We start from the raw sequence: 57,671 nt of genomic DNA, 5'->3' as shown, positions 1-57,671 counted from the left end.
TTCAAGATTAACTTTCCTTCAATTTCCGCACCATATGTGTTGACTAAAAACAGACGAACATATTGGGTTAACAGCGATTCAAAGCTAAATGCATTTTCAAGTATTCGATGTGAAGAGGGAATCATCCTAGGTGTTTCAACTTCAGCAATATCAAAATGAATATAAGTTAATACGAGGGGATTTTGCGGGTTATGGGTTGCTTCTGTTTCATCACCTGGTCTAAACAAAAAGCAATGGCCTTTCCCAACACGATAAGACTTTTTGTTAAGTATGACAGTCCCCTCACCACTCCAAACGTAGAATAAATCATAATTTGGCATGGGGTTCTCTCTTTTTCTCCACGTCCAATTTGGTTCACAATGTATGGTGGCTAATGCTGGTTTTAAAATAAAATCGTCTGGATTCAGATTAAGCATCTAACTCCCTCCCTCCAAGGATAACTACCTTATATTTTAATTGGAAAATGTCCGATGCAGCAACTTTGGAAGTCTATATTTAACGCATTTTAAAAATGCAGCGAATGTAAAAAAGGAAGCTCTAGATAGTAAAGCTTCCTTTTTGGATTAGTTTTGACGCCATGGGCTCCGAACAACATTTGTCTGATTTCTATCTGGACCAACGGAGAAAATGGACAAGGGTATACCTGTTAACTGAGAAACCCTTTCGATATACCTTCTTGCATTCTCTGGCAGTTCATCGAGTGATGTGCAGTCTGTTATGTCTTCTGTCCAGCCTGGAAGCTCTTCGTATACCGGTTCACATTCAGCTAAAACTTTTAAGCTTGCAGGGAACTCCTCTATCACTTGTCCATGATATCGATACGCAACACAAATTTTCAGCGACTCTATTCCTGTTAACACGTCAATCGAGTTCAGCGATAAGTCGGTTAAGCCACTTACACGACGTGCGTGGCGAACGACCACACTGTCAAACCAACCTACACGTCTTGCTCTACCTGTTGTTGTTCCATACTCACGGCCGACTTCCCGAATTTGCTGGCCAATGTCATTCGTAAGTTCGGTTGGAAATGGTCCGTCACCAACTCTTGTTGTGTATGCTTTACATACGCCAACGATATGAGTAATCTTACTCGGACCAACACCTGAACCGATTGTTACGCCACCTGCAACTGGGTTAGATGAAGTAACAAACGGATAGGTCCCTTGGTCAATATCAAGCATAACCCCTTGTGCGCCTTCAAAGAGGACACGGCGCCCGTCATCCAAAGCATCATTCAGGACGACAGAAGTATCACAGACATATTCTGCAATCAGTTGACCATATTCATAATACTCGTCAAGAATATCCCCGGGTTTAAATCCTTCAGTCTCATAAAGACGTTCAAAAATTCGATTTTTCTCTGCTAGATTACGTGTTACTTTTTCTTCAAAAACATCACGATCTAACAAATCGGCCATTCGAATTCCTATCCGTGCTGCTTTGTCCATATAAGCTGGTCCAATTCCTTTTTTCGTCGTGCCAATTTTGTTTTCACCTTTTGCCAGTTCTTCCACTTCGTCTAGTTTTATATGATATGGCAAAATAACATGGGCGCGATTTGAAATCCTCAAGTTATCGAGAGGCACTCCTTTGTCACGTAGATACTCCATCTCTTTTACAAGTGCCTTCGGATCGACGACCATACCATTGCCGATGACGCAGATTTTTTCCTTGTAAAAGATGCCTGATGGAATTAAATGCAGTTTATATGTTTCACCGTTAAATTTAATCGTGTGTCCCGCATTGTTTCCACCTTGATAGCGTGCAACCACTTCGGCATTTTCCGATAAAAAGTCTGTAATTTTTCCTTTTCCTTCGTCTCCCCATTGTGATCCAACTACAACAACTGATGACATTTCTCTATCGCACCTCCATTAGGTTTAACAAACATTTTTTTCCTTTTAGAGGTTCATTTTATCAGTAAAAACAAGAAGAAGTCAACAAAGTTACGAACATTATGTCAATATTTTTATGATTAGTTCGTGTTTTATTTACATTTCGGTGAAATATCTCCTCTGTTAGCAAATAAATTCGTTTTTTATAAAAAAGATTGGATCCACCTTGGAACCAATCTTGATCTTCTTTCGGGCATATCTTTTAATTTTTTAAATTTTCCCTCATAAGAGAGGCTACTCGTACACTATCCTGTAACTTTGAATTTTCCAAATGCTTAATAATGAGCTCTTGCCGTTCTACCGGATGATTTTGACTTAATTTAGCTTTTGCTTCAATTTTTGTGATGTTTATTTTGAATCCTACAATTCCTTTACTCATTCCCTCAATAAACTTGGGGTCTACATGACTTAAATGATATGGACTATCCGGATTTTCATATTTTTCTACCATATCATTTAAAGATTCAAATATAACCTTTTGATCTTTGATAATCTCCATCCTTCCATAAACATGGATCGCTACATAATTCCATGTAGGGACAGCCTTCATTGTTTCATACCAAGAAGGAGAAATATAACTATGTGGTCCTTGAAAAATCACAAGAACTTGTTGTTTTTCAACATCCTTCCATTGTTCATTTGGACGTGCGAAATGACCATATAAAGCATTTTCGCATTTTTTGAATGTTAGTGGAAGATGAGTAGCGTACGGTTCACCATGATGTTGAGAAAATAAAGTTGCAAAGCTATACTGTTCAATAAAATCATAAATCATCTCGTCATCATCAATTTTAAAATGCTTAGGGATATACATACTGATCCCACCTCCTTATCAAAGCGTTTTTATCATTATAAAATCGGTTTGTTCTTCATCCCCCATGTAAAAAGAGTGCGCCCCATTTTGAACAAACCCCATCTTCTTATAAAAAGCGATCGCGTTTTCATTCCTTTCCCATACACCTAGCCAAATCTTCTTTTTGTTAAGTTCCATTGCTGTTTCCGTTGCCTTATCTAGCAGAACTTTGCCAAGTCCATGCTTTTGAAATTTGTTTTTTATGTATATCCTCTCGATTTCAAGTGAGTCATTCCCCATCTTTTCAGACTGAGTTTCATTGATATTGACCTTCAAATATCCGGCAGCCTCATTATTAAAATAAACAAGGAAGAATTTGGATGAGGGGCTGGATAGTTCCTTTTCTAACTGTCTGGAGGTAAATACCTTTTCCAAATAAGTCTTCATGTTTTCGGGTGAATTCTGCTCTTTAAATGTATCATTGAATGTTTCAATACTGATTTCTTGGAGTATTTGTAAATCGTCTAGACTGCAATTTTTTATACTTATAGGCATATTGATCGCTCCAATCAAATTCTATAATTTTCTTTAATTTAATCAAACTTCTCTGAATTTGTAACGAAAATAATAAAAAAAAGCAGCAACTATCTTAAAAAAGGATACCTGCTGCCTTTATTTGATATTTTCTTATTAAATCAACAAATGCATCACGAAGGATTGTAAAAAACCCTTTGAAGTTACTATTTTTTAAACTGGATATACTGTTTTATGATCTGCAATAATAGTAATTGAACTCTTTTCCCTATTAAACTCAACATTTCCATCTGATGTATAATACCAAGTCTTTTGGTTTTCCCCCACATCAAATAAGTTTAATTCCTCTTTAAATTTTATAATTTCTATGGCAACTTCTTCGGAAACTTTTATGGAAATTAGCCACTTATCTTGTTGTGGAAGAATTTCATAATCTTCTGTTTGATAAAATAGCCGGCTCCCTATTGAATGACGAATCAATAACATATTAGGCACCACCTAAATCTATCAATAAAAAGAAGGTTTCTTTTGTTGACTTTAAAGTGAGTTCATTTCGTTCAGTAATACGTGCACTATCTCTTTTTCCAACTACAACTTCATTGTTTAATATAAGCTCTCCATCAATCACAAAAACATACATCTTTCTTCCTTGTTCTTGTTGATAGAAGATTCCTTCACCTGCATCTAATTTGGATAAGTATAATGTGATATCACTATGAATCTTAGCAACTCCATTAGTTGGGGTAGAAGAAACGATTGGTAACAACTTATTCCTCATGTCTTCAGGATTATAAGAAATATCCTCATAGGATGGAGGTAACTGCTTTTTGATAGGTTTAAACCATAGCTGTAAAAAGCTTACTTCCTCTTCCAAAGAAGAATTCATTTCAGAATGGAGTAGACCTGTTCCAGCAGTCATACGCTGAACATTTCCAAATTGTAATACCCCACTATTTCCTAAACTATCCTTATGCTTTAGTTGACCATGCAATACAATTGATACAATTTCGGCTTCCCTATGCGGATGTATGCCAAATCCTTTACCCGCTTGTACTGTGTCATCATTAAAAACACGAAGTGGACCAAATTGGATATTTTCCTCATCATAGTACTCACCAAATGAAAAACTAAGATTGCTCTCTAACCAATCATTTTTTACAGAGTAACGAGATGCCGCAGGAAATTTTTGAATCATTCATTTCACCCCTAGGTATCTTGAATTCAAGATAAATATATATAGAAGAGCCATAGCTGTCAATTTTCACTTACTATCAATAAGGCGGAAAATTTACTTATACATACGGTTCTTCTACTATTAAGCGACTCTTTTTATCTCATTTGGATCCTCTTTGATTAGCAAGCGACTTATTGATAATAGTTTACTTCCATTAATCGCAAGATAAACGGCTATTGCTAAAAATGCTAAATCTAATTCATATCCTGCCATTTGACCATTCCCTAGTATACCTACTGGAAGTTTAGCCGTAATTGTTGCTCCAACCATTAATAGAGCAAATAAAATAGATACAAGTCTAGTAGCAAATCCGATGATAAGCGCTATACCTCCAATTAACTCTAGTAAAGCAACTACATATGCCATAAATCCAGGTATATTAATACTCACAAACCATCCGACGGTATTCTCAATTCCTCCTTGGAACTTAACCAACCCGTGTATAAAAAAGAGTATTCCCAGTGTAATTCGTAAAATAAGTGCTCCAATTTCGTTTTTTTGTACCATTCTTTCTTCCTCCATAAATCTATTTTAGCTAAATATTTTTATACCATTGTGCAGCAGCCTCAACTTCAGTCGCTGTCAACTGATGACCCCTATCTTCCCAATGAATTTCTACATCTGCATTTGCCTTTTCTAATAAAGACTTTAATTCAGCAGATTCTAATGGAGAGCATATTGGATCATTGGTTCCAGCCGCAATAAATATCGACTTTCCTGTTAAATCAGGAAGATCAATTCCTTTGCGAGGAACCATTGGATGATGAAGAATTGCTCCTTTTAATGCATTTTGATAGTGAAATAAAAGACTAGCTGCTATATTTGCTCCATTTGAATATCCAATTGCAAGGATATTATTTCGATCAAAACCATAGTTGTTAGCTGCTTCATCAAGAAACTCATTCAATTCTTTTGTTCGAAAAATAAGATCTTCTTCGTCAAAAACGCCTTCAGCTAATCTTCTGAAGAATCTTGGCATCCCATTTTCTAAAACATTTCCACGAACACTTAATACCGATGCCTCATCATCAATTCTTCCTGCAAGAGGTAACAAATCTAATTCATTTCCTCCTGTACCGTGAAGCATTAATAATGTAGGTTTTTCCGGATTTGTCCCCTTATTAAATATGTGCTTCATTATTTATCTCCTTCCAATACATGAACCTCAACAGGAGGTAAGCTTTCTTCTAACTCTTCTCGTTTAGCCTCTAACCATGACGGAAGCATGAGTTTTTTCCCTAGACCAATAGCTGGCTCATCTACCGAAAAACCTGGTGGGTCAGTTGCTATTTCAAAAAGGATTCCTCCCTCTTCATGAAAATACACAGCTTTAAAATAATTTCGCTCCCGCACTTCTGTTGGGTGATACCCTTTCTCTTGAAGAAGATTCCTCCATCTGAGCAAATCTTCCTCGTCCTTTGCTCTCCATGCGATATGATGAACCGTTCCAGCTCCCATAAGACCTCTAACAGAAGGTGTTAATTTAATATCTATAACATTTCCAATTGAAGCTTCGGACTTAAATCGAAGAAAACCCTCTTCATCACCAATACAAGTAAGGCCCAATACATTTTCAAGTACATCAGCAGTCTTATTGGGTTGTGCCGAAATTAAAGTTGCCCCAGCAAAACCTTTTATTGCATTCTCCGATTTTATCCCGCCAAAACTCCAATTATTGATTGGCCCTCCGCTTCTTTCTATTAGTTCTAGTTCAAGACCGTCTGGATCTTTAAATGTTACATATTTTTCTCCGAAGCGAATGGAAGAAGTGAATTCAACGCCAAATTTTCGTAACCGTTCTTCCCAAAATTCTAATGACCCGGGAGGAATAGAGTAGCTTGTAACCCCTACTTGTCCCATTCCAATTCGACCTTTTAGCTGCTTAGGCCATGGAAAAAAAGTAATAACGGTTCCTGGATCTCCAGTTTCATTTCCAAAATACAAATGATAGACTTCTGGCCGATCAAAATTTATGGTCTTTTTAACAAGTCTTAGCCCAAGTACACCAGCATAAAAATCAATATTTCTTTGTGCATCGTTGACCATTGCCGTTATATGATGGATACCAGATGTTTTTTGCATCTTATTCACTCCATTCATTTGGGGCGGCTCCATCGTCCCCCAAAAATTTTCTTAATTTGACCCTACTTCGGTCGTTCTATCTCAAAAATTTCTCCGATTTTCGCATAATTGGCACCAGCCAATCTGCTCACGGCAGCTAACCCTCTAGGATCAATTCTCCCGTTTTCATAGATATCATCTTTAATATGGTATTGAACAACTCTTCCTATGATAAAATCACAACCAGGAGAATTCACTCCTCCCAATTCTAAAGACTGTTCTAGTACGCACTCCAATCGAACTTTTGCTTCTTTCACTCCAGGGACTGAGATTCTAACACTTTCAGCCGAAGTTAAACCCGTAAGCTCGATCTCACTTTGATTTCGAGGTAAAGTCGCAGCTGTTTTATTGATCTCTTCAACATTTTGTTCGTCCACAATATGGACCACAAATTCGTTGTTTTTCAAGATATTTCTAGCTGTATCCTTTTGTTCCCCTTGAGAACGTTGTATTGACAATGAAATCATCGGAGGATTTGAGGATACAATATTAAAATAACTAAAAGGTGCTCCATTTAAGACTCCATCTTCAGAAAGAGTTGTAACAAATGCAATAGGCCTCGGAATAATACTTCCAATTAGAAACTTATAATTTTCTCTTTCTGAAATGGAAGTTGGGTCAATTGAAAGCATCTGATTCATTCCTTTACAAATTAATCTAGTGTTCTCACCTTAATTGGAATCAAACTATGTTCAAGCTGTTCTCGATATTGCTCATACTGTGCAGGTAACATTAATTGTTCTCCCATTGTTTCGTGTGATTCGTCATGAGCGAATCCAGGAGGATCTGTTGCGATTTCGAATAGGATTTCTCCATGTTCTCTAAAATAAATGGCATTGAAATAATTTCTGTCTTGTACAGGCGTGACCCCATATCCATTTTGGGCAACATATTTTTGCCAATCTAATTGGTCTTTGTCATCACTAGCTCTCCAGGCGATGTGGTGAACTGTTCCAACACCCATTTGGCCTCTGCCAGTTGGAACTACTTTTAGATCTATGATATTTCCAATATCTGCAGAAGAACGATAACGAATAAAATCTCCTTCTTCATCTACTTTTTCAAGACCCATTACTTTTTCTAGTAATTCTGCTGTTTTATCTGGCTTTGCTGAAAATAATGTAGCGCCGCCAAAACCTTTTATTGCAACTTCAGGTGTTACATCTCCGAATGTCCAAGTATTGATTTCGCCTTCTTCTCTTTCAACGATTTCTAGGTGAAGTCCATGTGGATCATCAAATTCCAAATATGTTTCTCCAAATCGTGTGATTTTAGAATAAGGAATATCAAATTTATCTAATCTTGACTCCCAAAAATCCAATGCTCCTTTAGGTACAACATAAGAAGTTACACCTACTTGACCATCACCAATTTTTCCTTGATAAGCGTCTGCCCAAGGGAAAAACGTAATGATTGTTCCTGGTTTTCCTCCTTCATTCCCAAAGTATAAGTGGTACGTTCCCGGATCATCGAAATTTACAGTTTGTTTTACTAAACGTAATCCTAATACTCCAGCATAGAAATCTACATTCTCTTGTGGATGACCTACTATTGCTGTAATGTGGTGAATCCCCATTGTCTTTTTACTCATTTTTTACCACTCCTATTTTAGTTATTTGACTAATTTACTATCATGTTTTACTAATAAAATAAAACCATTCTATTTTTATATATAATCTTGAAATAAAGTATCTTCATTTCAAGATATCTTACAAAAAAAAAAAGATATCATTACTATTTTGTACTAATTTTCCACCTTTTCTTTTACTCTTTTTAAAAAATCTACCAGAGTATCTACTTCATTAGAGGATAGTGCATCAAAAACCCGATCTACAAAATCCTCATGTTCAGGCATAATTTTATTCATCAATTCACTTCCATCAGCCGTCAACGATACATGAATTGCGCGTCGATCATCTGGACAAGCACTACGCTTTAGAAATCCTTTTTGTTCTAATTTATCGATTACATATGTCATTGAACCACTTGTAATCAATACGCTCTTACCAATTTGATGAATAGTTTGTTTACCCTTATGAAAAAGTACTTCTAGTACTGAAAAGTCAGTTATGCTTAAGTTGTTTTTCATCATATCGTCTCTAATTCTGTCTTGGATCGCTCTCGATGTTTGCATTAAAATCAAAAACGGTTGGTTTGTGCATTTTCTTTCCACACTTACACCCCCTAAAAACATCTCGAATTAAAATATCTTAATTTCAAGATAATAATATAACATAAAAAAGCATGTGTCAAATATTTTTTGAAATTTAGCCATTACTCTTCTATATTACCGTTTAGTTTTTCGTATAACTTTTTATGAATAATGAGAAATTACTTTTAACAAATAAACTTTTAAAGGAGCATTTATGTGATGAAAAAAGTTATATTCATTATATTTTTTATAACTTTTGTAATGTGTCAGCCAATTCTAACACAAGCACAGGTTATATATGAGGTAAAGTCTGGGGATAGTCTCGACAAGATATCTAAACAATATAACCTACCTTTAAGTAATCTAGCAAAATTAAACGGATTATCTAATACTGCTGAACTTGTGCTTGGGCAATCCTTGGTCATTCCCGGTCATTCATATTATGTTCGTGCAGGAGAAAGTATTTGGGAGATTGCATACCGAAATTCATTAAGTGAAAAAGAATTAATGCGTCATAATAACCTTAAAAGCAAAGTGATTATACCAGGTCAAAAGCTAAGTATACCTGATAACCCTAAAAAGCAAATTTGGACTGGGACCTACTTCGTTCCTAAAAGCAAAAATGAAAATGCTTGGATTTTACAAAATTATAATTCAACATTATCAAGTATTTTTGTGTTCGAATACAAACCAGATTATGATGGAAATATAAGTGATTTAGCGGAAAATGAGGCCCACAAAATTGCATGGAAGCAAAATCTCCCACCATACGCTACCCTTTCAAACTTGAGTGAGAAGGGATTTGATCCAGACTTAGCCCACCATTTAATGAGTAATAAATGGAGACGTAAAAATTTAATAAACAATATATACTCTCTACTCCACAAAAACGACTATAAAGGGGTTGTAATAGACTTTGAACAAGTCAGACTAAAAGACCGCTCCCACCTTAATACGTTTATAAAAGAATTAGCTGAGAAACTGCATCCTGCAAAAATGGAAGTCTTAATGGCAGTTCCTCCTAAACAAGGAGATAAAATACCATCTCATTCGACAGCATATGACTACAAAACACTTGGAAAATACTTAGATAAAATATTTTTAATGACGTATGATTGGCATTGGCCTGGAGGTCCATCTGGTCCAATAGCTCCTATTAATAAGGTGGAAGAAACAGTTCAATATGCGGCTTCCGTTATCCCTAGTTCAAAAATCATGTTAGGAATTCCTCAATATGCATATGACTGGACCATTACTGGAGAAAATAGAAAAGGAAGGGCTTATTCAACCCAACATGCTATCGACCTATACATAGGGTATAGAAGTCAAATACATTACGATATTAACGTAGCTGCACCTACATTTCGCTATGTTGACAAACAAGGGGAGTTACACGAAGTTTGGTTTGAAGATCCACGCAGTTTTTTGAGAAAGCTAAGACTAGTTAAGGAATATAACTTAGCAGGTATTGGTTGTTGGCATTTAGGCTTAACTATGCCTCAAACGGAAGAATTAATCTTTGGGGAATTTAGCATAAGTAAAATAAAGTAAAACTTCATTCAGTGGGTGATTGTAACGCATTCACCCTCTTTGTCTATGTAAAATACTGATAACGAGGTGTTTCGATTGATACAAAACGATTGCGACGTTTCTCCACTAAAACAACAGCTAGTTAGTAGGCTTCAAGATGTAACAAAAGAAATTGACCAGGTAGTCGCAGGTTTAGATAATGAAAACAACTGTCTTTTAGGTAGAATTGAAGGACTTAAAGAAAAGTTTGAAGCAATAGAAACGGCTGCCTCTTCTTTTTACTTAAATTGTTATTTATCCCCATTTGTAAATAAGTTTGTAGATATATCTTCCTCAATACAACATCTTTCTAGCCTTAGACATGGCGCACTAATTGTAATTGAACGGAAAGATTTGATTGACTCTTATATAAAACCTGGTACTTTTGTAGGTGCAAATCTAACTGCTGCTTTGTTGGAATCAATCTTTTTTCCAGGGAATCCACTCCATGATGGAGCGGTTCTTGTACGCTCAGATCAAATCTATTCAGCTGCAAATGTTTTACCTTTATCTAAAGTGAATGCAGGTGAAAAAAAGCTAGGTACTCGTCACCGCGCTGCCATTGGACTTACGGAGCAAAGTGACGCGCTCGTATTAATTGTTTCAGAAGAAACAGGAAGAGTTTCTTTCGCGATTGATGGAAATCTTTATCCTATCATAACTTCTAGCTCATTAATTTAAGGTCTTATGTGCCGCTTTCTAAGTACAAAATAGCCCAGTTATTAAACTGAGCTATTTTTCTTTTGCTCCCATAAGCTTTTATATCTTTTATAGGTCAGAAATCATTCCGCCATCTACAACAAATTGAGCTCCAGTTGAATAGCTAGAATCATCAGAAGCAAGGTAAACAACTAAATTAGATACTTCTTCTACTTCTGCTCTTCGTCTTAGTGGAATATCTTGTTCAAGTTGCTTAAGATATTCTTCAACATCTGGTTGGTCAGCCATAGGTGTTTTGATAATTCCTGGATGTACAGAATTTACACGGATGTTATGTTGTCCAAGCTCAGCAGCTGCACCTTTTGTCATACCCGTTACTGCATGTTTAGAAGCACTATAAGCAATAGCCGTTGGTGCACTCACCAAACCATCTACAGATGATATATTTACAATAGAACCTACACCCGCTTTTTTCATAGATGGCACTACTTTTTGCATTCCGAGAAATACTCCAAGCTCATCTACTTTAAATGTTAATTCAAAGTCTTTTACAGTTAGTTCTTCTAATGTTTTGAAGATACCAATTCCAGCGTTGTTTACTAACACATTGATAGGACCAAATGTTTCTTCTGTTTTTGCTACAACTTCTATCCAATTCTCTTCATTAGCAACATCTAGTTTAAGAGCGATTGCGTTTTCCCCTAATTCATCGGCTAGTTTTTGTGCACCTTCTAAGTTAAGATCAGTAATTGCTACTTTCGCGCCTTCTTCCACAAATTTACGAGCATGCATAGCACCCATGCCTTGTGCTGCTCCTGTAATTATTGCTACTTTACCGTCTAATTTACCCATGATGAATTCCTCCAATTTTATATAAAGATTATTTATCCCGAAACTATTATTTGTAAACAAAGTATTTTTATCCCATTGAGATTTTAGATATTGTTAATTCAAAATATTAATATCTTGTTTCTGTTAAATCACTTAAGAATATCTTTTGACATCCGCCTTTAATATGTCTTCTGTTTCTAATTCAAGCGTTTTTTCCAATAATTCAATTGTGCGTAAAGTTTCTCGAATATCTGCTTCTGTTACCACATTTTCAGATTTCTTTTCATTAATTAGATTTTTTATTGAAGACCTAAAAGCATTTGTATTGATTAACCATTCTCCGATTAACCTCTTAGTTGCTGCTCTTTCATTTACATCTTTTATACTAAAGATGTTTTGTATTTCAGGTTCTAATAGACTAATTGTATTCATATCTGGATGTATTCTTATCCAAAAGTAGTTGACCTGGTTATCATAATAGTTTTGATCAATCAAACGATAGTATTCAATTCCTATCTTTATATCGAAATATGGACTGTCTTCTGTTGGAATGCGTAAATCTGCAACATGAACATTTTTTTTGGATATCTAAATATGTTTCAATTCCTGATTTGGTATCAATCATTTTCGCGTCTAATATTTGCATCATTTTCTATCTCTCCTTTGTACATCGCTATATATTTGGTGAAGTTTTTAGGTTACTTTATGTAACCTATATTACATCAGTGGTTACTTTAAGTCAACTAGTAACTATTAATGTTTATTTTATAATAACTAGTAAATTATTTTTTCTAAAGTACCGCATCTACAATTCATTAATATTGTCACAATTCCTTCATAATATTCCCCTTTTTAAAACGGTCTGTCTAGGATATAATTAAATTGTATATTATATTACCTTGTTACTTTTTGTATATATAGATATTTACAGCTATAGGAGGTGTATAGTCATGATAGATAAAGATATTCAGGAAAGAGAATGTTCAAAGATTGAAGAACTGTATCACATGATTGGAAAAAAATGGATGGGTTTGATTATTCATACTTTAATGGAGGAACCAAAACGATTTAGTGAAGTACATGCATCGATTCCCGATTTAAGTAAAAGAATGCTTAACGAACGGATAAAAGAACTCGAAGATTGCGGAATAGTCCTTCGAAACGTAATCACGGATCGTCCCGTCCGAACGGAATATTCACTAACAAAAAAGGGACATGAAATGGGAAAGGCTTTAAAAACGGTTGAGGATTGGGCTAATAAATGGTTATAATTATTTCTTACTGCTTGGCTCATGCCTCTTGTCATGATCAGGCAGTATTTTATTTCAAATAAAAAAGAGGATACTATGCATATTAGTATCCTCCTTCTATATAGTCACCCTACTTAGAAATACGCTTTAGCAATTCAGCTCTTTCTTCTTCATAGCCTGGCTTACCTAGTAAGGCAAACATATTCTTTTTATATGCTTCTACTCCAGGCTGATCAAATGGATTTACACCCATCAATAACCCACTAATCCCACAAGCCTTTTCAAAGAAGTAAACCATCTCTCCAAATGTGAATTCGTCTAGTCTGTCAAGCTCTACAGATAGGTTCGGAACTCCACCATCTACATGGGCCAACACCGTACCCTGTGCTGCATTCTTGTTTACAAAGTCCATCGTCTTTCCAGCTAGATAATTTAAGCCATCCAGATCAGATGCTTCCTCCTGAAGGGTAATGTCAAGCTTAGGTTCTTTTACAGTTACAACTGTTTCAATAAGGTCACGACGTCCTTCCTGGACATATTGTCCCATCGAATGTAAGTCAGTTGAGAAGTCAACGGAAGCTGGGTAGAGTCCTTTTTGGTCTTTTCCTTCACTCTCGCCAAATAATTGTTTCCACCATTCAGAAACATAATGTAATGATGGTTCAAAGTTAACCAGAAGTTCAATGGATTTTCCTTTTCTATAAAGCGCATTTCGAACAGCAGCATACTGATAGCTTTGGTTTTCTGCCAAGTTAGGGTTACTATACTTATCAGCTGCAGCTGCGGCACCAGCCATCATTTTATCAATATCTAGCCCTGCCGTAGCAATTGGTAATAAGCCTACAGCTGTTAAAACAGAATAACGGCCGCCGACATCATCAGGAATGACAAAGGTTTCATATCCTTCTTCATCTGCAAGAGTTTTTAAAGCACCTTTAGCGCGATCAGTTGTGGCATAGATACGTTTTCTAGCCTCTTCTTTTCCATACTTTTTCTCCATATACTCTCGGAAAATACGAAAAGCAATTGCAGGCTCTGTTGTTGTACCTGATTTTGAAATTACGTTCACTGAAATATCCTTGTCCTTAAGCACATCAAATAAATGCGAAACATATGTTGCACTAATATTTTGCCCAACATAATAAATCTCAGTTTTGTCCTCCATTTGGTTATGGAATGTATGTGATAGAGCATCAATTGCGGCTCTTGCACCAAGGTATGAACCACCAATTCCAATTACAACTAAAGCGTCTGAATTACTACGAATTCTTTCGGAAGCTGCTTTGATTCTAGCAAATTCTTCTTTGTCGAAGTTAAGCGGTAATTCAACCCAACCAAGATAGTCAGAACCTGGTCCTCTTTTCTCGTGAAGCATATCATGTGCGACCTTAACAAATTCACTTAAATATTCAACCTCATGCTCCTGCATGAATGATAGTACGTTAGAATAATCAAAAGTAATAGACATATAAATTTCTCCTTCATAAATTTATTCGTATAGAAGGACTAACAGAAGAAGTCCTTCTGATCTAAGTGTAGTGTAACTATAATTTTTTACAGTGCAGATTTCCAATCAGCAGCAAATTTCTCAAGGCCTTGATCTGTAAGTGGGTGCTTAGTAAGTTGCTCAATTACAGAGTAAGGGATTGTTGCAATGTGAGCACCAGCTAATGCTACACGAGTAACATGGTCAGGGTGTCTTACAGATGCAGCAATGATTTGAGAATCTATGTTATGAACGCGGAATAGCTCAGCGATTCTCGCTACAAGCTGTACGCCATCTTCAGAGATGTCATCTAGACGACCTAAGAATGGAGATACATATGTTGCACCTGCACGTGCTGCTAAAAGAGCTTGGTTCATTGTGAAGATTAATGTTACGTTCGTTTTAACACCTTTTTTAGATAGGTAGCGAGTCGCTTCTAATCCAGCCACAGTCATTGGAACTTTGATTGTGATGTTTTTGTCGCCACGGTTAATTTTTAAAAGTTCTTCTGCTTCAGCGATCATTTGTTCAGCGGTTTCAGCGCTTGGAGATACTTCTGCAGATACACTTTCTACTTCTGGCACAGCTTGAAGAATTTCAGCGATGCGGTCTTCGAATTTAACGCCTTCTTTTACAACAAGTGATGGGTTAGTTGTTACACCAGATAATACACCCATTTTGTATGCTTTTTTAATGTCATCTAGGTTAGCAGTATCTATAAAAAATTTCATTTTTGGTTTCCTCCATTTTATATTGTTTTATTATTTTTTTACGACAGCATGTCCACCAAATTCATTTCGTAATGCGGCAACAACTTTACCGTTAAAGGTATCATTTTCTAATGAGCGGTAACGCATCAATAGGGACATCGCAATAACTGGTGTAGCTGTTTGTAAATCTAAAGCCGTTTCAACCGTCCATTTCCCTTCACCTGAGGAGTGCATAATTCCTTGAATTTCATCCAATTTAGCATCCTTTGAAAATGCATTCTCTGTTAATTCCATGAGCCATGAACGTATAACGGAACCATTATTCCAGACTCTTGCTACTTTTTCATAATCAAAATCAAATTCACTTTTCTCCAATACTTCAAAACCTTCTCCTATCGCAGCCATCATTGCATACTCAATGCCATTATGAACCATCTTCAAGAAGTGCCCGCTTCCTGCTTTCCCTGCATACAAGAAACCATTTTCGACAGCTGTATCTTTGAAAATAAGTTCGACCTGTTCCCACGCCTCAGGATCGCCGCCAATCATGTAACAAGCACCATTTCGTGCTCCTTCCATTCCACCGGAAGTACCTGCATCCATGAATCGTACGCCAATTTTCTTTAAATCATTGTAACGTTGGATGGATTCCTTATAGTGAGAATTACCCGCTTCGATCACAATATCATCTTTGTCTAAAAATGGTGCAACTTCGTCAATGACAGAATCCACCACAGCATGAGGAACCATAATCCAAATGATTCTTGGCTTATCTAGAGACTCAACTAGTTCTTTATAGCTTGATACCCCTAAAGCTCCATATTTTTTCATTTCATCAACAGCACCTGGGTTTACATCAAATGCAACTACTTCATGATTGTTATCGATAAGATTTTGTCCTAAATTTAATCCCATTTTTCCTAAACCTATTAATCCAACCTTCATGTTGTTTTCCCCCAATTGTTTTGTCATTTTTTAAGAGTTTAATAGACTTTTAGTTATTTGAACTACGTTTTCAGTTGTAAAACCAAACTGTTCCATAACATCAGACCCTGAACCCGAAGCACCAAATGATTCAATTGATACTATTTTCCCTTCCGTACCAACAAATCGTTCCCACCCCATCGAGATTCCAGATTCGATTGCAATCCGTTTTGAAATGGATGATGGTAAAATGGCTTCTTTATAATCAGATGTTTGTTTATTAAATAGTTCCCAACTTGGCATTGCTACTACGCGAATAGATCTATTTTCTTTTTCAAGCTCTTCCTTTGCATTTACAGCTAATGACACTTCAGAGCCTGTCGCAATTAGAATAGCCTCTGGTGCTGAATTTGTTTCAGTAAGAACATAAGCACCTTTTGAAACATATTCTAGATTTGCTCTTGTTTCGTTATATACCGGTAAGTTTTGACGACTTAAAATCAATGCAACTGGGCCTTCTGTTTGTTGTAGTGCATATGCCCAAGCACTTGCTGTTTCATTTGCATCGGTTGGTCTTATTACCGTAAGCCCAGGTATTGAACGAAGTGCTGCTAAATGTTCAACTGGCTCATGTGTTGGACCATCTTCACCTACAGCAATTGAGTCATGTGTAAATACATAGGTGACTGGAAGTTTTGATAGTGCTGCCAGACGGATAGATGGACGGAGATAATCATTAAATACAAAGAACGTACTTACGAAAGGCTTCACCCCACCGTGATAAGCCATACCGTTTGCAGCTGCTCCCATCGCATGCTCCCTTACACCAAAGTACACATTTCGAGCACCGTAGGATTCTACAGCAAAAATTTGTTCTCCTTTTATGTCTGTCATAGTAGAGCCAGACAGGTCTGCGCTTCCTCCAAAAATGGCAGGAACTGATTTCACGTAATGGTTAATAGCTTCTCCACTTGCAACACGAGTGGAAACACCTTTACCTGTTCCAAAGGTTAAAATGTCGTTTGCATCAATTAGAACTTTCCCTTGTATCGCATTAGTTAGTTGATCTGCCAGTTCTGGGTATTCTTGTTGATAAGAACGGAATAAATCATTCCATTTTTCCTCAACATCCATTCCCTTACTCTTTAAATCCTCAAAGTGAACTTTCACGTTTTCTGGAACAAAGAAGTCCTCTTCATAGTCCCAGCCATAAGCTTGCTTCGTTGCCTTTGCTTCCTCAAGCCCTAGCGGTGCGCCATGTGCTTTATTGCTACCTGCTACTTTTGGACTTCCATACCCAATGATGGTTCTGACTTCAATAATGCTTGGTTGATGAGGATTTTGTTTCGCTAGGTTGATTGCGTTTGAGATTGCTTCTAGATCATTTCCATCTTCCACTCTTATATAGTGCCAATTAGCAGATTCTGCTCTTTTCTCAATATCTTCAGAAAAAGAGACGTTCAAGTCACCATCAAGGGAAATATCATTTGAATCATATAGGACGATTAATTTACCTAGTTTCATATGCCCGGCCATTGACATAGCCTCATAGGATATCCCCTCCATAAGATCACCGTCTCCTACCAAAGCATACGTATAGTGGTCAATGACAGGGTAGTTCTTCTTATTAAATTTTGCGGCTAGATATGCTTCTGCCATCGCCATTCCAACAGCATTAGCAATCCCTTGTCCTAATGGTCCTGTTGTCGCTTCTACACCAGAAGTATGGCCAAATTCAGGATGTCCAGGCGTTTTACTGTTTAATTTTCTGAAGTTCCTTAAGTCATCAATAGTGACGTTATATCCTGCTAAATGAAGTAAACTGTATAATAAGCTAGATCCGTGTCCGGCTGATAAAACAAATCGGTCTCGATTAAACCATTTGGGATTCTTCGGATTATGATTCATATGTTTTGACCATAATGCATAAGCCATTGGTGCTGCGCCCATCGGTAATCCCGGATGGCCGGAATTGGCTGCATTGATGGCATCTATAGATAGAGTTCGTATCGTTGTAACGGCTAAGTTCTCAATATTTTGTGTCATGATTCTCCTCCAGAATATCCTTATTTCATTCCCACTAATTCTTTGTCTTCTTGATTTTGAGTACTTTCATCTAACCACCATTTAAACCCATTTTCTTCCAACAACAAATCAGATGCCTTTGGACCATTTGAACCTGACTGATATTCATGCAGTGGAACAAGATCTTCTTTAAATGCGTCAAGAATCGGTTGAACCCATTCCCATGACAACTCAACTTCTTTCCAATGTGCAAAGAATGTTGAATCCCCAATGAAAGCATCATATATAATTCTTTCATATGCTTCCGGTACACCAATTCCATTAGCTTCACACGAAAAATTAATTCGAACAGGCTCGATATTCCCATTATTTGTAGGGTTTTTACTATTTAATTGAAGAGAGACATTTTCATCTGGACTTATTTCAACTATTAATAAGTTCGGTTCTATTTCTTGGTTCGTATTTTCATACTGTGAGTTTAATGTATTTTTAAATTCAATTACGATACGAGTTGACTTTTCCTTCATTCTTTTTCCAGTTCGGATATAGAACGGTACACCTTTCCAGAATGCATTATCGATCCATATACGAGCTGCGATAAATGTATCTATTTTGGAAGCAGGATTAACTCCCGGTTCCTCTTTATACCCAATGACCTGGTTACCATTACTCTCCCCTGATCCATATTGCCCGCGAATGATATTCAAATGAACATCTTCTTTATTCAGTGGACGAACAGCTTCCATGACCTTACGCTTTTCATTTCGGATTTCCGAGGCATTAATCTTTTTAGGTAAGGACATTGCGGTCATCATTAACATTTGAAGCATATGATTTTGAACCATATCACGTATGGCTCCAGCATGATCGTAATAGCCCGCCCTTGTCTCGACACCAACTGTTTCACTCGCTGTGATTTGTACATTTGCAATGTGATCTTTGTTCCAGACGGATTGTAAGATTGGATTTGCAAATTCAAGCGCTTCGAGGTTCTGAACCATTGACTTTCCTAGATAATGATCAATTCGATAAATTTCTTCTTCTTTAAATGCACCGCTTAGTTCTTCATTTAATTTACGAGCTGACCCGAGATCATGTCCGAATGGCTTTTCAATCATCAATCGTTTCCAACCTGTGGTATTCCCAAGGCCGCTTTCTTTGATATTTAAAGCAATAACATCGAAAAACTCAGGAGCGACTGAAAGATAAAATACTCGATTTTCTTTAATTTGCAGTTCTGCTTCTCGTTGCTTAACCATCTCAAGTAATGGTTTATACCCTGCTTTATCGGTAACATCAAGGGCTTTATAGCGAAATAAATCCAGAAAAACATCCATTTCATCAGGAGCATGTTCAAGACGGCGTGAGAACGAAAAGATTGATTCTTTTACTCGTTCTTGAAAGTCCTTTTGAGAGAGTTCAGCTCTTCCAAGTCCAATTATTGATATAGGTTGTGGTAATTTTTTATCAACAAACAGGTTGTACAGAGCAGGAAAAATCTTTCTCTTTGCCAAATCACCTGTTGAGCCAAATAATACAAAAGTCATTGATTCCAATTTAAGTCCTCCTAGTAACTATCTTTTTTCAGGAAGATAGATTCATTCTAGTGTTGTAAATCTTTTCTATTTCTGACTACAATAGAGTTATCCTTGGCCCTATCCAAGGTAATGTATTTATCAGTCATTCCGAGAAATAACCCATTCTCAATAACGCCGGGTATAAGGTTAAGCTCTCTTTCTAATTCTTTAAGGTTCGTCATATCCGGTAAACGACAGTCAAGAATATAGTTACCATTATCCGTTCGGAATGGATTCCCTTGAACTTGTCTTAATTGAAGTGTAATCCCGAGTTCTTGGATCTTTTTCTTTGTCATTTCAATGCCGAATGGTAAGACTTCTACCGGTAATGGGAAAGATCCTAATCTTGTAACATTTTTATCTGGGTCTGCAATTACGATAAAAGTTTTAGCTGCATTTGCGATGATTTTTTCCCGTAAAAGAGCACCACCGCCCCCTTTTATAAGGTTTAAATCAGGATCCACCTCATCGGCACCATCAACGGCCACATCTATGTGTTCAACCTCATTAAAAGAAATAAGTGGGATTCCAATCTCCTTAGCTAGTTTTTCAGTTTGTTTTGAGGTAGGAATTCCCTTAATAGAAAGTCCGTTTTGAACTAATTCTCCAAGCTTAGTTATGGTATAAAACACTGTCGAGCCCGTTCCTAGTCCCACTACCATTCCATCTTTTATATAATCAACAGCTTTTTCTCCAACTGCTTTTTTCTCATTCAAAGGATTCTTTCTCCTTTCATAACTGGAGATTCCACATTCATTTTTAACCTTGCCATTGTTTCTTAATTTGCTCTTCCGCAATACGGAATATTTGACTTTGAGGTGTGCCTTTCTTAACAATGACGTTTGTTAGATATTTTTTGCCTTTATATTCAAGGTTCAGGGTTACCTCAACCATATGATTCACTCCTATCTGAAAAATATTTATTTTGTTTATCTTTTTATAACAAGTCACTATTAGTAACCGACGTTACTTTATGTAACCAATAATAACCCTCAAATTATTTATAGTCAAGAAATATATCTCGAATTCAAGATAATTTTTCAAAAAAAACACTCACCTTTTAACCAGTGAGTGTTTTCCCAATTCCTTCAAGTCCCTATTCAATGTAGCTAACAAGCTCCGCAATTGGTTTACGATATCCCCTAGGTCTTCGGCTAGACACCTTTTCTTTTCCAATCGTTATCATCATAACCACTTCTTGTTCAGAACTAATATTTAATATTTCCTTTACGGTCTGTTGATCAAACCCTATCATCGGACAAGTATCCCAGCCTTTATCCTTCGCTGCGAGCATAAACATCATCGCAGAAAGCGAAGCATTCCGAATGGCTTCATCTCTTTGAAACACTTCTCCTCTGCTTGTATATAATGAGGTAATATCTTCAATCTCATGATCATATTCCTGTTTGTTGAGAATTCCTAACATCAATAGGCCCTCATTTATTTTGGCAGCATCATGATAGGCATTAGTATCTCCTGTTACAATTATGACTGCAGAAGATGAATGAACTTTATATTGACCATAAGCAGCTGTTCTTAGCTTCTTTTTCACCTCTTGGTTTGTAATAACTTTATAGTGAGCATGTTGTAGATTGAAAGCCGTTGGAGCAAACTTTACTAATCCAAAAATTTCGTCTAACTCTTCTTTTGTTATTGGATGATCAGGTAAGAAATTACTTGCTGATCGTCTTTCTTTTACTAAACTACTAAATTCAGTCACTCATTTCACCTCAATTGGTTTTAGATTTTCTTCAATTTCAGTACGACGATCTTCTAAAAACGGTGGAAGATCTAATGTTTCACCTAGTGTGTCGATATCACCGTCAATTGTGAAACCAGGTTCGTCAGTTGCAATTTCAAATAAAATACCGTTTGACTCACGGAAGTATAGGCTCTTAAAGTAAAAGCGATCCACAATGCCAGATGTATGGAAGCCACGTGCTCGAACCTGTTCATCCCAGTAAGCTAGCTCTACCTCATCTTTAACACGAATCGCTAAATGATGAATACTACCTCGTCCTGGTCTTTCAGTAGGACCATCTAAATATTTCACAACGATTTCTCCAAATACCTCTCCTTGTATGGATTGGAAAATGGCTTCATCTTCTGTACGTGAAATTTGCGTATATCCAAACATCTCTGTTAGGGTCTTTGCTAATTTATCAAGTTTGCGCACTGTTATTTCCACTGAGCCCATGCCTTGAATTTGGTGTTCTTCAGGCACATTTGACTTTTCCCAAGTTTCCCAATGCTCAACCTTCTCGCCGTTTGATACAAGTAAAACCATTCGCAAACCTTCTTCATCTTCAAAGTGTAAGGCTGGCTTGTTGGCGTATGATGTGATTTCACTGTGTTGTACACCATATTCTTCAAAACGTGCTTTCCAATAAGTTAAGCTGCTTTCGGTTGGTACAAGTAAACCAATTCGGGTTATCGCATTTGTGCCTCGGTGCGTCCTCCCCACTGGAGGAATTTCAAAAAACGATAGCTCTGTACCGGGACTTCCGGTTTTATCTCCATAGAATAAGTGATACATCGTTGGATCATCCTGGTTCACTGTCACTTTCACACGTCGTAGCCCAAGTACTTCACGATAAAAATGGTTATTTTGTTTTGCATCCTTTGTGATCATTGAAATATGATGATGTCCTGGAATTGTATACATAGGTAATCTCTCCTTTTATCACTTTACTAATCAAGTGATATAATAAAAAAATTATTTGCTCGGCATTTTCTTTTTTTCACTATTTTTTTGTACACGCGACATGAGCGTATATAGTATTTTTTGTTCTTCTTTAGATAAACATTCATCAAAGAAAGAGGATTGAAAGGCAAGCTGTGCCTCAAACGCATGATCTAGTTTTTCACGGCCTTTTTTAGTTAAGGAAATAGATTTCGTCTTCCAGTCTTGCTTTCGTTCAATGAGTCCTTCTTTTTCAAGTCGTGCCAGCATGCGTGAAATACCGCCTTGTGTCACCGTAACTTTCTCGGCAAGCTCACTCTGAGTTAATGGCTCGTAAGTTGAAATTTGCATTAATACATCAAATTGTGCAGTAGTTAATTCAAATTGCTTTAAAAAATCATTTGAAAGTAAATTACTTTGATGTGTGAATCGAGTAAGTCGCAACCAGATTAATGAACCACGCGTATTTTTTTTCATAGCACTGTGTCACTTCCTTCTTTATTATCACTTTACCACTCAATTGATACCGATGCAATAAAATTATCTTGAATTCGAGATATTTTTTTATTACGAATGACCAAATCCATAAAAATGCTTCAAAAAGCCAATAAACTAAACTATGTATAAATTTTTTATATCTAAACTCGGAATCTTACTAATCTTCTAAATAGCGTTTGGATAATATTGTACTCACAATATAACTAATCCTATTTTGAAAGAGGGTTGTGATAAAATGACAAAGTTCTGCAAGATTTGTAACGCACCTCTAGTAGATGAAAATACGGTCGTTATCGATCATTCTTATACTTTTTCTCATAGACATTGTTTCCATTTTACAATTGAAAACTATTATAAAATCTTGGAAATTGGTACTTTTAAAAATGTAAAAGAAAAATACTTATCTAACTCATCAAAAAGGACGTTAAGCAAGCAAAAATGTTTTGTGAAGAATTCAATTCATAAATTAACTTTAAAAATATCTTCATAATATGCAAAAAAGGCTGATGAAAAATTCACCAGACCTCCAATTATATTATTATTAAATAAAAATAACTGCAACTGGTCTTTGGATGATTATTCCCCGCCAGTAACACCAAGTGCTTCGCCAGTAATCGCGGCTGCACCATCTGAAGCTAAGAACAGGGCTGTAGCTGCAATTTCTGAAGGTTCAAGTAAACGTCCTAACCATTGGCTACCAAGGATATGTGTTTTCAGTGCTTCTTCTACTGTAGTTCCATCTTTTTCTGCAAGTACTGGTAATTGTTTTTCAATTAGGTTTGTACGAGTTGGTCCAGGTAAAATTGAATTAGCTGTAATACCGTATTCAGCATTTTCCATTGCAACTACATTTGTAAACCCAATTTGTCCGTATTTTGCTGCAACATATGCAGATTTGTATTTATCAGGTCTTCTACCGTGTCCTGAAGAAATTGTAATGATACGACCATATTTTTGCTTCTTCATTGCAGGAAGTACATGTTTCGTTGCTAAGAATGTCCCTTTTAGAATTACATCCACCACTAGATCCCATTTTTCTTCAGGGAATTCATCAGTAGGTGAAATAAACTGCAGACCTGCATTGTTTACTAGTACGTCTACTGTTCCACGGTCTGCGATAACCTGTTCAACAGCTGTTTTCACACTTTCTTCATTTGCTACGTTTGCTTTGAATCCTCTTGCATTTCCTAATTTTTCAGCTGCACCATTTGCTGCTTCTTCATTTAAATCAAAGATGGCAACAAAGTCACCATTTTTTACAAATTCCTCTGCAATTGCATATCCGATTCCTTGAGCTGCACCTGTTACGATTACTGTACGTTCTTTTTGAGTTGTCATTGTTATTTCCTCCTACATTTCGAATGTTTTATTAAAATACATAATTTAGTCAAAAAAATGATTAACTACTAAATTGTTTAGAACCTTCTCTTTTGATTCACCTCCTCATATGGTAGTTTTTCAGATATCAATACATAATTATGGCTGTAATTAACACTGCAATTAAAGCAAGTAAATTAGCACCTGTTACCGCGATAAATTGATACTTAAAGCCATTTTGATGAGTAAGTCCTGTCAAAGCTAAGAATGTTAATACTGCACCATTATGCGGCATAAGTGTAATCACTGATGATGCAACCGCTGAGACCCTATGGATTACTTCCGGATTAAGTCCCATATCTAAGTAACTTTGACCGAATGCCTGCATAACAATTCCTAACGCTCCTGATGCAGAACCTGTTATCCCACCAAAAAGTGCCGAAGCAACGGATAAACTGATAAGAGGATTACCAGGAATATTTAAAATAAAGTCAGAAATATACTTAAATCCTGGTGCAATGGTAATAACCACACCAAAAGCTACGGCTGATGAAGTGAAAAATACAGGCATAATAGAACCGCTCGCACCTTCATTTATCACTGCTTTTTGGCTTGGAATATATTTTTTAAATAAAATAGCCGAAACAATAACTGCAGCTGCTAATCCGATAACAATAATATTTTGTACTTTTAAAGCACTACCAACGATAATTACTGCAATCAAAAGCACAATCGGAATGATACTTACGATAAAAGAAGGGATTTCCTTTTTTAATTCTTCATCCGATTCTTTCACATTAAAATCAGTAAATGTCTCTCCGTTTGCTATACTTTTATTTAAAGTGAATTTCATATACCATAAACCAAAGGCAGCTGCTACTACCGCTCCAATAATCCCTAAAAGTGGTGCTGCCGTAAGGGTTGTACCAAGATAGGCCGTAGGGACAACATTTTGAATAGATGGTGTAGCAGGTAACATGGTCATCGTAAACGTACCTAAACCAAGCTGAATAGGAATTGTTACTAAATTCCATGCAATATTTAATTGTTTAAATAATGGCTTTGCAAGCGGAATAAGTACAAATATAACTACAAATAAACTAACTCCGCCATACGTTAAAATAGCCGTAATTATGAGTAGTGCTACTAATACTGAAAAAGGATTTTTTGTTCCCGTTTTTTCAAGAATTTTTTTCGCAATAGATTGAGCCGCTCCACTCTTATCGATATATTTAGCTAGAATGGCTCCTAAAAGAAAGACAGCAAAGAAATTTACTACAAAATCTGTTAAACCTGTCATATAGGAATTCTCTTTTCCAATTAAGGAAGAGAAAAAGTCTAGTTGATTTGTTATGATGACGATAATCGATGCAATTGGAGCAACAATCAAAATACTAAAACCTTTCATTGCTCCATAAATGACTACTATTATTCCAAGTAATATACCAATAACTTGAATGATATCCATGATGATCTTCCCCTCATATTTTTATGTTAGTGTTTCCTGAAATTTTTCCACTTATTTACCTTTAATTCATTTATCTTGAAATCAAGACAAATGGCTAAAAAAAACTATTTAAATCATTAATAATTGGTTTCTATAGCATAATTATTCCTAAAAATGAAAATCCCCTATAGTTATGAAGCAATAGGTACTAAAGATATCTCCCTTTGACTTTGTTGTCTGTGCTGTATGAATTCCCCCCAAAGATTTTGTAAAAAATGTTTTTCCCTAACCGTTCCACCATAGTATGTCACAGATTATTCACATTTAGAAATACTAATAAGGTTATGGTTTTCATAATAAACAGGTTATAAATTGATAAGAATTACCTTCATACTTATAATGAAATAACATATCACGATTCATACTATTATTTGCGAGTGTGAAAATTAGGTTATTTAAGGAGGCCAGAGAAAGATGAAAGATCTATCTGGAAAGTATCTAAAGTCAATTGCTAAATACGGAAATTTCTCACATGCCGCCAAGGCTTTATATATATCACAGCCATACCTTAGCAAATACATTAAGAATTTAGAGGATGAACTAGGAATTGAATTAGTAAACCGGAGAGTAAATCCCTTATCGTTAACATATGCGGGGGAAAGATATTTATCTTATATGAATGAAATAGAACAGTCGTATAGTAAATTGAAGCATGAAATTGAGTCTATCTCAAATATGGAAAAAGGGCTGCTTAAGCTTGGCATAAATCCAATATTAGGTTCACATACCCTCTATAATATCTTACCTGAATTCATCCTGAATTACCCCGGGATTGAAATTGAACTGGTTGAGGAATCTGCGAATGATATGGAATCTTTGCTATTGGAAGGGAAAATTGATATTTGTTTAAATATGCTTCCTATATTTAATCAAGAAATTGTCTATGAGATCCTTTATGAAGAAAAACTATTTATAGTGATTCCTCCTTTTCATAAGCATTATAATCCCGATAAGAAACCTGTAGCCCACATTCCATTTAATCCCCATCTTCTAGACGGAGAAAAATTCATATTGCTTAAAAAAGGGCTTGGATTAAGAAGACTCACAGATGAAATATTCAAAGAATACTCCATTCATCCTAATATAGTAATCGAAACGCAGAATATTGAAAGTGCCTTTCGTCTTGCAAATAGAGGCGTTGGTTTAACAATTATTCCAGAAAGTGTAGTTACACGGGACAACATCATTACGGATTCTATTTTCTATACTTTGGGGAACCCGGTTTATAAGAATCATGTAGTGGTCAGTTATAAAAAAGGAGAATCCTTATCTGCTCCCGCTCTTACATTCCTGAACATTGCAAAAGAAAAGTATAAGCAGTTTTAAAGTACGATTCTAAGGGACCTTTGTGTTTATATGGTAAGCAAAAAATTAAAAGGGATAGAGTTTTATCACTCTACCCCTCTAGGTCATTTACCCCTATTACTCTCTTGACTGACGCACCTATGATCGGCTACCCGATTTGTTAAAGCAATGCCTATTCATCAGTCCCAGTTAACCCAATATGACTCCCGAAAAATTCCCGCTCAACACTTGTTTCTCAAGTTGATTTACACATTGGAAAGTCGCCAAAATACATGTTCTATTCTGATCTTTCTTTTCCAATTTTTCGATTGTTACTACACAACTAATCGTATCTCCAGTAAACACAGGTCTAAAGAATTCAAAATTCATGGTACGAGCCAACACATTATAATCTCCACCAACTTTAGTTGGCAAAGTAGCGGTTAACAACCCTTGAACCACAACTCTCCCCAGTTCATCAGGGTTGGTATGGTGATCCCCTTCATCCATCGAAATTTTCGTAAACATGTCGACATCTTCTTTAGTAAATGTCCGTTCAAATCGGATGCTCTCTCCAACTTTCAAATTCACTTTAACCTCCCCCTGAATTCAATCGTGTGAACACTCTTATACCTCTCTACTGGAACTATTCCCCAGTTTCAGCAAATCGTTTAATTCTTTCACCGATTTCATCACGAACACGCTGGAAAACTGCCCATTTTTCTACTTCTGTTCCTTCTGCTTTTGCAGGATCATCAAATCCCCAGTGTTCTCGTTTGACTTGAGGAGGTGTAACCGGGCATTTATCCTTTGCATCACCGCAAAGGGTAACAGCTAAGGCTGCATTGTTTAATATTTCTGGTTGTATTATATCTGAAGTTTGATTTGATATGTTAATTCCGACTTCATTCATTGCCTTAACAGCATTTGGGTTCAGTCCGTGTGCTTCAATTCCAGCACTCTTTACTACCCATTCATCTTGATTTAAATATTTTTTCGCCCATCCTTCTGCCATTTGACTTCGGCATGAATTCCCTGTGCAAAGAAAGTAGATTGTTTTTTTCGTCATAACTCATTCTCCTTTAGAAAAATCGGATTGATAGATAAAGCCCAATTAATGTAATAAATAAGATAGGTATCGTTAAGACAATCCCCGTTTTAAAATAGGTTCCCCACGATATTTTCACGCCTTTTTGGGATAATACGTGAAGCCATACTAATGTAGCAAGGGAACCGATTGGTGTAATTTTAGGGCCTAAGTCCGAACCAATCACATTTGCATACACAAGACCTTCTCGGATAATACCTGAAGTGTTCGTTTCTGCAATCGCTAAAGCATCAATCATAACAGTTGGCATATTATTCATAACCGCAGATAATATAGCCGCGATAAAGCCCATTGAAACCGTAGCAACAAACAGTCCTTCCTCAGCCACGTTTTGAATCATACCTGCTAAGACAGAGGTAAGTCCTGCATTCCCTAATCCATAAACAACTACATACATTCCAATCGAGAAAAATACAATATTCCAAGGTGCTCCTTTAATGGCCGCCTTCGTATTAACTGCTTCACTTCTTCTCGCCATAAGAATAAAGAGGATGGCAATTATTCCTGCTACAATGGATACAGGAACATTCATAAATTCACTAGTAAAGTAACCAATTAGTAATACCGCAAGAACAAACCATGAAAGCCGGAACAACTTTTGGTCTTTAATCGCTTCTTCCGGTTTCCTCAATTTAGAAGAATCATATGTTTTCGGGATACTTTTTCTAAAATAAATAAGCAGAACTGCAATCGTTGCGATTAATGAAAAAATGTTAGGAAGAATCATTCTGGTAGCATACTCAAGAAAACCGATTCCAAAGAAATCAGCTGATACAATATTCACTAAGTTACTTACAATAAATGGTAGTGATGTCGTGTCTGCAATAAAGCCACTAGCCATAATAAACGGAAACACCATTTTTTCTTTAAAGTTTAAGTTCCGAACCATAGCAAGTACAATGGGTGTTAATATTAATGCTGCCCCATCATTGGCGAATAAAGCGGCAACAATCGCGCCTAAAATACTGACATAGACAAACATCTTAATCCCATTTCCCTGTGCAATCCTTGCCATATGGAGTGCAGCCCACTCAAACAAACCAATTTGATCTAAGATTAATGAAATTAGGATAATCGCTACAAACGATAATGTTGCGTTCCAAGTAATGTCTATTACTTCTAAGACATCACTAAATCCGACAACACCTACTAGTAAGGCAATGATTGCTCCTCCACATGCGGACCAACCGATATTTAAGCCCTTAGGCTGCCAGATTACTAAAATTAATGTTGCGACAAAAATAATAAGTGCTAAAACCAATGTTGTTGACAAAAGCTGAACCTCCAATTACTAGTATGAAATTCTTGGATGCAAATTATATTTGACCAACACAACAAGTATCTCCTTCAACTTGTTGCATATCACTATCTTCTTTTGTATAAAAGAACTCCCACTCATTCCCATCTGGGTCTGTTACCCAAAATTTATCTTGAAGAGCATAGCAACACGTTGTATTCATTTCCTCACGTGCAAAGAACCCCTCTTTTTCTAATCTCTCTTTATGTAAGATGACTTCTTCCGCATTTTGAACTTGGAACCCAAAATGATTCACTTGATTACCCTTTACATCGCTCTTCACGTTTAACGTAAAATTCAATCTTGTCTCTTCTACCAAGAACTTTGCATAATCATTTTTGGTCTTTACGGGATTGATTCCAAACACCTTTTGATAAAAATCAATCGATTTTTCCAAATCTGTTACATTAATCCCCACGTGAACATACCTCATTTAAAATTCCTCCCAATTATTATTCCCTTATATCAAAAAAAGTTGATTTATAACTTTAAAAATTAACAGCAACTATTATTTGCTGCTTTATTTCCCGTTTTTCTAAAAATACAACAAAGTTCTTCGGAGAGTAAGCCATTTATTTCTTTCTCATTTAAATCATAATAACTCCAGGTTCCTTTTGTTTCCTTAACAATTAAGTTTGCATCCAATAAAATTTTAAGATGGTAGGATAGTTTTGATTGTGAAATTCCAAAGGATTCGGTTAAATCACATACACAAGTTTGACCCCTTTGACAAAGCTCATACATGATTTCTAACCTCTTTTGATCAGCAAGGGCTTTAAACTTTTTTTCGTATTGCTGAAATGTCGATTTTATTGCCTCCATTGATATCCTCCTTTCATCAAATTTTTTTGATATTTAAATCATATTAGAATTTCCAATAAAATGCAACTGATTAATCAAAAAAAATTGATTTATTAAAAATCCAATAAAAAGGACCAGACCACCATTGATCCAGTCCGAATTTATATTTTATTTACGTTTTGAAAACATCGGTACCATTAAAACAAAAACCGAACAGTAGCCATACTTACTATTCCCACGATAACTGTGACCGACAAACTCTTTGTCCATAAAGCTATAATAAGCGTTGGAATAATTGCCGTTAGAACACTCCAATCAATGGATAATAAAGATTCATCTTGGATAATAAAGCTATCTACGATAAGGGCAGTAAAAATACAAATCGGGATAAATGAGAGCCACTTGATTACCGTTTTCGGAAGCGTTAAATTTCGTATCACGATAAATGGAATAATTCTTGGAATAAAGGTTACAATGGCACAGCCTAAAATGATTAGCAATATGGTTTCATTTATACTCATTTATCTTTCACCACCCCAATAGTTGCACCAATGATTGTTGATAAGAGAATCGCAATATAAGAAGGAACAAACATACAGAGAACCAACATCAATAGCACGACATAAACGATTAATGAAAGATAAAACTTCAATTTCCCATGCTCTATGGTCTGAAATTGTAAGACAAGCAATGCCAAAAACATCGCCGTTAAGGAAAAGTCTAATCCAAATACTTCTGGATTTGAAATCCATTTACCAAAGATAGCACCCAAGATACAGGATAGAATCCAGGAAATAAAAGCTGTTACATTTAACCCATTCATCCAATGGGCATTGATTACTTCTTTTTTAGCAATTTTATTAATGGCAACACCAAATGATTCATCCGTTACAAGGGCACCTATCCCGACATTTTTCATTAATGAATATTTTGTAAAGTGGGGAGCTAATGTCATGCTTAATAAGAAATTCCGTAAATTTACAATAAAGGTCGTAAATACAATGACAGAAATAGGACTTCCCGATACTAATAGTGCACAAATAATAAATTGAGCTGCCCCAGCGTAGACCAATGAAGATAAAAGAGCAATTTCTACTATACTTAAATTGGACGATGCTCCAACGATCCCCATGGCAATTCCAATACTGACGTAGCCAATCAAAGTTGGGACGCAATCTTTGACTCCCTGAGAAAATGTAGGGAGATTTTCTTCGTTATGTATTTCTTTTGCTAATACATTCATCATTCTATCACCCGCTGTATGTTATATTAAACAAACGTCTGTTATAATGTTAATATGTATGTTAGTATGAATACAAAAAAGAGTCAAGGAGTTTTTTTATGGAATTCATTCAAGGGGTTATCGCTAGTAATCTTGCTGAAATGAGAAAAAAACGCGGGTTAAGCTTAGATCAAGTGTCCGAACTAACTGGTGTAAGTAAAGCGATGTTAGCTCAAATTGAAAATGGGAAATCCAATCCAACTGTCACTACTCTTTGGAAAATAGCAAATGGATTACAAGTGTCTTTTTCAGCATTTTTAAAGGAAAATGAAAAGCCGCAAATTCAAAAAATAAAGATGAATGAACTGAATCCTGTTATTGATGACGATGGAAATTATCTCGTGTATTCGATTTATCCCTTTCATCCAGAAAAAAAATTTGAAGTTTACACGGTAGACTTAAAACCTGGTTTTCGTCATATATCCGAAAAACATATAGGCGAGGAATATATACTCATACAAAGAGGAACGCTGACTCTTGATTTTCAAGGAGAGAAATTTGAATTAAATCCTAACGAAACGATTAAATTTAGCGCGGATTGTGAACATATTTACATAAATTCTTCAGATGAACTGGTTAGATTCTACCTTATTATCTTTTATCCTGATTAACATTTTGTCTATATTTTTAATAAGAATAGGACTGGACCCCTTTTGGATTCATGCAAAAAAGCCTAATTCCTCCATACTTTTGGTGAGAAATTAGGCTTTTTTTAGACAAAAGCACTCGATTGAAGATCAAGTACTGCACAATTTGTTTATGGGTTAAATAACTATTTCTGCAATGCAATATTCATTAACTTTTTTACTTTACTGTTGGAGTCTCAATCCCGTCAGCCACCCTCAACTCGGCTCCGTTAATTCCGTCAAGGACGTTTTTTTCAATATTGAGGTCCTCCCCATCTTCAATTCTGATACCGTTAGCGGCCTGTCGAATGACGTTGCTCTCAATCCTGATGCCCGAGGGGATTCCTTTTCCACGTCCGTCAGCGCCTCGGTCTTCCTTGAGCAGGATGGCCCAGAATCCGTCATTCCCACCAGTGACGTGGTTACCGCGCAACACAGTGCTTGGCGCATTGCGGATTTCTATTCCTGCCTTGGAATCCTCCCCAGCTGTGATCATGTTGTCCTCGATTAGGGTATCAGGAGTTCCAAGGATGACGAGGACTCCCTGACGGTTTCCAATCAGTTCGTTGGAGTGCACCCAGTTTCCATGTCCTGAGGCGTCATGCTTGTTCTTGAAGCCGCCGGAATTGCCCAGCGCGATGCCCGCCCGCTTCCCGGCGATGACCATGTTATCCCGAATCTCGTTCAGGTATTCACCCTCGCCGTGCAGGTCGATGGCATCGAGATGGCTTCCGACAATGGTGTTCTCCGCCACAAGATTGTTGTGCGTGGGGAACTGCAGTAAAATGGCGTGCCTCAAATGCCTGCCATCAAAGGTATTGCCTACGACGACATTGTGCCGGGAATCGTTGGTGGCGTTCGGGTCGTGTTGGTCCCTTGAGCCCTCGATAGCGATGCCGTAACCCTGTCCACCGGGACCGACGGCAGTTGCCTCACTTATATAGTTTCCTGAAAGGGTCACTTCACGGCTGGCCTTGACGGAGATCCCGTGGCGCTCAAACCTGCGGATGCTTAGGTTTTCAACAAGGACCCGGGAGCTGGCCTGCCCTTTGTGGGCCCCGAGGTAGAGCCCGTACATCGGACCGCCACCAGCGTCGCCGTTATCGGGATTGTCGCCGAGTGGACCATCATGACGGGAGGTAATGGTGAAGTCGGCGACAATGACATCTTGGACACCGGAGCCGCGAATTACCCGACTGTTATCCTCCCCGTCAAGGGAAGTTAGCAGCACTGTTCTCTCCTGGCCCTCGCCGCGCAGGTCAACACCGCTACGCAACACGATGTTCGCCGACTTATCGTTCGGGTCAGTGGAGCGGAGGTCATACGTGCCGGCCGGCAGCAACACCTCATCTCCCGGTTTAGCCGCGTCCAGTGCAGCCCGAATAGCTGCTGCATCGTCTTGTGAGTCTGGATCCGGATCTGCCCCGAAGTCCGTGACTTCTAGGGTCCTGCCTGTGGCCGGACCCGGTGTCGGTACCTCAATTGGTGTACCATACCGGTCCACCAAGCCTGGGACATGCCAATCACCGTGCTCTGATGACGCAGTTCCTACTGCGTCATCTTTTTCGACCGGCCCGTCGGATTCCTCGACGGTGCATGCGGTCAAGAGACACACCAGACCTAAGAACACCCACCATAAATGCGCCGGACCTCGACGGCTCTTCAAAACGAATCCCTTCATCAAACACCTCACGTCCTTCCTTCACTCTTTTCGTTCCTCTCATCGCACATGGATACGTCGAGAAAAACAGTAAGCCCACGGGCCTCGGCTTGATTCGCCGAGCCCGTGGGCTCACTATCTTTGGGATACCTGATAATCACTACCGGGTCACCAACAACGTTATCCCATAGCCATGGTTCTACTTACGGGAGTTCCCCTTGCCATTGTTGTTGCCATTGCCGTTGTCCTTGTCAAGTTTGAAGTTCAACGGAATATCCTTTTCCAATGGAGTGTCTGCCGAGGAACCGCCGACATGCACGCGGTATTTTCCGTCAGCAGTTGCCCACTCACCGTCTGCCCAGTTCGCCAAGTTGTCCGGTTCTTCCGGAATAAAATAGGAGAATGGGTGGTTAGAGTCTGCATGGTTAATACTTACAGTCACACGCTCGCTCTCACCAGGCTCAAGGTCAACCTTCTCGAAGTTGACAAGACGTTTGGTTGGCTGTCCTGCCTCATCTGGAAGTGTCAAGTAGACCTGTGCCGCTTCTTTTCCGGCAACATCACCGGTGTTCGTGATCGTGAAGGACACATCAATACCAGATAACGAGCCTTTACTTCCTTTGCCTTTAGCTCGAACTTTCTTAACCTTGAGGTCGTCATACTCAAAGGTCGTGTATGACAGGCCGTAACCGAATGGGAATAGCGGCTCCACGTCGTTGGCTTCATACCAACGGTAACCCATCTCAAGACCCTCAGTGTACTTCGCAATTAGCTGGTCAGAACCATCGCCGTACGGACCTGGTCCACCTACTTTGCCAGTATCTTGACGCGTTCCAGGGTATTGCTCTTCTGTCGCAAAGGCAGCTTCACGCTCGGTCGCACCGAATGTCATAGGCAGCTTTCCGGAAGGATTGACTTTACCGTAGAGCAAGTTTGCCACGGCATTTCCATCCTCCATACCTGGGAACCAAGCCTCAAGCACTGCAGGTACCTTATCAAGCCACGGCATGAGTACTGTACCAGAAGTCTTCAGAACCACAGCGGTGTTCTCCGCGTTAGCCTCTATGACCGCATCAATCAGCGGCTCCTGCTCCACCCAGTCTTCTTTATCAGGGTTTATGTTGAGATCGATAGCCGGGAAACCAAGAGTATCGCGGTCCGCAGTCTCATGCGGGTTGTCGCCAACCATTAGCAGCACGACATCGGACTCAGCGGCTAGCTTAGCAGCAGCCTTCGGGTCACGTCCATCGTTGTAAGTTACTTTAGTATCATAGCCTAGTTCCTCAATAACGTTCTCTAGTCCCTCTTTTGGTGTAACCGTATAAGGAGCTTCGACGTTCTCGTTATTGTCTCGAACAGAACGCGGTGACATCTTAGCCTCACCTGCGAACCACTCGACGCCGATCAGCGCGATTGTCTTTGGCTCACCGTTCAATGGCAGGAAGTTGTTATCGTTCTTTAACAGTACGGCCCCTTCCTCAGCCATCTTCAGTGCGCTTGCACCGTTAGCAATCGGATCGACGATCTCTGGTAGGAACTTGTCGTAAGGCTCATCCATGTGTCCGTACTCGATCATCTTGATGTAACGCGGACGAAGAAGATTGTCGATATCATCCTCTGTTACTTCACCAGAATCAAGTGCAGCTTGGATTTTCTCTTCAGTGTAGTACTGCGGTGCCCAATCTAGCTCGACATTCGTACCCGCCTTGATGGCAGCAACCGTGTCGTGAATTGCGCGGCGGTCACTCATTACGTAACCATCAAAGCCCCAGTTGTCCCGTAGTGCATCTTGGAGCAATTCAGAACTGTCACAAGCATATGTGCCGTTGACATCCGGGAATGAGCACATCACTGAGGCTGGGTCAGCATCCTTGACTGTCATCTCGAATGGCAGCATGTACAACTCGTTCATAGCCTGTGAGGGAACCTGAACGCCCATTGTCCAACGCTCGGTCTCCTGCTCGTTACCAGCCAAGTGTTTGAGCTGGGCCTGGACACCTTGGTCCTGGATGCCTTTGACCTGCTCAGTCGCTAGTGCACCAGTCAGGTATGGATCCTCACTGAAGTACTCATAGTTCCGGCCATTGTACGGGTGACGTACAAGGTTCATACCCGGTCCTAGCAGCACGTGATGCGCGAAGGCACGTGTCTCTTCGCCAAGGATTCGGCCAGCCTCATAGTTCAACTCGCGGTTGAAGGTTGATGCCATAGCTAAAGTGGACGGCAGGCCTGTCGCTAGTGGATCATTGCCACACGATCCGCCCTTCACCCCAGTACCACCGTTAGTCATACGGATTGTGGGGATGCCTAGTTCTTCAATCCCACGGATCTGACGGCCAGTATCCTGCCACTCACACCCAGGCAGGGTACCTTGAGGCGCGAATTCACCGTTCATATACTTGCTAGTACCGCCTCTTTTGATAACGACCGTCTCACCTTTGTCGTTCTCATTGAATCGCGAGATAGCGATTTGCTGAATCTTCTGTTCCATTGTCATCGCATCGAGAAGTAGTTCGGTGCGCTCCTGAGCAGAGAGCTTGGTGTTCATCCAGGGTTTGGTCCCTTCCGTTCTAGCATTCTCCGCATTAGCAGGAATTATGAAAGAAGACATATAGATCAATGCTGTTAAAAACATTAAAGTAATGCGTTTTATCATCTTATTTCTCCCTTACTGTCTATTTTTCTATATGAATTCCAACAATTCATTTGATTATCTTATCCTCTCCTTCGCTGATATACTAGTATATTAGTATAGAGAAAAACTATTACGATGGTATGTATGGGGAATTACAATTCAGCAACAAAAAATACGATATTAGTAATGCTTCTAAAGTCCCGAGAGCGTATTCAAACACTGATAAATCAATAATTCACAAAGTTAACAGTAATTATAATGATCAAATACTCAATTATTATAAAAAATGAGACGGGTGATCTTCTGTTTATTCAACAAACTTTTCTACTCTAATATTTAAAAATCCAATCGAGCGTTATTTATTTTAAACTAAACCCTTTTAGGACATGATTTGGGGGGATTTTGAAAAAGAAAAAAGACTGAATCCCTATGGACTCAGCCTCAAATTTTGATTAATTTTCGATTAAAAAAATACCAGACTGCCGATTCTCTCCCCTCGCTACCTTTCCAATTTGGAAACCCTTTTTAGCTAAGGGGGGAGATGAATGGCAGTAAACCGAAAACCATTTCTTAAACATCAATCTTAATTTAATACATTCCGATAATAAACTCTCATTACTGTTAGAACAAACCCCACAATGAATATAACCGCTAGCAAGATCATCGCAGCCGGAAAAATACCGAAAGCATCTTGTAGTGTCGAACTATTATCCTGTAGTGTCGGGACAATAAAAAATAACCAGCCTATAAATACTACCGGTATCAATTGCGGGAGTAACCGCAAATAAAATCTCCATGCCCGGTGTTGTTTGCGCTTATCCGACCATTTTCTGCTTCGCATCACTCCTCTGATTCCTAAAAACAGGTAGAGTAGGGTTAAAGCACCCAATGATAAATCAATTATTTTAGGAACTGGGGCCTTGTCTTCGGGTTCTTGCCCTTCCGTCAATTGGATGATTCCTGAACTAATTTCATAAGCGTGTTCAAGAGTAGGTGTAAAGCTATTAAGTAGTACGGCAGTTGCGCATCCGCTACTCGGTACAATATCTTGTTGAGTTTGATACGTAGATAATGACCCGCTATGCGAAATACGTGCAGGTTTGATATTTGATGAACTCAATGACCAACCTAGTCCATACTTTTCGCTTCCAGATTGCGGAGAATAAGACTCTACCAATAATTCTTTTGATAATACCTGTTCGCCTAATTCATTTTTTCCTTCGTTAGTGTGCATTGCCAACCATTTCCCCATATCTGACGCCGTTGTTATAACTCCTCCAGCCCCCAAGAACATTTGCTCAAGCTCTGTCCAAGGTATTGCTGTTCCATATGCTGTTACAAACCCTTTAGATAGACCTTGGACAGGATCTCCAGAGTTTACTGCCGTAAATGTGTCATTCATTCCTAGTGGAGAGAAAACCCTTTTCTGTAGATAGTCTACAAAATTCATCCCGCTTATTTTTTCTACCAAATAAGCAGAAAGCCAATAGTTGGCATTACCATAAGCATATTTCTCTCCAGGTTGAGACTGTAGCTCCCAGTCCTGAAGACGTTCCACACCTTCTTTTAACGTATTGGCTGGTGCGACAATGGTTGGATCAGGTAAACCAGATGTATGACTCAACAGGTGACGTACCGTAACCTGTTTCCATCTAGGATCATTCATGGCTAGTTCTGGGAGATATTTTTCGACAGGATCGTTTAAGTTTACTTTTCCTTCTTCAACCAGTTGTAAAACAGCAAATGCCGTAATTGGTTTCGAACCGGAAGCAAGTCTCATTTTAGTCTTTGCTGTCAGTGGCTTTCCATTAGAATCGTGACCATAACCTTTCTCATAAACTAATTTACCATCCTTTACGACTACAATTGCTCCACCTGGAAGCCCGTTACGCTTAATATAATTCGTAACAAATTCATCAATCTCTTCCGTTTCAAGAACATCAGCAGCATGAACTGATAATGGAAAGTGCATTGAGTAAGAGAACAAAAACGTCACGACAAAGAATAGAGCTATTTTTATTCGAATGGTTATCCCTCCCTTCAAATTTTTCACACTCTAATGAGATTAGATTAACTAGAATACTTTATTATGTAACCCTTCGTATTATGATAGTCATGTCGATTCCTTTCATACATTAATTAAAAAGTAAGTTACGTTTTGCGAGGTTCCATGAAAACAATTACGAGCAAAAAATGACCAAGCTTACTAACATCTAACCTTTCCAGATTAAACGTCTCTGAAAATATATTTTCCAAAGATTGACACACATATTAGAGATTGCTAATATGATAACAACAAACATATTAGCTTTACCTAATATGTTAGGAGGGGTAAAATTGAAAAACAGCAATATTGACATGAAAGTTAAATTAATTCATGGATTTTCTAATAAAACAAGGATTCAGATTCTCGAAAGCATAAAGGACCAAGAAAAAACTGTTTCTCAGATTGTAGAAGAGATTAACGGCAATCAATCAAATATTTCTCAACATCTTGCTTGTTTAAAAGGATGCGGGATTATTGTTGGGAGAAATGAAGGTAAATTCATCTATTATAGCTTACGAAATCAACATATACGTGATCTATTGTTAATGTTTGATGTCGTTCTTGAGGATGTCGAAAATAATGTTGCAAGTTGCGCACGTCACATTGGTTAGGAGTTGTAGATAATGTCGGATAAATGCTGTGGTTCTAAAGAAAATAAAGGAGCTCAAGAAACATCGAGCTGTTGTACAAGTACTATTGAAGTACCTCAAACCGTAAATAAACTTTCAGCTATAGGAGAAAAAGCCGAATTTCGAATTCATGGAATGGACTGCCCTTCCTGTGCCTTAACCATCGAAAAAGGACTTAGTAGATTAAAGGACATTCAAGAGGTAAAGGTCAATTACAATACTGCAAAACTGCAATTAGTAGGAATGGATAGTTCTTCTTTTGACCAGGTAGAAGATGAAGTTCAAAAATTGGGTTATACGATTGAACCTCTAAAACCAAACAAAAATGTCAGAACGTACATGGTTGAAGGGATGGACTGTAGTAGTTGTGCGAAAAGTATTGAAAATCATTTAAATACTTTTCCAACAGTTAAAAGTGTAAATGTGAACTTTTCAACTGGAAAAATGAAGATTGAACACGAAAATAGTGTCGAAGAGATTGTTTCGGAAGTATCTAAAATTGGATATAATGCTTCGTTATTTCAAAAAAACAGCAAGCCAACCGAGGCATCGAATAACAAAGAAGGATATGGCCAAATTATCTTTTCAGGTATCTTAATTGCACTTGGTTTTATTGGTTCATATACCGGAATTTCTTCTTTAATGACCACTTTAATGTATGCAGTTGCAATGGTCATCAGTGGCTATAAACCTGTTAAAAGTGCCTATTACTCTATTAAAAGCCGTTCATTAGATATGAACGTGTTAATGTCGGCGGCCGCGATTGGAGCTGCCTTAATTGGCGAATGGTTAGAAGGCGCAACAGTTGTATGGCTGTTTGCTTTAGGAACTACCCTTCAAAATATGTCGATTGAGAAAACAAGAAATTCAATCCGTAATCTAATGGACTTGGCACCATCAGAGGCATGGATAAAAATTGGATCTCAATTGGTTAAAAGGTCAGTAGAAGAAGTTTCAGTTGGGGACATTTTAATCGTAAAACCTGGAGATAAAATCCCATTAGACGGTAAAATTGTTCAGGGTGTATCAAGTGTAAATCAGGCACCTATAACAGGAGAATCTATTCCTGTCGATAAAGAAATCGGAGACACTGTTTATGCAGGGACAATTAATGAAAGTGGATCACTTGAAATAAAAGTCACCAAATTAGTTGAAGATACAACTATAGCTAAAATCATCCACTTAGTAGAAGAAGCACAAGAACAGAAAGCACCAACACAGGCATTTGTCGATAAGTTTGCAAGTATTTATACTCCTATTGTCTTTATCTTAGCACTAGCTGTGATGGTTCTACCCCCACTTCTTAATTTTGGTACATGGGGTGAATGGTTCTATAAAGGTCTTGAATTATTAGTTGTCGCTTGCCCTTGTGCCTTAGTTATTTCTACACCCGTAGCTATTGTCTCAGCGATTGGAAATGCTGCAAAGAATGGTGTTTTGATAAAGGGTGGTACATTTTTAGAAAAAGCAGGTGCTATAAGTGCAATTGCTTTTGATAAAACAGGAACATTAACTGAAGGAAAGCCGAAAGTTTCTCAAATCAAGGTATTTAACAATGTAGAAGATGAATTATTATCAATCGCTTTAACACTCGAAGAATATTCAACCCATCCAATTGCCAAAACCATTGTGGAATATGCTAATAACAAAGGTATAAGGTCCAAAAATGGTGAGTCATTTAAAAACATTGTAGGCAAGGGTGTTCAAGCTACAATTGATGGGGATATCTACTATGCTGGTAATGCACGGCTTTTTGAAGAAATGAATATACTTTTAGGTAGTGTAATAGCTGAAGTTGAAGAATTACAGGGCAAAGGAAATACTGTCGTTATAATTGGTTCACAACAAGACATTTTAGGTATAATCTCAGTTGCCGATACAGTCCGAACCACTGCGGTTAAGGCATTAAACGGATTGAAAAAAGTCGGAGTTAATCAAGTTATCATGTTAACAGGTGATAATGAAGGCACTGCTAAAATGATTTCAAAAGAAGCTAATGTTAATCGCTATTTTTCTGAACTATTGCCAGAAGATAAAGTAGATGCCATTAAGAAATTACAACACGAAGGTCATAAAGTAGCAATGGTCGGGGATGGCATTAATGATGCTCCCGCACTGGCTACTGCTGATTTAGGAATTGCAATGGGTGGTGCGGGAACGGATACCGCAATGGAAACCGCTGATATTGTACTAATGGCCGATAACCTTGAAAAATTGCCTCATACGATTAAATTGAGCCGAAAAGCCTTATCCATTATCAAACAAAATATTTGGTTCTCCTTAATCGTTAAATTTGTTGCATTAGTTCTTATCTTCCCAGGATACCTTACACTATGGTTAGCTGTATTAAGTGATACAGGAGCTGCGATCATCGTCATCCTAAACGCCTTACGACTATTAAAGGTGAAAGAATAACAAAGAGATGAAAACAAGAGGTGTATCAGTATGAATATCAAAAAAGATGTCTTAGATAATGGTCCTTTTTTTCACGGCACTAAAGCAGAACTAAATATTGGAGATTTATTAGAGCCACAACACTTATCAAATTACCAAGATAAAAAATCTAACTATATCTATTTTACTGCGTCATTAGATGCTGCTAAATGGGGAGCTGAATTAGCAACATCTAAATCAAAAGAGAGAATATATATTGTAGAACCATTAGGTGATTTTGAAAATGATCCGAACTTAACAGACAAAAGATTTCCGGGAAACCCAACACGTTCTTATCGGTCTAAATCTCCTCTGAAAATAATAGCTGAATTAGGTTCATGGGAAAGGCATTCCGATGAAGAGATAAATCATATGCTTACATCTCTAAAAAAGCTACGTAAACAAGGGACAGCTGTAATATTCGATTAATCATAAAGTTTATAAGGCAATGATTTAAGAAACCAAATATCAATTTGCTGTTGCGATTGGTTTTTGGTTTTAAACTTTGGAATGGATACCCTAAATTAAGAGATTAGAATCCCAGGGTTTACAAACTATAAAACACACATGACAGCGTGTTTGAATTTCAAATTATGGGTTCGCAACTATGCGCGCTCCCCCGATCTTTTACTGGTTTCTTTATTAAAACTTACAGAAATTCCCCTCCAAAAGATTCATTTAACCAAACAAAGTAAGGAGATGCAAATATGCATCTCCTTATTATTTATAATCCCATAATACTGCGAGCTTCCATTTTATCTAATTCCATCTGCTTTATAAGGGGATCTAATCCATTAAATTTTATTTCTTCTCTCATATAACGTAAAAAAGAAACAGACACAGTTTTACCATATAAGTCACCAGAATAATCAATTAAATAAGCTTCGATTAAATACCCTTTTCCATCTACTGTTGGACGATACCCTGCACTTATAAGGACGTTCCATATTTCATTAGCATCTGATTCATTTTGTATCTCTGCTGTACCTAAGTATACTCCCGATTTAGGAAAGACATAAGACTCCATTTCTCCTAAATTAATAGTAGGAAATCCGAGTGTTCTTCCTAAAGCCTCTCCATGTACAACTTTCCCGGTAATCGAATAGGGCCTTGACAACTGTGATTGAACAGCCTCCATTTTCCCGGCTTCAATTAAAGAATATATCGATTCGCTGTTAATTCTCTTTCCATTAATTTTTACGGTCGGAACAACTGTAATAGGAATGTTGATTTCCGCACAAACTTTAACAAGCTCAAATACCGATTCTTTCTTATTGCGGAACTGGAAATCTTCATCCACTATAAATCTTTTCACATTTAATTTACTGATATATTTTAGTATAAATTCTCGTATTGTTATATCTGAATGATCTATTGAAACGTCTGTATAGTATCGTTGGACACCAAACAAATTAAGAAGGGCTATTTTTTCTTTTTCGGGTGTAATCCTTTCTTGCAACCCTTTTCTGGAATCAGAAAAACATAAAACAGCAAGATAATCTGTATCTTTTTTATACCCTTTTGCAGCCTGAATAATTGCTTTATGCCCCAAATGAACTCCATCGAATTCTCCAATTGCAAGAATTAAAGGGCTAGAATCATAAGCTTGCTTTGTAGAAAATTGAATGACTTCCATTATATCCCTCACTTTTAAAAACAATATCAAACCTAAGCTTTATATACATCATATTTCCTCCAAGCGTTACTTTTAAATAGCCCATTTTTTGTACTTCTTTTATAATTATTTGTTTTGGGTTAGAAACTTCCACTTCCGATAATCGGCATACGCTTGTTCAATTTCTTCCTCTGTATTCATAACAAATGGCCCTCGTGCGACTACAGGTTCATTAAGAGGTTCTCCCGCGAATAAAATGAATCGTAATTTTTCAATTGCTGCAACTTCAATATAACTCATATCAAAATTATCAGCCGTTTCTAGCCATAAGGCTTGTCCTTTAGAAGCTTGGACTTGATTCTTTCCGAACATACCACTGCCTTCTAAGATATATATAAAACCATTGTAACTTCCTGGCAGGTCCTGACGAACTAAGGTTTCACCTTCAGCAATAACCTCTACAAAAGTAACAGGTACATAGTTAAGAGTTTTTGAAACCACTGGACCTGATGAACCAGAATAAACACGAATGAGCGCACCCTCTTCATGACGAACTGGAGCAGCTATCTTTGGAATGTTTTGATATCGTGGCTCTACCATTTTGTACTTTCTTGGCAGATTAACCCATAATTGAAGGAGGTGAACACTTTCCCCTTCATCTGGAGATTCATTATGAACAACACCACGCCCAGCGGTCATAAATTGAAAATCACCACTTTTTAGTTTTCCACCTTCTCCTGTTACACTATCATAGTGATTAATTGAACCATCTATTACAAATGTGATTGTCTCCATTCCACGATGTGGGTGGATATCAAATGCCCCTTTTTCAAATCTGTCATCCATAAGTAATAAAAACGGATCGTAATCTTCCCAAAATCCAGGTTCTAGAACAGCCCCAGCTCGGTGGACCCCGCTAACTTTTCTTTCATGAACTGTCCAAACTTTTTTTATACTACGGGCACTTTCAATATTCATCTGTATACCTCCTGTTTTGAAACAATGTTTCAAGCAGATACTAGAATTTCTGTTTTTAATTAACCTTAACTAGATTACACAAACAATTTAAAAATCATATTTTGCTTCTTTTTCTTCACGAATCTTTGTATACGTATCTGTTAATAGCGCGGTATCCTCAACTAAGCGAGCAATACGGAAGATTACATCATCATTAATTATTTCTCTCCGATGGAAATCCTTTTCTTCTATAAATACATACGTTTGAACAATTTGTGCCTTCATGTAAGCTAAAATAGGTTTTAATTGTTGTTCAGCAATCAGGTAATGTTTCGATGAACCTGCTGTAACAAGCATACTTACAATCTTATCCCTAAAAGCATTTACAGGTAGAAGATCAAAGATATTTTTTAGTGTCGCAGGAATCGATGCCTGGAATATAGGAGTACCGATGATAATTGCATCAGCCTCCATTATCGTTTTTGTGACATAGCCTGTATCTCCTTCATATTCCAAATAGTTACGCCCATCACTAAACTGTATGTTATAGTCAGCCAAATCTAGTAAAGTCCATTCTACATCTGGATATTTCTCTGATATTTCTTTAGCTACATTTTCCATTGCAGTTCTTGTTTTTGAACCAACTATTGAACCTGATAACCCAACGATTTTCATCTTTCTACTCCTCCTCTTTTATAGCTGTATATTTCTTAATGGCTGGTAAGATTTCATTTCCTATTAACTCAATATTCTTACGTAAATTTTCAAATGGAATACCACCAAAATCCATTTGTGCTATATATCTTTGATGACCAAAAACTTCATGTTGATAAAGAATTTTTTCAATGATTTGCTGCGGGCTACCAACATTCATTACATCGCGTGTATCCGCACCTTGTGCGAAATGCTGCTTTGGATAGCCTCTACCATTAATCAACGTCATGCCTTGGTTTATATGAGGATAGACTTCTCTTTGTGCTTGCTGAGTTGTTTCTGCTGCATAGAAAAAACCTGCTGTTGCAATAGGTAGATTTGAAGGATCATGTCCACTTTGTTTGGCAGCCTCACGGTATGCATCAACAGAAATCTTAAAACTTGAAGCTGGTCCACCAAGTGTTGCCAGAAACATCGGAACCCCTGCAAATCCTGCTTTAATTGCACTAGCTGGAGGCCCGCCAACCGCACGCCAGATAGGTAATGTTCCTTCCATTGGACGTGGAATTACAGTTGCATTGCGTAATGGCGCTCGGAATTTTCCACTCCAATTGACAACTTCCTCGTTATTGATTTTTAATAGCAAATCGAACTTTTCTTCGAATAATTCTTCATAATCGCGAACATTATAGCCTAATAAATCAAACAACCCGATTCTAGAAGCTCGACCCGCTATAATCTCAGTTCGGCCATTTGAAATTAAATCGATTGTTGCAAAATCCTCATACACACGAACGGGATCTGATGTACTGATAATCGTAGAAGAACTTCCAATCTTAATTTTTTCTGTTGCCTGAGCGATTGCTCCTAAAACAACAGAGTGTGCCTGAGTTGTGAAATACTCCTGGTGACTTTCACCCACGCTAAAAAAGTCAATTCCTGCTTGCTCGGCAAGCTTTGCTAATTCAATAATTTCATGAATGCGCTGTTGGGATGAAATTCGTTCTCCAGTGTGAGGATTAGGAATATGGTCACCCAATGTATAAATTCCAAACTCTAAACCTTTACTTTGATCAATCCGATACTTTTTCACTAATATCACCCTTTATTGAAGTTGATTTTAAAAGATGTCTATAGTATTAGTATTACTTATAAATGTCATTTAAAAAAGTACGCACTTAAAAGTGGTATAGTATACAAAATGATACTATGGACATGTGATGTATTAATTTACTATCTTAAGTAGAGTATCCTCCACTCATTCTCTACCTTCCCCTTTTAGGAAAAAATTTGCCACACCTCTAGAGTAGACACTAAATCATCCTGTTTCATCCCACTACTATATTCTACTTCATGATGCTATTATGTATATGAACATCTAAAATAAGTTGTATATACTATTAAATACAATAGTATTAAAAAGGATACTAAAGGAGGATTTGTAATGAATATTGAGCCGGAACTTTGTCGTGTAGAAGATACATTAGATGTTTTGGTAGGAAAATGGAAACCAATTATTCTATTGTACCTATTAAAGAACGGAACGATGAGATTTAATGAATTAAAAAGAAGTATCCCTGAAATCACTCAAAAAATGTTAACTAAGCAGTTAAGGGAATTAGAGGAAGAAGAAATAATTAACAGAGTTGTATATCCCCAAGTTCCTCCAAAGGTTGAATATTCAATTACTGAATATGGAAGGGATTTAGAACCAATTTTGCAAGCCATGCACGAATGGAGTAGCAGACATATACAGCATAAGCAAAAAAAATTAAATATAAAAGGTAGCTAAAAAAGATGAACATTGTTCATCTTTTTTTATGTTGACCATGATAATAGTCTTTCATTCTAATTGACATTTTTTCAGAGATAATCAACTAATTTTAAAAAACTAACTTGTTTCTCTAGTTTAGTTAATTAATTTATCATTTATCTATAAAGTTGGATTTAACCCCATATAAAGTTTCATTGAAAAAACTCTTAACAACTAAAGGTATCATTTTGTATACTATACCACTTTATAGTGCGTACTTTTCAGAAAGGTAATTATGAATAATGATAATTACTGTAAAAGGATTTATTAATACAACTTTTATTGTAATAAACACTTTAAAGAGGTAGTGTGAATATTATGGAAAAATATCGAATTGACCAAAATAAAGGTCTAGAGTTTGGAATTTATACATTAGGTGACCACATGCCAAATCCTCATACTGGTAAACGAATCTCTGCTAATCAACGTATACAAGAAATAATTGAATTAGCTAAATTGGCTGAACAAGCTGGCATTGACTTTTTTGGTGTGGGGGAAAGTCATCAGGAGTATTTCGTTACCCAGGCACACTCTGTTGTGTTAGCAGCAATCGCTCAGGCAACAGAAAAAATTAAGATTGGAAGTTCTTCTACGATTATCAGTACGTCAGACCCCGTACGCGTGTTTGAAGATTTTGCAACAATCGACTTGATTTCGGATGGTCGAACTGAGATTATAGCGGGTCGAGCATCACGTGTAGGGCTATTTGAATTACTTGGATATAACATTCGCGATTATGAAGAGTTATTTGAAGAAAAATTTCAGTTATTATTAAAGATTAATGAAGAAGAAGTAATCAATTGGAGTGGCCAATTTAGAGAGCCTTTAAGAAATGCAAAAATCTTACCACGTCCAAAAAGTGGCTCACTCCCAATTTGGCGTGGGGTTGGTGGTACTCCTGCAAGTGCGATGAAGGCAGGTTATGCAGGTGTCCCAATGACACAAGCTACATTAGGAGGTGCTGCAAGTCTCTTTAAAGAGAGAATTGATGCTTATAGAGAGGCTGCAAGGATTAATGGATTTGATCCACACACTCTTCCTGTTGCGACAACTGGTTTCTTCTATATTGCTGAAACAACTCAAGAGGCGCTTAAAGAATATTATCCTCATATTAATGAGGGCGCTGTATTAGCAAATGGTAGAGGATTCTCGAAACAAATGTTTGCACAAGGCGTTGACGTTCGTAACATTTTAAACGTTGGTAGTCCGCAACAAATCATTGAAAAAATCCTATACCAACATGAACTTTTTGGACATCAGCGTTATATCGCACAACTTGATTTGGCTGGTGTGCCTTACGATAAATTAGTCAAAAATATCGAACTAATTGGTACAGAAATTTTGCCTGCTATCAGAAAATTTACAGCTAAAAACTAGAAATTCAGCTTTTATAAGCAACTGTTGCCATTCAATTAAAAAAGTATAAAATAATGCCAATAAATACAATTTGTTCGTTACGCAATTTAACTCTCAAAGTTAAATTTAATTGTTTATTAGGATGGTACCTCTAATTTAATAAAAGTCCCGATGATATAGATTTACATTGGGACTTTTATTTGTAGTTCACATAGTATTTTTGTTGGTTCCAAGATTTTTTACTAGTACCAGACCTTTTTACTTGTTATCACTTTTATCCTACAGTGGCTACTACTTTATTCTACAGTCACGCTCTTCGCTAAATTCCGTGGCTTATCAACGTCACAGTCACGGTGTAGTGCTGCGTAGTAAGAGATAAGCTGTAATGGAATGACGGATATTAGTGGTGTTAACATTTCGTTAACAGCCGGGAGCACATAACGGTCTTCGTCTGTTTCTAAGCCCTTCATTGAAATGATACATGGATGTGCACCACGTGCCACAACCTCTTTCACGTTTCCACGAATGCTTAGGTTCACATGTTCCTGTGTAGCCAGAGCGATAACCGGTGTCCCTTCTTCAATTAAGGCAATTGTTCCGTGCTTTAATTCGCCTCCAGCAAATCCTTCCGCTTGGATATAAGAGATTTCTTTTAGCTTTAAGGCACCCTCTAAGCCAACAAAGAAGTCCATCGCACGACCGATGAAAAAGCAGTTATGAGTGGTTGTGAAATACTCCCAAGCGATTGCTTCCATTATTTCTTTGTCATCACAAAGAGCCTCCATGCTGTTTGCGATAATTCCTAGCTCTTTGACAAGGTCCATACCCACCTTTATTCCCTTTGATTCGCCTGTTACATAAGCTAGGATTGCAAGTACGGCTAACTGAGCGGTATACGCCTTTGTTGATGCCACTGCAATTTCAGGACCAGCATGTAATAGCAATGTGTAATCCGCTTCACGTGATAGGGTTGAACCCGGTACATTTGTTATTGTAATGGACTTATGGCCCATTTCTTTTACATGTACTAATACCGCGCGGCTGTCTGCTGTTTCCCCACTTTGGGAAATAAAGATGAATAATGGTTTCTCAGATAATAATGGCATATTGTATGAGAATTCGCTTGAAATATGAACCTCTACAGGAATGTGCGCCATATTTTCAATGAATTGTTTTCCCACAAGGCCAGCATGATAACTAGTTCCAGCAGCGATAATGTAAATGCGGTCAGATTCCTTCATTGCTTCTAAAATGCATGAATCAATCGTCAACTTACCGCTTTCTGTTTGATATTCTTGAATGATTTTTCTCATCACTAATGGCTGTTCGTCAATTTCCTTAAGCATATAGTGTGGGTAGGTTCCCTTTTCAATATCACTTGCATCTAGCTCTGCTGTATATGAGTTACGGCTGATGGTTTCACCCGCTAAATTTTTGATTGTGACAGACTCTTTTTTAACAATGACAATTTCTTTATCCATTAACTCGATATATTGATCGGTTACTTGAAGCATGGCCATTGCATCACTGGCTACAACATTAAAATTGTCGCCAAGACCTACAAGTAGTGGACTTTTGTTTTTCGCAACATAGATGGTTTCGTTGTTTTGCTCATCAAGCATTGCAATTGCATAAGAACCTTTCAGAAGGCTTAACGTCTGACAAAAGGCCTCTTCTACATCAAGTCCCTGTTTAACGAAGTGCTCAAGCACTTGAACAACAACCTCCGTATCGGTGTCACTTTTTAACTCGACATTTTGTAAATACTCAGCTTTTAGTTGAGTGTAGTTTTCGATTACACCATTATGAACGAGAGTGAATCGTCCAGATGTTGCCTGATGAGGGTGTGCATTCACTTTACTCGGTACTCCGTGTGTTGCCCAACGTGTATGCCCAATCCCCACCGTTGCATTTACACCTTGGTCTACAACTTCGCGAAGCGTTGCAATCCGTCCTTTTTCTTTAAACACATGAACACCATCATTATTCATTACTGCAATTCCAGCTGAATCATATCCACGATACTCGAGCTTTTCTAGTCCCTTTAATAAAATTTCTTTAGAGTCTTCCTGTCCAATAAAACCTACAATTCCGCACATAAAATAAGTTTCCTCCCTAAAAAAGGGAACAAGAAAGCACGGGGCTAACTTGCCCCTTTTTTTCGTATTTATCTAGTTTCTCAATCATTTCCTTTCGTTTGTGCAGAGAGTCACCCCTCTGTTTTACTTAAAAGGAATTACGGTCGTGATTGATGACAACCGGGAGGCATCCGCCGAATTTTCGATAAACCTCCTCCTCGTCAACTAAACCTGTAACAATAGCCTATGCATTGTTACTCCTTCCGTTCATGGTTTAGTTCGGGCGCTTTAAATGAAATTTTCTATCTCGATCCTCCTTTCAAAAATGAACAAGAACAATCATACAACAGAAAAACTAAATTCGTCAATGAAAACATGGAATGAATCTTCCATGTATTAAAAAAATATGCAAACTTGGAACATGTTGTGCCAAGTTTGCATATTTTTAATGAATTTGTATAAGAAGGTTCAAAATTTTACTCTGCACCCATTTCAGTTTTTACAACCGCTACGATACGGTCTACATATTCCTTACATTGTTCTTCTGTTGGAGCTTCTGCCATGACCCTTACTAGTGGCTCAGTTCCGGAAGGACGTACTAAGATTCGACCATTTCCGTTCATTTCAGCTTCAACCTGTTCGATAACTGCTTTGATCACAGGATTATCTGTAACATGGTATTTATCTGTTACCCTTACGTTCACTAAGAGCTGCGGGAATTTTTTCATTTCACTTGCAAGCTGTGATAAAGGTTTCTTTGTGCTTTGCATGATATTCACTAATTGTAAACCTGTTAAAAGTCCGTCTCCAGTTGTATTGTAATCAAGGAAAATAATATGACCAGATTGTTCCCCACCTAGAATATATCCACTCTTCTTCATTTCCTCTACAACATAGCGGTCACCAACGGCTGTTTGCACACTCGCAATATCATTTTCTTCTAATGCTTTATAGAAGCCTAAATTACTCATAACCGTAGAAACAATCGTTTGCTGCTTTAATCGGCCTTGTTCTTTCATATATTTTGCACAAATATACATGATTTGGTCTCCATCAACGATTTCCCCGTTTTCATCAATCGCGATGAGACGATCGCCATCACCATCAAATGCAAGTCCTACATCTGCACCTTTTTCCTTTAAAAATGCAGCTAGGGCCTCAGGGTGTGTAGAACCCACTCCATCATTGATATTTAGTCCATTTGGAGATGTTCCCATTGTTGAAATATCTGCATCTAGGTCAGCAAATAAATGCGTTGCTAGGGAAGACGTTGCTCCGTGAGCGCAGTCTAATGCCACATGGATACCTGTGAAATCCTCGTCTACTGTTTGCTTTAAGAATTGAAGATATTTTTGGCCACCCTCGAAATAGTCATTTACCTGTCCTAATTCAGCCCCAACTGGACGTGGAAGCTGATCTTCAGGTAAGTCCAAGAGAGATTCGATTTCATTTTCTTGTTCATCAGAAAGCTTAAAGCCGTCCGGACCAAAGAACTTAATTCCATTATCTTGGACGGGGTTATGTGATGCAGAAATCATCACGCCTGCTTCGGCACCTAAAGCCTTGGTTAAATAAGCTACCCCAGGTGTAGAGATTACACCTAAACGCATAACCTCCGCCCCAATGGATAATAGACCTGCTACAAGAGCTCCTTCTAGCATATGACCGGAAATACGAGTATCGCGGCCAATTAAAACCTTTGGTCTTTCTTTATCTTTTGTTAATACATAACCTCCAAATCTTCCAACCTTGAACGCAAGCTCTGGAGTTAATTCACTGTTTGCAACACCACGTACTCCATCTGTACCAAAATATTTTCCCATTTTAAATGATCTCTCCTTTTGCAGATACTTCCTTACCCTTCTATTTCGGTGATTCGTATCTTTGCCTTTTCTTGAGGTAATGCCCACGTTACATTGTCTGGGCCTATCACTTCTATATCTACATCGTGTTCTCCAATTTCTAGATTGGTCACATCGATAAATACATCAAGATTAGTAGAACTTGTCCCTTGTATAACACTTGGCGCACCTTGAATCTCTAAACTTAGGGTCCCTGTTTCCGGGTTTAAAAATGTTAGTGCATACTGGGCACCTAGGCCTTGACTCCTAATAGATAAATCTGAGAAGGTTTCCGATATCTCCTCTTCGACATCGACTGTTACTTCAATTTCTTGTGGAGATACGTAGAAAACCCCTTTTGGTATCGGAACCTTCACTTTAATCGTAGAATCTTCCTTTATTTTGTCAAGGTCAATTTCACCTTCAATAGAAGAAATTTCATCAATGACCTCTTTTGGACCAAATATTGTAACCTGATTTGGCGTTTGCGTGATCTTAACTAAACTTAGCCCATCCGCAAGCTTTCCCTTTTCCTTAAGGGTAAATGCTACGGATTTATTTGGGCTAACAATTGGAACCGTAATTTCAACAACACTTGGTTCAACTGTTACTGACAATACATTTTGATTTTTATCATACACAGCTACTCTTGATTCCTGTTTAAATGTTTCCGTAACTCCCTTAAGGTCTACAACTGTTTTGACTAAGGCAATTCTTTCGATTTCCTCTAGGGCTCCGGTTATTTTAACAACTCGAGGTGATACGATTGGCTGTTCAATCGTGTATCCCTCTTCAACCTGATCGCGGTTAACAAAATCGACTTCAACTGGAAATTCCTTTGTCACTTTTTCCTGAATGACAACGGTTATTTCGGCAGGATCAATTTTCACTTTAATTTTATCAGATATATTGCGATATTGTAGCTTCACTTTATGAGTGCCAACTGATAGCTGCGTCAAGTCTGCAAACACTTCAATTTCTTTTTGAAGACCTTCTCTTTTGGTAACTCCCGATGGACCTTCTATCGTGACGTTTACATATTGAGGAACTCCCGATACCACTAAATTTTGATCATCATAGTATGTATTAACCGGAATCTCCGTCAATGTTTCCGTGTAATTTGAAAATAACGGTATTCCTGCAGGACTCTTGGAAGAAGGTTGATTTTCAAAACTGACAGATGCAAATAAGAGCAAAGCAATTAACAATGCAATAATCCGTGTAACCCAGCGGTTATCAATTAATTTATCCATTCTTTTTCCCCCTCCATTGCCAAAGTGGATGAGAGGTAATGCTTTCGTTCGTGATTAGTTCTTGTTTTAGTAAATCTCGAAATGCTTCAGGTTTCAAATCACGGTGCAATTCCCCGTTCTTTGTTAAGGACACAGCCCCTGTCTCTTCTGATACTACAATAGTAATGCTGTCTGTTACCTCACTAATCCCAAGTGCTGCTCGGTGACGTGTTCCCAATTCCTTTGAAATAAACGGACTCTCCGAAAGCGGTAAATAACAAGCGGCAGCGGCTACCTGATTTCTTTGGATAATGACGGCCCCATCATGTAGAGGCGTATTGGGAATAAAAATATTGATTAGCAACTCAGATGAAATCGCTGAATTTAGTGGAATTCCTGTCTCCACATAATCCCCCATTCCCGTTTGTCTTTCAATCGAAATGAGCGCTCCAATACGGCGTTTTGCCATATAATCTGTAGCTTTTGTAACGGCTTCTATTAATTTTACCTGCTGGTCATCTTCATCCATACCACTTCTTGAGAATATTTTTCCACGACCCAGCTGTTCCAATGCCCTTCGTAACTCAGGCTGGAAGATAACGATAATCGCCAGGAATCCCCAATCCATCACCTGGTCCACTAACCAAAACAATGTATGTAATTCTAATAGGCTACTTAATAAGCGGATAAAAACAATGACAATAATACCCTTCAATAACTGAACAGCTTTTGTTCCGCGAATGAGGGAGAGTAATTTATATATCACATACCAGACAAGGAGAACATCTAAAAAAATGCCGAGGTAACCTAATAATGGGAGTTCATTAAATGACATTCTCACACTTCCTCTATGAAATAATCCGAAAATACATAGTTAGCTATAATATTATATCATATAACTTTCATGTACCAATTACAAATTGGTAGGAAGAAAAGCTTAATTTCCAGCTAAAAAAAGACCACCGTGTCCGATGGCCTATTCTTCATTATCAAATATGCTGATTGCATCTGTTCCTACCTTTTTTATATGGTACCAAAGCCACTCGAACATTTGGTTAACTTCTTTGATTTCACCTGTAACATTTCCGGCTTTTGCCATATAATTCTCCCCATTAATCACCGTGACATCTCCCTCTACGTCTCCCTCAATTACGATCTTTCCGTTCTTTACAACAACATCGCCTTTCACGGTTTCGCCTTCAGGAACAATCACAGTATTGTTTTCAACGATTAAATTAGGTTGCTTGGAAACAGAGAATTGCTCACTTTCACTCCAGACTGAAAAAAGACTCCCTGCCATTAATAAAAGAAAAAGGGAAGCTGCAGTTAGCATTGGATGCTCTCTAAACCAGCGTCTAAAACTCACGGTACGTTTTTCCTTCGGTAGATTTTGCATGACCTTTAATGTGAAATCGTTAGGTGCGGAAATGTGAGAAGTACTTTGTACCAACGCAATGGTTTTCTTTAGCTCGTGAAAATGTTGATGGCATGCTTCGCATACATGCAAATGCTCACGTAGTAGCTTCTCTTCCTCTTCAGAAATGTCTTCATCCAGGTAATTATGCATTAATTCAATCATGTTGTTTTCTGAACAGTTCATTTTTTTCTCACCCCTATACATGTCGAAGCTGGTTTCGTAAAGCTTCACGTCCTCTGTGAATTCTTGTCTTTACCGTACCCACAGGCAGGTCAAGAATTTCACTGATTTCCTTAAGTGAAAACTCCTCGATGTATTTTAAAACAATAACCGAACGATACTTATCTGGAAGCTTCATGATTTCCGCTTGAATTAATTCTTGAAGCTCCATCGTCTCTAGCTCGTCCTCCGGTAATGCGGCATCTGCGGCAATCTGTGAATACATAGTTAGTCCATCTGAGCCTGCAAGTTCTGCATCTAGATAGTAGTCAGGTTTTTTCTTACGAATGCGGTCAATTGACAGATTCGTTGCTATCCGATATAGCCAAGTGGAAAACTTTTTATTCAAGTCATAGCTATGAATATTAACATATGCCCGAATAAAGGCTTCCTGTGCAATATCCTCTGCCTCATGTCTGTTTCCAAGCATACGATAGCATATTTGAAACACCTTGTCTTTGTAAAATTCTACTATCTCCGCAAATGCATTTTGATCTCCATTTTTTATCTGCCTGATTCTGTTTTTAATGATTGTCTCCATTTTTATATACCTCCGCCACTGCGGGTATCATTATTTACGATTGACCTTCAAAAAGGTTTCATTTTCTCCATAAGTTTCATTTTAACAAATTTTGGCTAGTTTATGTGGCAGGAAATCAAATCTTTAAAATAAAAAAACACAGTACCTCTTATTCCCGAGATACTGTCATGTGCTTATAAAAGTTTTTCTCCAAACAAAGAGCCCATTAATGCAACTGCAACGGAAGCAGTTTTATTTTTATCATCTAAAATTGGATTAACTTCAACGAATTCAGCAGAAGTAATTAATTTTGATTCCTCAAGCATTTCCATCGCTAAATGGCTTTCACGATAACTGATTCCGCCAAGCACCGGGGTTCCCACACCTGGTGCATCATGTGGATCAAGACCATCTAAATCTAAAGATAAATGTACGCCATCTGTTTTTTCTCTTAAATAATCAATCGTTTCTTCCATAACTTTTGTCATACCCAAACGGTCAATTTCATGCATCGTATATACTTTTACCCCTAGCTGTTTAATTAACTGTTTCTCGCCCTCGTCGAGAGATCTTGCACCGATAATGACAACATTTTCAGGTTTAACCTTTGGATGATAGCCTGCGATATCCGTCAAACGCTTATGACCAATACCAAGGCTTACCGCAAGTGGCATTCCGTGAATATTACCAGATGGCGAGGTATCGGCTGTGTTTAAATCGCCGTGGGCATCATACCAAATGACTCCTAACTTTTGATAGTGTTTAGAAACACCTGCAAGGGTTCCGATAGCAATGCTATGATCACCACCTAAAACAAGTGGAAATCTGCCATTTTCTATGACCTCATTAACCGCCACGGCCAGCTTTTCATTTGCTTCAGACACTTTCTCCAAATTTTTCAAATTTTCATCGTTGGCAGCTTCCTCACGAGTTGGACGCGTAATTTCAATATCTCCTAAATCATCTATATCATAATCCAGTCTTTCTAATCGTTCAACAACGCCCGCATAACGAATGGCACTTGGCCCCATATCAACCCCTCTACGCATCTGGCCTAAGTCCATCGGCACGCCAATGATTGAGATATCCTTTTTCATGAATAAATGCCCCCTTCTCCCATATACCCTATTGTAACTGCTTTCATTAAAATGACTCAACTCAACAAAATCATGTATATCTATACATTATGGAAGAGGGAGAGTAGGGAAAATTTCCAAATTTACGCAAAAAAAAATAAACCTCACTAGGTTTATCCGTGTATAACATCCTATTGGTGGAGCCTAGCGGGATCGAACCGCTGACCTCCTGCGTGCAAAGCAGGCGCTCTCCCAGCTGAGCTAAGGCCCCAAAATATGAAATAGAAGTAGTTCATGGAGCGGAAGACGGGATTCGAACCCGCGACCCCCACCTTGGCAAGGTGGTGTTCTACCACTGAACTACTTCCGCATCAGAGATGAGCCATGAAGGACTCGAACCTTCGACCCTCTGATTAAAAGTCAGATGCTCTACCAACTGAGCTAATGGCTCTAAAATGGCTGGGCTAGCAGGATTCGAACCTACGAATGACGGAGTCAAAGTCCGTTGCCTTACCGCTTGGCTATAGCCCAATGAATAATCTTCATGAATCCTCATCTTCGAATAAGCTTCATGAAAACTCACCGCAAGAGGATATTTTGGAATATTTCAGCAGGAAATATCGCGAAATATCGTCGACATTAAACTAAATATCTTAAACCTCTAGTATAAATGCTCTCAGTATTCTCAAATTGATGTTCGGAAATCTGTTTATTCAATTACCTTATTATCTTGCACAATCAAGTTCAAAATATGAGTAATTTCATTATCTTTTATGTACAATTTCCATAAAAATAGCCTACTTCATCCTTTTGAACTTGTCTAAAGAAAGAATAAAGGCTTTCCGAAAATCATAAATGGTGGAGGGGGACGGATTCGAACCGCCGAACCCGGAGGGAGCGGATTTACAGTCCGCCGCGTTTAGCCACTTCGCTACCCCTCCACTAATAAAATAAAAATGGTGCCGGCGATAGGAGTCGAACCCACGACCTACTGATTACAAGTCAGTTGCTCTACCAACTGAGCTACACCGGCACAAATATGGTGGCTCAGGACGGAATCGAACCGCCGACACAAGGATTTTCAGTCCTTTGCTCTACCGACTGAGCTACTGAGCCACATATATATTATAATGGCGGTCCCGACCGGGATCGAACCGGCGATCTCCTGCGTGACAGGCAGGCATGTTAACCGCTACACCACGGGACCATTATTAAAAGACTTGATTAAATATTTCGTCTTTTGTTTCAAGACAAATACTATATTACTATATCTTTTTGTTCTAGTCAACAACTTTTTTAGTTGTTTTTTGGTTGCGGGGGCAGGA

At 37.9% G+C, this 57,671-nt stretch carries 57 protein-coding genes and 8 tRNA genes (1 of these 65 running past the window's edge); 10 read left to right on the top strand and 55 right to left on the bottom strand.

What is annotated here, in order from left to right; genetic code table 11:
* From V7138_RS11615 to V7138_RS11560, 12 genes are all read right to left on the bottom strand, one after another.
* Positions 1 to 416, bottom strand: partial view of an AraC family transcriptional regulator gene (locus V7138_RS11615; protein WP_335397324.1) — the 5' portion only. It extends 379 nt beyond the left edge of the window; 416 of the gene's 795 nt are visible here — the first part of the coding sequence; the start codon lies at positions 414 to 416; its stop codon lies beyond the left edge, outside the window.
* Positions 417 to 563: 147 nt separating this feature from the next.
* On the bottom strand, positions 564 to 1,856 hold the full coding sequence (locus V7138_RS11610; protein WP_335397321.1) for an adenylosuccinate synthase: 1,293 nt from the start codon (positions 1,854 to 1,856) through the stop codon (positions 564 to 566).
* A 241-nt stretch (positions 1,857 to 2,097) separates the two neighbouring features.
* Positions 2,098 to 2,709, bottom strand: coding sequence for an FMN-binding negative transcriptional regulator (locus tag V7138_RS11605; RefSeq protein WP_335397318.1), 612 nt, complete (start codon positions 2,707 to 2,709; stop codon positions 2,098 to 2,100).
* 18 nt (positions 2,710 to 2,727) lie between these two features.
* Positions 2,728 to 3,243, bottom strand: coding sequence for a GNAT family N-acetyltransferase (locus V7138_RS11600; RefSeq protein ID WP_335397315.1), 516 nt, complete (start codon positions 3,241 to 3,243; stop codon positions 2,728 to 2,730).
* A 192-nt stretch (positions 3,244 to 3,435) separates the two neighbouring features.
* Positions 3,436 to 3,708 (bottom strand): hypothetical protein, encoded by a 273-nt coding sequence (locus V7138_RS11595; RefSeq protein WP_335397312.1) that lies wholly within the window; start codon positions 3,706 to 3,708, stop codon positions 3,436 to 3,438.
* A 1-nt stretch (position 3,709) separates the two neighbouring features.
* Positions 3,710 to 4,417, bottom strand: coding sequence for a pirin family protein (locus tag V7138_RS11590; protein WP_335397309.1), 708 nt, complete (start codon positions 4,415 to 4,417; stop codon positions 3,710 to 3,712).
* 120 nt (positions 4,418 to 4,537) lie between these two features.
* Entirely contained in the window at positions 4,538 to 4,963 is a 426-nt protein-coding gene (locus tag V7138_RS11585) for a DoxX family protein (protein ID WP_335397306.1), read from the bottom strand.
* Between the two features lie 28 nt (positions 4,964 to 4,991).
* Positions 4,992 to 5,597, bottom strand: coding sequence for an alpha/beta hydrolase (locus tag V7138_RS11580; RefSeq protein WP_335397515.1), 606 nt, complete (start codon positions 5,595 to 5,597; stop codon positions 4,992 to 4,994).
* The gene (locus V7138_RS11575; RefSeq protein WP_335397303.1) at positions 5,594 to 6,538 is read right to left on the bottom strand and encodes a ring-cleaving dioxygenase; all 945 of its coding nucleotides are present in this window, start codon (positions 6,536 to 6,538) and stop codon (positions 5,594 to 5,596) included. Before V7138_RS11575 ends, V7138_RS11580 begins: the two co-directional genes overlap by 4 nt.
* Positions 6,539 to 6,600: 62 nt before the next feature.
* A complete protein-coding gene (locus V7138_RS11570; protein WP_335397300.1) occupies positions 6,601 to 7,209 on the bottom strand; it encodes a flavin reductase family protein in 609 nt (202 codons plus the stop codon).
* Positions 7,210 to 7,229: 20 nt separating this feature from the next.
* Entirely contained in the window at positions 7,230 to 8,168 is a 939-nt protein-coding gene (locus V7138_RS11565) for a ring-cleaving dioxygenase (protein WP_335397298.1), read from the bottom strand.
* A gap of 153 nt (positions 8,169 to 8,321) precedes the next feature.
* Positions 8,322 to 8,750, bottom strand: a complete 429-nt coding sequence (locus V7138_RS11560; RefSeq protein ID WP_335397295.1) for a MarR family winged helix-turn-helix transcriptional regulator — start codon at positions 8,748 to 8,750, stop codon at positions 8,322 to 8,324.
* A 198-nt stretch (positions 8,751 to 8,948) separates the two neighbouring features.
* Here V7138_RS11560 and V7138_RS11555 point away from each other — a divergent pair, with 198 nt between their 5' ends.
* Both V7138_RS11555 and cdaS read left to right on the top strand, forming a co-directional pair.
* The gene (locus V7138_RS11555) at positions 8,949 to 10,280 is read left to right on the top strand and encodes a glycosyl hydrolase family 18 protein (RefSeq protein ID WP_335397292.1); all 1,332 of its coding nucleotides are present in this window, start codon (positions 8,949 to 8,951) and stop codon (positions 10,278 to 10,280) included.
* 75 nt (positions 10,281 to 10,355) lie between these two features.
* Positions 10,356 to 10,979 (top strand): sporulation-specific diadenylate cyclase CdaS, encoded by a 624-nt coding sequence (gene cdaS / locus V7138_RS11550; protein WP_335397289.1) that lies wholly within the window; start codon positions 10,356 to 10,358, stop codon positions 10,977 to 10,979.
* Between the two features lie 87 nt (positions 10,980 to 11,066).
* On the opposite strand, the gene V7138_RS11545 is transcribed toward cdaS, so the two are convergent.
* Positions 11,067 to 11,810 (bottom strand): SDR family NAD(P)-dependent oxidoreductase, encoded by a 744-nt coding sequence (locus tag V7138_RS11545; protein WP_335397286.1) that lies wholly within the window; start codon positions 11,808 to 11,810, stop codon positions 11,067 to 11,069.
* A gap of 132 nt (positions 11,811 to 11,942) precedes the next feature.
* A complete protein-coding gene (locus tag V7138_RS11540) occupies positions 11,943 to 12,284 on the bottom strand; it encodes a hypothetical protein (RefSeq protein WP_335397283.1) in 342 nt (113 codons plus the stop codon).
* Positions 12,285 to 12,739: 455 nt separating this feature from the next.
* Between V7138_RS11540 and V7138_RS11535 the strand changes: the two genes are divergently transcribed.
* Complete coding sequence (locus V7138_RS11535) at positions 12,740 to 13,060, top strand: winged helix-turn-helix transcriptional regulator (RefSeq protein ID WP_335397280.1); 321 nt, start codon at positions 12,740 to 12,742, stop codon at positions 13,058 to 13,060.
* A 109-nt stretch (positions 13,061 to 13,169) separates the two neighbouring features.
* Here the strand turns inward: V7138_RS11535 and V7138_RS11530 are convergent, their stop codons facing one another.
* From V7138_RS11530 to V7138_RS11475, 12 genes are all read right to left on the bottom strand, one after another.
* A complete protein-coding gene (locus tag V7138_RS11530; protein WP_335397278.1) occupies positions 13,170 to 14,507 on the bottom strand; it encodes a glucose-6-phosphate isomerase in 1,338 nt (445 codons plus the stop codon).
* Between the two features lie 86 nt (positions 14,508 to 14,593).
* Positions 14,594 to 15,256, bottom strand: a complete 663-nt coding sequence (gene fsa, locus V7138_RS11525) for a fructose-6-phosphate aldolase (RefSeq protein WP_335397277.1) — start codon at positions 15,254 to 15,256, stop codon at positions 14,594 to 14,596.
* 30 nt (positions 15,257 to 15,286) lie between these two features.
* Positions 15,287 to 16,180 carry a phosphogluconate dehydrogenase (NAD(+)-dependent, decarboxylating) gene (gene gnd, locus V7138_RS11520; protein ID WP_335397276.1) on the bottom strand — a complete coding sequence of 298 codons (894 nt, stop codon included), beginning with the start codon at positions 16,178 to 16,180 and terminating at the stop codon, positions 15,287 to 15,289.
* 30 nt (positions 16,181 to 16,210) lie between these two features.
* Complete coding sequence (gene tkt, locus V7138_RS11515; RefSeq protein ID WP_335397275.1) at positions 16,211 to 18,205, bottom strand: transketolase; 1,995 nt, start codon at positions 18,203 to 18,205, stop codon at positions 16,211 to 16,213.
* A 20-nt stretch (positions 18,206 to 18,225) separates the two neighbouring features.
* Entirely contained in the window at positions 18,226 to 19,740 is a 1,515-nt protein-coding gene (zwf, locus tag V7138_RS11510; protein ID WP_335397274.1) for a glucose-6-phosphate dehydrogenase, read from the bottom strand.
* Positions 19,741 to 19,787: 47 nt separating this feature from the next.
* The gene (rpiA, locus tag V7138_RS11505; protein ID WP_335397272.1) at positions 19,788 to 20,477 is read right to left on the bottom strand and encodes a ribose-5-phosphate isomerase RpiA; all 690 of its coding nucleotides are present in this window, start codon (positions 20,475 to 20,477) and stop codon (positions 19,788 to 19,790) included.
* Between the two features lie 43 nt (positions 20,478 to 20,520).
* Positions 20,521 to 20,655 (bottom strand): BA3454 family stress response protein, encoded by a 135-nt coding sequence (locus V7138_RS11500; protein WP_335397271.1) that lies wholly within the window; start codon positions 20,653 to 20,655, stop codon positions 20,521 to 20,523.
* A 202-nt stretch (positions 20,656 to 20,857) separates the two neighbouring features.
* A complete protein-coding gene (locus V7138_RS11495) occupies positions 20,858 to 21,481 on the bottom strand; it encodes a nitroreductase family protein (RefSeq protein ID WP_335397270.1) in 624 nt (207 codons plus the stop codon).
* The gene (locus V7138_RS11490) at positions 21,482 to 22,426 is read right to left on the bottom strand and encodes a ring-cleaving dioxygenase (protein ID WP_335397268.1); all 945 of its coding nucleotides are present in this window, start codon (positions 22,424 to 22,426) and stop codon (positions 21,482 to 21,484) included.
* A 51-nt stretch (positions 22,427 to 22,477) separates the two neighbouring features.
* Positions 22,478 to 22,921 carry a MarR family winged helix-turn-helix transcriptional regulator gene (locus V7138_RS11485; RefSeq protein WP_335397266.1) on the bottom strand — a complete coding sequence of 148 codons (444 nt, stop codon included), beginning with the start codon at positions 22,919 to 22,921 and terminating at the stop codon, positions 22,478 to 22,480.
* A gap of 597 nt (positions 22,922 to 23,518) precedes the next feature.
* Positions 23,519 to 24,280, bottom strand: coding sequence for a 3-hydroxybutyrate dehydrogenase (locus V7138_RS11480; RefSeq protein WP_335397263.1), 762 nt, complete (start codon positions 24,278 to 24,280; stop codon positions 23,519 to 23,521).
* 127 nt (positions 24,281 to 24,407) lie between these two features.
* Entirely contained in the window at positions 24,408 to 25,727 is a 1,320-nt protein-coding gene (locus V7138_RS11475) for a GntP family permease (RefSeq protein ID WP_335397260.1), read from the bottom strand.
* Between the two features lie 453 nt (positions 25,728 to 26,180).
* On the opposite strand from V7138_RS11475, the gene V7138_RS11470 reads away from it, so the two are divergent.
* Positions 26,181 to 27,092: a LysR family transcriptional regulator gene (locus tag V7138_RS11470; protein WP_335397257.1), complete on the top strand. Its 912-nt coding sequence runs from the start codon at positions 26,181 to 26,183 to the stop codon at positions 27,090 to 27,092.
* Between the two features lie 168 nt (positions 27,093 to 27,260).
* Here the strand turns inward: V7138_RS11470 and V7138_RS11465 are convergent, their stop codons facing one another.
* The 7 genes from V7138_RS11465 to V7138_RS11435 form a co-directional block, all read right to left on the bottom strand.
* The gene (locus tag V7138_RS11465) at positions 27,261 to 27,641 is read right to left on the bottom strand and encodes an enoyl-CoA hydratase (protein ID WP_335397254.1); all 381 of its coding nucleotides are present in this window, start codon (positions 27,639 to 27,641) and stop codon (positions 27,261 to 27,263) included.
* Positions 27,642 to 27,696: 55 nt separating this feature from the next.
* On the bottom strand, positions 27,697 to 28,119 hold the full coding sequence (gene arsC / locus V7138_RS11460; protein WP_335397251.1) for an arsenate reductase (thioredoxin): 423 nt from the start codon (positions 28,117 to 28,119) through the stop codon (positions 27,697 to 27,699).
* A 13-nt stretch (positions 28,120 to 28,132) separates the two neighbouring features.
* On the bottom strand, positions 28,133 to 29,431 hold the full coding sequence (locus tag V7138_RS11455) for an arsenic transporter (RefSeq protein WP_335397248.1): 1,299 nt from the start codon (positions 29,429 to 29,431) through the stop codon (positions 28,133 to 28,135).
* A 43-nt stretch (positions 29,432 to 29,474) separates the two neighbouring features.
* Positions 29,475 to 29,888, bottom strand: coding sequence for an ArsI/CadI family heavy metal resistance metalloenzyme (locus tag V7138_RS11450; RefSeq protein WP_335397245.1), 414 nt, complete (start codon positions 29,886 to 29,888; stop codon positions 29,475 to 29,477).
* Positions 29,889 to 29,950: 62 nt separating this feature from the next.
* Positions 29,951 to 30,277, bottom strand: a complete 327-nt coding sequence (locus tag V7138_RS11445; protein WP_335397242.1) for an ArsR/SmtB family transcription factor — start codon at positions 30,275 to 30,277, stop codon at positions 29,951 to 29,953.
* A 176-nt stretch (positions 30,278 to 30,453) separates the two neighbouring features.
* Entirely contained in the window at positions 30,454 to 30,777 is a 324-nt protein-coding gene (locus tag V7138_RS11440; protein WP_335397239.1) for an AzlD domain-containing protein, read from the bottom strand.
* Complete coding sequence (locus V7138_RS11435) at positions 30,774 to 31,502, bottom strand: AzlC family ABC transporter permease (protein ID WP_438824347.1); 729 nt, start codon at positions 31,500 to 31,502, stop codon at positions 30,774 to 30,776. The genes V7138_RS11440 and V7138_RS11435 overlap by 4 nt, the downstream gene beginning before the upstream one ends.
* A 95-nt stretch (positions 31,503 to 31,597) precedes the next feature.
* Here V7138_RS11435 and V7138_RS11430 point away from each other — a divergent pair, with 95 nt between their 5' ends.
* Complete coding sequence (locus V7138_RS11430) at positions 31,598 to 32,149, top strand: helix-turn-helix domain-containing protein (RefSeq protein WP_335397236.1); 552 nt, start codon at positions 31,598 to 31,600, stop codon at positions 32,147 to 32,149.
* A 193-nt stretch (positions 32,150 to 32,342) separates the two neighbouring features.
* Here V7138_RS11430 and V7138_RS11425 read toward each other — a convergent pair whose 3' ends face one another.
* From V7138_RS11425 to V7138_RS11415, 3 genes are all read right to left on the bottom strand, one after another.
* Complete coding sequence (locus tag V7138_RS11425; RefSeq protein ID WP_335397234.1) at positions 32,343 to 33,845, bottom strand: right-handed parallel beta-helix repeat-containing protein; 1,503 nt, start codon at positions 33,843 to 33,845, stop codon at positions 32,343 to 32,345.
* 178 nt (positions 33,846 to 34,023) lie between these two features.
* Complete coding sequence (locus tag V7138_RS11420; RefSeq protein ID WP_335397232.1) at positions 34,024 to 36,480, bottom strand: beta-glucosidase family protein; 2,457 nt, start codon at positions 36,478 to 36,480, stop codon at positions 34,024 to 34,026.
* Between the two features lie 562 nt (positions 36,481 to 37,042).
* Positions 37,043 to 38,503 carry a serine hydrolase domain-containing protein gene (locus tag V7138_RS11415; protein ID WP_335397229.1) on the bottom strand — a complete coding sequence of 487 codons (1,461 nt, stop codon included), beginning with the start codon at positions 38,501 to 38,503 and terminating at the stop codon, positions 37,043 to 37,045.
* Between the two features lie 314 nt (positions 38,504 to 38,817).
* Here V7138_RS11415 and V7138_RS11410 point away from each other — a divergent pair, with 314 nt between their 5' ends.
* From V7138_RS11410 to arr, 3 genes are read left to right on the top strand one after another with little or no spacing between them, the layout of a single operon-like run.
* Positions 38,818 to 39,117, top strand: coding sequence for an ArsR/SmtB family transcription factor (locus V7138_RS11410; RefSeq protein ID WP_438824352.1), 300 nt, complete (start codon positions 38,818 to 38,820; stop codon positions 39,115 to 39,117).
* A gap of 12 nt (positions 39,118 to 39,129) precedes the next feature.
* A complete protein-coding gene (locus V7138_RS11405; RefSeq protein WP_335397225.1) occupies positions 39,130 to 41,550 on the top strand; it encodes a heavy metal translocating P-type ATPase in 2,421 nt (806 codons plus the stop codon).
* A gap of 30 nt (positions 41,551 to 41,580) precedes the next feature.
* Complete coding sequence (gene arr / locus V7138_RS11400) at positions 41,581 to 41,997, top strand: NAD(+)--rifampin ADP-ribosyltransferase (protein ID WP_335397222.1); 417 nt, start codon at positions 41,581 to 41,583, stop codon at positions 41,995 to 41,997.
* A 295-nt stretch (positions 41,998 to 42,292) separates the two neighbouring features.
* Here the strand turns inward: arr and ribF are convergent, their stop codons facing one another.
* From ribF to V7138_RS11380, 4 genes are all read right to left on the bottom strand, one after another.
* Complete coding sequence (gene ribF / locus V7138_RS11395) at positions 42,293 to 43,204, bottom strand: riboflavin biosynthesis protein RibF (protein ID WP_335397219.1); 912 nt, start codon at positions 43,202 to 43,204, stop codon at positions 42,293 to 42,295.
* Positions 43,205 to 43,309: 105 nt separating this feature from the next.
* On the bottom strand, positions 43,310 to 44,161 hold the full coding sequence (locus V7138_RS11390; RefSeq protein WP_335397216.1) for a pirin family protein: 852 nt from the start codon (positions 44,159 to 44,161) through the stop codon (positions 43,310 to 43,312).
* Between the two features lie 87 nt (positions 44,162 to 44,248).
* On the bottom strand, positions 44,249 to 44,815 hold the full coding sequence (locus V7138_RS11385) for an NADPH-dependent FMN reductase (RefSeq protein WP_335397212.1): 567 nt from the start codon (positions 44,813 to 44,815) through the stop codon (positions 44,249 to 44,251).
* Between the two features lie 4 nt (positions 44,816 to 44,819).
* Entirely contained in the window at positions 44,820 to 45,887 is a 1,068-nt protein-coding gene (locus V7138_RS11380) for an LLM class flavin-dependent oxidoreductase (RefSeq protein WP_335397209.1), read from the bottom strand.
* A gap of 351 nt (positions 45,888 to 46,238) precedes the next feature.
* Between V7138_RS11380 and V7138_RS11375 the strand changes: the two genes are divergently transcribed.
* Positions 46,239 to 46,586, top strand: coding sequence for a winged helix-turn-helix transcriptional regulator (locus V7138_RS11375; RefSeq protein WP_335397206.1), 348 nt, complete (start codon positions 46,239 to 46,241; stop codon positions 46,584 to 46,586).
* Between the two features lie 339 nt (positions 46,587 to 46,925).
* Entirely contained in the window at positions 46,926 to 47,984 is a 1,059-nt protein-coding gene (locus tag V7138_RS11370; RefSeq protein ID WP_335397204.1) for an LLM class flavin-dependent oxidoreductase, read from the top strand.
* Between the two features lie 275 nt (positions 47,985 to 48,259).
* Here V7138_RS11370 and glmS read toward each other — a convergent pair whose 3' ends face one another.
* From glmS to V7138_RS11295, 15 genes are all read right to left on the bottom strand, one after another.
* The gene (gene glmS, locus V7138_RS11365) at positions 48,260 to 50,062 is read right to left on the bottom strand and encodes a glutamine--fructose-6-phosphate transaminase (isomerizing) (protein WP_335397202.1); all 1,803 of its coding nucleotides are present in this window, start codon (positions 50,060 to 50,062) and stop codon (positions 48,260 to 48,262) included.
* A gap of 455 nt (positions 50,063 to 50,517) precedes the next feature.
* Positions 50,518 to 51,864, bottom strand: a complete 1,347-nt coding sequence (gene glmM, locus V7138_RS11360; protein WP_335397200.1) for a phosphoglucosamine mutase — start codon at positions 51,862 to 51,864, stop codon at positions 50,518 to 50,520.
* Positions 51,865 to 51,896: 32 nt separating this feature from the next.
* Positions 51,897 to 53,135, bottom strand: a complete 1,239-nt coding sequence (locus tag V7138_RS11355; RefSeq protein ID WP_335397197.1) for a CdaR family protein — start codon at positions 53,133 to 53,135, stop codon at positions 51,897 to 51,899.
* The gene (gene cdaA, locus V7138_RS11350) at positions 53,128 to 53,949 is read right to left on the bottom strand and encodes a diadenylate cyclase CdaA (protein ID WP_335397195.1); all 822 of its coding nucleotides are present in this window, start codon (positions 53,947 to 53,949) and stop codon (positions 53,128 to 53,130) included. Before cdaA ends, V7138_RS11355 begins: the two co-directional genes overlap by 8 nt.
* Before the next feature lie 141 nt (positions 53,950 to 54,090).
* Positions 54,091 to 54,714 carry an anti-sigma factor gene (locus V7138_RS11345; protein ID WP_335397192.1) on the bottom strand — a complete coding sequence of 208 codons (624 nt, stop codon included), beginning with the start codon at positions 54,712 to 54,714 and terminating at the stop codon, positions 54,091 to 54,093.
* Positions 54,715 to 54,727: 13 nt separating this feature from the next.
* Positions 54,728 to 55,291 carry an RNA polymerase sigma factor SigW gene (sigW, locus tag V7138_RS11340; RefSeq protein WP_136381847.1) on the bottom strand — a complete coding sequence of 188 codons (564 nt, stop codon included), beginning with the start codon at positions 55,289 to 55,291 and terminating at the stop codon, positions 54,728 to 54,730.
* Between the two features lie 173 nt (positions 55,292 to 55,464).
* Positions 55,465 to 56,367 (bottom strand): arginase, encoded by a 903-nt coding sequence (gene rocF, locus V7138_RS11335; RefSeq protein WP_335397189.1) that lies wholly within the window; start codon positions 56,365 to 56,367, stop codon positions 55,465 to 55,467.
* 174 nt (positions 56,368 to 56,541) lie between these two features.
* Positions 56,542 to 56,617 (bottom strand) — tRNA-Ala (locus V7138_RS11330).
* 24 nt (positions 56,618 to 56,641) lie between these two features.
* A tRNA-Gly gene (locus tag V7138_RS11325) sits at positions 56,642 to 56,716 on the bottom strand.
* An 8-nt stretch (positions 56,717 to 56,724) separates the two neighbouring features.
* A tRNA-Lys gene (locus V7138_RS11320) sits at positions 56,725 to 56,797 on the bottom strand.
* A 5-nt stretch (positions 56,798 to 56,802) separates the two neighbouring features.
* Positions 56,803 to 56,877, bottom strand: a tRNA-Gln gene (locus V7138_RS11315).
* 325 nt (positions 56,878 to 57,202) lie between these two features.
* Positions 57,203 to 57,287, bottom strand: a tRNA-Tyr gene (locus V7138_RS11310).
* Between the two features lie 16 nt (positions 57,288 to 57,303).
* Positions 57,304 to 57,379 (bottom strand) — tRNA-Thr (locus V7138_RS11305).
* 7 nt (positions 57,380 to 57,386) lie between these two features.
* A tRNA-Phe gene (locus V7138_RS11300) sits at positions 57,387 to 57,462 on the bottom strand.
* A gap of 15 nt (positions 57,463 to 57,477) precedes the next feature.
* Positions 57,478 to 57,553: transfer RNA gene (locus V7138_RS11295), tRNA-Asp, on the bottom strand.
* Positions 57,554 to 57,671: the final 118 nt, after the last annotated feature.

Source organism: Bacillus sp. JJ1533, assembly GCF_036965045.1.
Classification (GTDB): domain Bacteria; phylum Bacillota; class Bacilli; order Bacillales; family Bacillaceae_L; genus Ferdinandcohnia.
The sequence above is the reverse complement of the archived record's forward strand: the minus strand, read 5'-3'. Positions and strand labels throughout refer to the sequence as shown.

Excerpts from the sequence above, each read along its gene's own strand:
- V7138_RS11500 (WP_335397271.1), bottom strand. The coding sequence starts at position 20,655 with ATGGTTGAGGTAACCCTGAACCTTGAATATAAAGGCAAAAAATATCTA.
- tkt (WP_335397275.1), bottom strand. The coding sequence starts at position 18,205 with ATGACACAAAATATTGAGAACTTAGCCGTTACAACGATACGAACTCTA.
- V7138_RS11475 (WP_335397260.1), bottom strand. The coding sequence starts at position 25,727 with ATGGATATCATTCAAGTTATTGGTATATTACTTGGAATAATAGTAGTC.
- V7138_RS11590 (WP_335397309.1), bottom strand. The coding sequence starts at position 4,417 with ATGATTCAAAAATTTCCTGCGGCATCTCGTTACTCTGTAAAAAATGAT.
- V7138_RS11600 (WP_335397315.1), bottom strand. The coding sequence starts at position 3,243 with ATGCCTATAAGTATAAAAAATTGCAGTCTAGACGATTTACAAATACTC.
- V7138_RS11430 (WP_335397236.1), top strand. The coding sequence starts at position 31,598 with ATGGAATTCATTCAAGGGGTTATCGCTAGTAATCTTGCTGAAATGAGA.
- V7138_RS11375 (WP_335397206.1), top strand. The coding sequence starts at position 46,239 with ATGAATATTGAGCCGGAACTTTGTCGTGTAGAAGATACATTAGATGTT.
- V7138_RS11355 (WP_335397197.1), bottom strand. The coding sequence starts at position 53,135 with ATGGATAAATTAATTGATAACCGCTGGGTTACACGGATTATTGCATTG.
- V7138_RS11420 (WP_335397232.1), bottom strand. The coding sequence starts at position 36,480 with ATGATAAAACGCATTACTTTAATGTTTTTAACAGCATTGATCTATATG.
- arr (WP_335397222.1), top strand. The coding sequence starts at position 41,581 with ATGAATATCAAAAAAGATGTCTTAGATAATGGTCCTTTTTTTCACGGC.
- ribF (WP_335397219.1), bottom strand. The coding sequence starts at position 43,204 with ATGGAAGTCATTCAATTTTCTACAAAGCAAGCTTATGATTCTAGCCCT.
- V7138_RS11565 (WP_335397298.1), bottom strand. The coding sequence starts at position 8,168 with ATGAGTAAAAAGACAATGGGGATTCACCACATTACAGCAATAGTAGGT.
- V7138_RS11605 (WP_335397318.1), bottom strand. The coding sequence starts at position 2,709 with ATGTATATCCCTAAGCATTTTAAAATTGATGATGACGAGATGATTTAT.
- V7138_RS11570 (WP_335397300.1), bottom strand. The coding sequence starts at position 7,209 with ATGCTTTCAATTGACCCAACTTCCATTTCAGAAAGAGAAAATTATAAG.
- glmM (WP_335397200.1), bottom strand. The coding sequence starts at position 51,864 with ATGGGAAAATATTTTGGTACAGATGGAGTACGTGGTGTTGCAAACAGT.
- V7138_RS11385 (WP_335397212.1), bottom strand. The coding sequence starts at position 44,815 with ATGAAAATCGTTGGGTTATCAGGTTCAATAGTTGGTTCAAAAACAAGA.
- glmS (WP_335397202.1), bottom strand. The coding sequence starts at position 50,062 with ATGTGCGGAATTGTAGGTTTTATTGGACAGGAAGACTCTAAAGAAATT.
- V7138_RS11440 (WP_335397239.1), bottom strand. The coding sequence starts at position 30,777 with ATGAGTATAAATGAAACCATATTGCTAATCATTTTAGGCTGTGCCATT.
- V7138_RS11450 (WP_335397245.1), bottom strand. The coding sequence starts at position 29,888 with ATGAGGTATGTTCACGTGGGGATTAATGTAACAGATTTGGAAAAATCG.
- V7138_RS11595 (WP_335397312.1), bottom strand. The coding sequence starts at position 3,708 with ATGTTATTGATTCGTCATTCAATAGGGAGCCGGCTATTTTATCAAACA.
- V7138_RS11610 (WP_335397321.1), bottom strand. The coding sequence starts at position 1,856 with ATGTCATCAGTTGTTGTAGTTGGATCACAATGGGGAGACGAAGGAAAA.
- V7138_RS11490 (WP_335397268.1), bottom strand. The coding sequence starts at position 22,426 with ATGTATACAATTCCAGGACATCATCATATTTCAATGATCACAAAGGAT.
- fsa (WP_335397277.1), bottom strand. The coding sequence starts at position 15,256 with ATGAAATTTTTTATAGATACTGCTAACCTAGATGACATTAAAAAAGCA.
- V7138_RS11390 (WP_335397216.1), bottom strand. The coding sequence starts at position 44,161 with ATGAATATTGAAAGTGCCCGTAGTATAAAAAAAGTTTGGACAGTTCAT.
- V7138_RS11545 (WP_335397286.1), bottom strand. The coding sequence starts at position 11,810 with ATGGGTAAATTAGACGGTAAAGTAGCAATAATTACAGGAGCAGCACAA.
- arsC (WP_335397251.1), bottom strand. The coding sequence starts at position 28,119 with ATGACGAAAAAAACAATCTACTTTCTTTGCACAGGGAATTCATGCCGA.
- V7138_RS11530 (WP_335397278.1), bottom strand. The coding sequence starts at position 14,507 with ATGTCTATTACTTTTGATTATTCTAACGTACTATCATTCATGCAGGAG.
- V7138_RS11575 (WP_335397303.1), bottom strand. The coding sequence starts at position 6,538 with ATGCAAAAAACATCTGGTATCCATCATATAACGGCAATGGTCAACGAT.
- V7138_RS11480 (WP_335397263.1), bottom strand. The coding sequence starts at position 24,280 with ATGACAACTCAAAAAGAACGTACAGTAATCGTAACAGGTGCAGCTCAA.
- V7138_RS11425 (WP_335397234.1), bottom strand. The coding sequence starts at position 33,845 with ATGAAGGGATTCGTTTTGAAGAGCCGTCGAGGTCCGGCGCATTTATGG.
- sigW (WP_136381847.1), bottom strand. The coding sequence starts at position 55,291 with ATGGAGACAATCATTAAAAACAGAATCAGGCAGATAAAAAATGGAGAT.
- V7138_RS11485 (WP_335397266.1), bottom strand. The coding sequence starts at position 22,921 with ATGAAAAAAAATACGCGTGGTTCATTAATCTGGTTGCGACTTACTCGA.
- V7138_RS11405 (WP_335397225.1), top strand. The coding sequence starts at position 39,130 with ATGTCGGATAAATGCTGTGGTTCTAAAGAAAATAAAGGAGCTCAAGAA.
- rocF (WP_335397189.1), bottom strand. The coding sequence starts at position 56,367 with ATGAAAAAGGATATCTCAATCATTGGCGTGCCGATGGACTTAGGCCAG.
- V7138_RS11370 (WP_335397204.1), top strand. The coding sequence starts at position 46,926 with ATGGAAAAATATCGAATTGACCAAAATAAAGGTCTAGAGTTTGGAATT.
- gnd (WP_335397276.1), bottom strand. The coding sequence starts at position 16,180 with ATGAAGGTTGGATTAATAGGTTTAGGAAAAATGGGATTAAATTTAGGA.
- cdaA (WP_335397195.1), bottom strand. The coding sequence starts at position 53,949 with ATGTCATTTAATGAACTCCCATTATTAGGTTACCTCGGCATTTTTTTA.
- V7138_RS11345 (WP_335397192.1), bottom strand. The coding sequence starts at position 54,714 with ATGAACTGTTCAGAAAACAACATGATTGAATTAATGCATAATTACCTG.
- V7138_RS11535 (WP_335397280.1), top strand. The coding sequence starts at position 12,740 with ATGATAGATAAAGATATTCAGGAAAGAGAATGTTCAAAGATTGAAGAA.
- V7138_RS11555 (WP_335397292.1), top strand. The coding sequence starts at position 8,949 with ATGAAAAAAGTTATATTCATTATATTTTTTATAACTTTTGTAATGTGT.
- V7138_RS11445 (WP_335397242.1), bottom strand. The coding sequence starts at position 30,277 with ATGGAGGCAATAAAATCGACATTTCAGCAATACGAAAAAAAGTTTAAA.
- V7138_RS11435 (WP_438824347.1), bottom strand. The coding sequence starts at position 31,502 with ATGATGAATGTATTAGCAAAAGAAATACATAACGAAGAAAATCTCCCT.
- V7138_RS11585 (WP_335397306.1), bottom strand. The coding sequence starts at position 4,963 with ATGGTACAAAAAAACGAAATTGGAGCACTTATTTTACGAATTACACTG.
- V7138_RS11470 (WP_335397257.1), top strand. The coding sequence starts at position 26,181 with ATGAAAGATCTATCTGGAAAGTATCTAAAGTCAATTGCTAAATACGGA.
- V7138_RS11410 (WP_438824352.1), top strand. The coding sequence starts at position 38,818 with ATGAAAGTTAAATTAATTCATGGATTTTCTAATAAAACAAGGATTCAG.